The sequence below is a fragment of the Pseudarthrobacter sp. B4EP4b genome (genome assembly GCF_006680095.1).
Taxonomy (GTDB): Bacteria; Actinomycetota; Actinomycetes; order Actinomycetales; family Micrococcaceae; genus Arthrobacter.
In genome coordinates this window covers 89,360-142,250 of sequence record NZ_VHIJ01000023.1, presented here as the reverse complement: position 1 = coordinate 142,250, position 52,891 = coordinate 89,360, and the positions used below count along the sequence as shown (strand labels likewise).

Here is a 52,891-nt window from a genome sequence, read left to right as displayed (position 1 = left end):
AGCCGGTTCGGGGACACCAGCCTCAACTCCGGTCCCCAGCCCCACCCCGACGCCTGCTCCCACCCCTGGCAAGGGCCCGGCCTGCCCGGTGCTGCGGTGCACATCGGTCCTGGTCACCGGCGACATGCTGGTCCACACCCAGCTCTGGCAGCAGGCGCAGCAGGATGCGGCCGCAGCGGGGAAGCCCGGCTACGATTTCGGGCCGCTGCTGGAAGGGCAACGCCGGTACATCAACGGCAGCGACCTTGCCATCTGCCACCAGGAAACACCCGTGGCCGGTCCGGAAGGCCCGTTCTCGGCGTACCCGTCCTTCAACGTCCCGCCGCAGATCATCACAGCATCCAAGAATGTGGGGTACCAGGCATGCACCACAGCCAGCAACCACACCATCGACCGTGGCACGGACGGACTGCTGCGCACCCTTGATGCCCTCGATGCCGCCGGCCTTAAACACACTGGTTCCTACCGGACCGAAAATGAGTCCCAGGGGATCCTCATCATGCAGACGCCGGCTGCGAAGGTCGCGGTCATCGAGGCCGCCTACGGGCTCAACGGGCTGGTCCCGGACTACCCGTGGCAGGTGGACATGCTGGACGCCCCGGCCATGATTGCCAAGGCCGTGAAGGCGCGGGAACTCGGGGCCGACATCGTCCTGGGAGCGATGCATGCCGGGGAGGAGTATGCCAGCGAACCGAACGCCCAGCAGCAGGAGGTCGCCCATGCGCTGGTGGACAGCGGGCAGTTCAACCTGGTCTACGGACACCACACCCACTCGGTGCTGCCCATCGAAAACTACAAGGGCACCTGGATTGTGTACGGCCTCGGCAACGGCATCACCGAACTGTCACCGTGGTACGTGGTCAACAATGAGGGCCTGCTCGTCAGGGTGCAGTTTGGCCAGGACGCCGCCGGGAAGTGGTCAGCCACCGATATGGCGTGGGCTCCATCGGTAATGGTCCGAGACCCCTACCGCTGGTGCCCGGTAGCGGCCGACGCTCCGCAGGGGCCCTGCGCCGGCCCGGAAGCGGACGCCGCCACCAGGCAGCGGACCACCAGCGTGGTGGAATCCCGTGGAGCCGCAGCGGCGGGCGCCCACGAACTCCTGATCACCCGCGAGCCCTAAGCCGGCGCCAACGAAAGTGCCGGCGTCGGCTGTTGAAACAAAAACGGAATCAGCGCGGGCGGCGCGCCGCGTGCTCCCTGGCCAGCTCGGCGAAGCGGTCATCGGGCTGGCCCGGCTCGAACGTCCCGAATTTCCGCTCGGCAGCCGTCCGGATCAGGAAATCGGCAATCGCGGGGTTCTTCGGCAACAGCGATCCGTGCAGGTAACTCGCCACCACATTGCGGTACCGGGCGCCCTCATGGCCGTCGCTGCTGTTGTTCCCGGTGCCCCTGGCAACGGAGCCGAGGGGCCGCACCCCGCTGCCGAGCCTGGTCTGGCCGCTGTGGTTCTCGTAACCCAGGACTTCGCCGAACTCGGGCGTGGACACCTTGACATTCCCGATCAGGCGCTCGTCCGTGCCATGGGTTTCCACGTCCAGGACACCGATGCCGGGGATGACAGCTCCGGTGCGCGTCTTGAAGAAGTGTCCGAAAAGCTGGTACAGCCCGCAGATGACCAGCATCGGGGCGCCGTCCTCAGCGAGGTCCTTCAGTGTTGCCGCGCGGGCCTGCAGGTCGTCCTGGATGACCAGCTGACCGCTGTCCTGGCCGCCGCCGCCCACGATGATATCCACTGCGTCCGGGAAGGGATCGCCCACGTTGTACTCAAGCAGTTCCGGGGTGTAGCCGTGCCAGCGGAGCCGCTGCTGCATGACCAGGGCGTTACCCCAGTCGCCGTAGATGTTCATGTCCCGCGGATACAGCTGCACCACCCGGATGGTGCCCTTGCTACCGTTGACGGGATCCACGCCTGCCTGGCTCATGAGACAACCTCCACGGTGGTGATTTTGGACAGCTCGCGGCGGATCGCCAGCATGGCGGTGTAGGTGCAGAAAACGCGCTTGGGCTTGCCTTGGGCCTCCCTGATGAAGGCCGCGAGGGCGGGGGCGATCTCGGTGTCCACAGCGCCGATCCGGACGTCGTCGTACTGCAGGCGCAGGGCCATGTCGTAGGCGCGGGACCCGGTCACCTGGTCCACTCCGCCCGCGCGCAGGGAATCGAATTCCACATCCCACAGCCAGGACATGTCCCGGCCGTCGGCGTAGTTGTCATTGATGGCGATCATCGTGGCGTAGCCGCCGGCGGGAAAGGACTTCAGCCCCAGCCGGAAGCCGCTCGGGTTCTTCACCAGGACGAGGTCCAGCGGCTGCCCGTCCACGGTAAGGCTCTCACCCCGGCCAAACGCCGGCTCCACCTTGGACAGGGCCTCCAGCAAGGTGGCATGGTTCGCGGTGGCTGCGCCGCCGCCGCAAATACTGCGCGCAAGCGTCAGTGCCGCCGCGGCATTAAAGATGTTGTACACCCCGCGCAGTTTCATGCCCGTGGTGACAGTGCCGCCGTCGTACTCAAACTCAGCACTGTCCGCGCCTACCTTGCGGAGTACGACGTCGGCTGCGGGCTTCTCCGGCAGGACCGCCGGGGCGGGACTTCCGGGAGCGGCCCGCATGTCGTCGTCGTTGGGGAAGGTTCCCAGCAGGGAGTCATCGAGGCCGAAGTACTTGACCTCCTGCCCCGTCAGCGTTGCGGCGATCCGGGCAACGCGGGGATCCTCGCGGTTCAGTACCACTGTGCCCGTGGTTTTCGCGGCGATGTGCTGGAGCAGCTGGGCTGTTTTGTCGATCTCGCCGAACCGGTCCAGCTGGTCGCGCAGGACGTTCAGGAGGAGGCAGTAGCGCGGGGGCACGCTGTTGACGAAATGAACGGCGTGGGCCTCGTCCAGTTCCAGGACCGCGACGTCGGCGTCGAGCCGGCCGCGCCAGTCCACTTCGCCGAGCAGGGCCGCAGCCACGCCGCGGGTGAAGTTGCTGCCGGTGCGGTTGGTGAAAACCTTCAGGTCCTGGCTTTCCAGCAGTTCCACCACCATCTTGGTGGTGGTGGTTTTGCCGTTGGTGCCGCTGACGACGGCGACGCCGTGGGGGAGGGTGGTGAGTGTCCGCCGCATAAAGCCGGGATCGATTTTTTCGACCACCAGCCCCGGAAAGGCAGACCCGCCACCCCGGAGCCGGGAGGCGCGACGGACCAGCTTGCCGAGCGGAACACTGAAGGAGAACATAGTTCGAATATATCCCAGCAACGGCATACAGCTGCCGCTGGGGACGGCCTTGCGGACTGTGTGAAAGCGACTGCGCCGTATGCTGGATGGATGACAAATTCCCTTTCAGCGGCTTCCGCACGCGTTGGATCCGGTCTGAGGATCGGCGTGCTGGCGCTCCAAGGTGACTTCCGCGAACACCTCCGGGCCATCGAAGCGACCGGCGCGGAGGCGGTGGGAATCCGCCGCCCCAAGGAACTGGACGGCCTGGACGGCCTGGTTATTCCAGGGGGCGAATCCACCGCCATCGATAAGCTTGCCCGCGCCTTCGACCTGGCCGGGCCGCTCAAGGAACGCATCGCCGACGGCCTGCCGGTGTACGGGTCCTGCGCCGGGATGATCCTGCTGGCCTCTGACATCGCCGATCCGGCCACCGACCTCTCCGGAGCACCGCAGCAGACGTTCGGCGGACTGGACATCACGGTGCGCCGCAACGCGTTCGGCCGGCAGCGCGAGTCATTCGAGACGGACCTTGATTTCAAAGGGCTGGACTTCAGCGCCACGGAATCCGGGGTTCCGCCCGTCCACGCCGTCTTTATCCGCGGACCGTGGGTGGAGCGTGTGGGACCGGACGTCGAAATCCTGGCGCAGGTGGAGCCAGCTGATCCTGAACACGCGTCCCACGCGGTCCCGCTGCCCGGGACGGCTAGAATTGTTGCAGTGCGTTCAGGCCGGCTGCTGGCCACCTCCTTCCACCCGGAAGTGACGGGGGAGAAACGCGTACACGAACTTTTTATCCGCATGATCAGAGGAGAAGCGTAAAGCATGTCAGGCCACTCCAAATGGGCGACGACCAAGCACAAGAAGGCGATCATTGACAGCCGCCGCGCAAAGTCGTTCGCCAAGCTGATCAAGAACATCGAAGTTGCCGCACGCATGGGCGGCCCGGACCTCGCCGGCAACCCCGGCCTGGAACTGGCCGTGACCAAGGCGAAGAAGACCTCGGTTCCCAACGACAACATCGACCGTGCCATCAAGCGCGGCGCCGGCCTCACCGGTGAAGTGGTGGACTACACCGAAATCATGTACGAAGCCCGCGGCCCGCAGGGCTCCGCACTGCTGGTCGAGTGCCTTACGGACAACAAGAACCGTGCTGCTTCCGAGGTGCGCCTGGCCATTTCTCGTAACGGCGGCACCATCGCTGACCCCGGTTCCGTGAGCTACCTCTTCGCCCGCAAGGGTGTTGTTACGCTGCCGAAGAACGGCCTCAGCGAGGATGACGTCCTGATGGCAGTGCTGGACGCCGGCGCCGAGGAAGTCAAGGACAACGGCGAGACGTTCGAGATCCACTCCGAGCCCGGCGACCTGCAGGCCATCCGCGACGCCCTCAAGGAAGCCGGCATCGAGTACGACACCGACGAAGTGGAGTTCGTCCCCTCCATGCAGGTGGAGCTCGACGTCGACGGTGCCCGCAAGTTCCTCAAGCTTGCCGATGCACTCGAGGACCTCGACGACGTCCAGAACGTTTACAGCAACGCCGACCTCAGCGACGAAGTCCAGGCTGCCCTGGAATCAGAGTGACGTCCCGCGGTGCCTGCTGAACCCCCGCGCCCGTGACGCTGCGCGTACTCGGCGTCGACCCGGGACTGACCCGCTGCGGCATCGGCGTGGTGGACGTTGAGCGGAACAGGCGGGCCACCATGGTGGCCGTGGGCGTGGTGGGCACCTCGCCCGAGGAGACGCTGGACCAGCGCCTCCTGGTGATCGCCCTGGCCATCGACGAATGGCTGGACCGCTACGAGCCCCAGGTGCTCGCCGTCGAACGCGTCTTTTCCCAGCTCAACGTCAGCACGGTGATGGGCGTGGCCCAGGCGTCCGGCGTGGTGATCGCCGCCGCCGCGCGCCGCGGAATCCCGGTGGCGCTGCATACGCCGTCGGAAGTAAAAGCGGCCGTGACCGGCAGCGGCTCCTCCAACAAGGACGCGGTGACCAAGCTCGTCACCAAGATCCTCCGGCTCGATGCCCCGCCCCGGCCGGCTGACGCAGCAGACGCCCTGGCCCTGGCCATCACCCATGCGTGGCGTGCCGGCAGCGGCGCGGCAATTGCCACTACCGGCCCCGGCAGTTCTTCGCTGACTCCGGCCCAACGCGCATGGGCCGAGGCCGAGGCGAAAGTGCGGCGTGCCCGCTGATTGTCCTGGCTCCTTGCTAGGGTATTCGTAGATATGTTCGGATAGCCGGGCCCGCCTTCTTTCCAGATGGCGGCACGGCGGTACACCAGGAGCCCGGCCTTGATCAGTTTCCTTCGCGGAACCGTAGCGCACGTAGGCCTGTCCACGGCCGTGATCGATCTCAACGGTGCGGGCATGAGCGTTAACGCCACGCCGCAGACCCTCAGTAAGCTCCGCACGGGGGAGGAGGGCCAGCTGTTCACCTCCCTCATCGTGCGTGAGGACTCGCTCACGCTTTTTGGCTTCGCGTCCGACGACGAGCGGGAAGTTTTCGACATCCTGCTCAGTGTCAGCGGGGTGGGCCCCCGGCTGGCGCTGGCAGTCCTTGCGGTCCATGATCCGGAGGCCATCCGGGTGGCGGCACACACCGGCGACAGCAAAACCTTCACCAAAGTGCCAGGCATCGGTCCCAAGGTGGCCGGCAGGATCGTTTTGGAGCTCGCCGGAAAGCTGGTGCCGCACGGCACTGCCGCTTCAGCGGGTGCGCCTACCGCTGCGGAGGCCGCCTGGAAACCCCAGGTGGTTGCTGCGCTGACAAGCCTTGGCTGGTCCGAAAAGGATGCCTCCGCCAGCATCGACAAGGCGCTGGCGGACGATCCCGAGGTGTCCTTCCGCGGCAACGTGCCGGAAATCCTGCGGACCACGCTCCGCTGGCTCGGCCAGGACGGGGCGCGTGCCGGCAACCGCGTAGCCAGCCGTGGCTGAACCGTCACTGGTGGCCGCGGGGGAGGAGCCGGAGGAGCGGGCCATCGAGGCCGCCCTCCGGCCCAAGAACCTCGATGACTTTGTGGGCCAGCACCGGGTGCGGAAACAGTTGTCGCTGGTGCTGCAGGCCTCACGCATGCGCGGCCGGAGTGCGGACCACGTGCTTTTTTCGGGCCCGCCCGGGCTCGGAAAAACCACACTGGCCATGATTGTGGCTTCGGAGATGAACGCGCCTCTGCGGATCAGCAGCGGCCCCGCCATCCAGCACGCCGGAGACCTGGCCGCCATCCTGTCCTCCCTTTCCGAGGGTGAGGTCCTGTTCCTGGATGAAATCCACCGGATGTCCCGGCCGGCCGAAGAAATGCTCTACATGGCCATGGAGGACTTCCGGGTGGACATCGTGGTGGGCAAGGGTGCCGGTGCCACTGCCATTCCGCTCGAACTGCCGCCGTTCACCCTCGTCGGTGCCACCACCCGTGCGGGCCTCCTGCCGGGGCCGCTGCGTGACCGGTTCGGCTTCACCGGGCATCTGGAGTTCTATTCCGTTGCCGAGCTTGAGCTTGTCCTGCGGCGTTCCGCCGGGCTGTTGGACCTGAAGGTCAACTCTGCCGGATTCAGCGAGATCGCCGGCCGCTCCCGCGGCACGCCGCGTATCGCCAACAGGCTGCTGCGCCGGGTCCGTGACTGGGCTCTGGTGCACGGCATCGAACAGATTGATGCACGGGCAGCCTCCGCGGCCCTGGATATGTATGAAGTGGATAAGAAGGGGCTCGACCGGCTGGACCGGTCGGTCCTGGAAGCGCTGATTACCAAGTTCGGCGGCGGCCCGGTGGGCCTGTCCACCCTGGCCATCGCCGTCGGCGAAGAAACTGAGACCGTCGAGACGGTGGCCGAGCCCTTCCTGGTGCGCGAGGGGCTGCTGGGCCGTACGCCGCGGGGAAGGATCGCCATGGCCCCCGCCTGGACCCACCTCGGCTATGCCATCCCGTCCGGCGTTTTCGGGCAGGAGCCGCTGGACCTTTTCGATACGGCTGCGCAAGATGAGTCCGACGGCACCGACAACTGGGCCCCGCAAAGCCGGTAGCAGGCTCCCTTCAGCTTTTCCCTTTAGACTGGTATGACGCTCGGCACGTTCGGGTCTTTGTTTCGCGGGCTGCACACGCTGCCTGCGTCGCTGGGGAAGGAACCCGTCAGGCCTCTGCCTGCCTGACTGTTCTGCCCCGGCCGGAGCGAAGCCGATGTTGCTGGAAAATCAGCTAGGCAAATAAAAGGACGGAATTCCCCTTGGATCCAATGTCAATTCTCCTGTTCGTCATGCTCGGCGTGTTCATCTTCATGATGTTCCGCCGCAACAAGAAGACGCAGCAGCAGCAGGCGGAACTCCAGTCGAAGTTCGGCCCGGGCGTCGACGTGATGACCAGCTTCGGCCTCTACGGCCGGATCGTGGACATCGACGAAGCCGAGAACAAGGTCACCCTTGAACTTTCCCCCGGCAATCTCGCCACCGTACACCGCCAGGCCGTCACCAAGATTGTTGAGCCCGCTGCTGTGCCCGAGGCCGCCGCGCCGGCCGTCCCGGATGATGCCTCCTCCATCACAGGGCAGGAAATCCCCGCAGCGGAAACGGGAACCCCGGCCCAGCCGGCCGAGACTCCCGACGAGACCCTGAAGCGCCTCAATGACGAGGGCAAGAAGGACAACTAGTCCCCTGTTAGCGCTTTTCAACACCTCTACGGCTGCGGAATACCGCCAGTGCCGGTAAAACCAGGCACCGGCGGTTCCTGACGTGAATAAGAGAAAGATCAACAATGGCACGAACTGGCCCTAAGAAACCAGGCCTCAGGGTCCTGGTCTGGCTCGGCGTCATCATCGTCGCGCTGACTGCTGTCCTGGCGGGCGGCACCCTGGCCGGGAAGGCAAGCTGGGCGCCCAAGCTGGCCCTGGACCTCGAAGGCGGCACCCAGATGATCCTGGCGCCCAAGGTTGAGGGCGGTTCGGACATCAACGAAGAACAGCTCAACCAGGCTGTGGCGATCATCCGCCAGCGCGTGGACGGCTCCGGTGTTGCCGAAGCCGAGATCAGCACCCAGTCCGGGCGCAATGTTGTGGTCAGCCTTCCGGGCACCCCTTCAAGCCAGACGCGCGACCTCATCCAGGCCTCCGCGGACATGAACTTCCGTCCCGTCCTGCTTAACGGGGCAGGCGCGGCCGTCCCGGAGGAGTCGCGGGCACCGGAAGACCAGCTGCCGAAGCCGACGGCGGAACCCGCCAACAGCAGCGACACGAACTGGATCACGCCGGAAATCTACCGCCAGTTCGAAGCCCTCGACTGCGACAACCCCTCCCAGGACAAGCAGGAACGCTCAGACCCGGCCAAGCCGCTGGTCACCTGTGAGCCTGCATCCGGGAACAACCCCGCGATCAAGTACATCCTGGGTCCGGTAGAGGTCAAGGGCAGCAACATCGTCACCTCCTCCTTCCAGCTCCAGCAGGGTGCGCAGGGTGCCGTTACGAACGAATGGGCAGTCAACATCCAGTTCGACGGCGAAGGCACCAGTAAGTTCAAAGAGGTCACCGAACGCCTGAACCAGTTCTACGTGGCTGCCGGCGGGCAATCGGGCAACGACCCCAAGGCGCAGTTTGCCATCGTGCTCGATGACCAGGTCATTTCCGCTCCCCGTTCGCTTGCCGTCATCACCGACGGCCGCCCCCAGATCACTGGCGGCTTCACCGAACAGACGGCCAAGGCGCTCTCGGACCAGCTCCGGTTCGGTGCCCTCCCCATCAGCTTCGAGATTCAAAGCGAGCAGCAGATTTCCGCCACCCTCGGTGGTGAACAGCTGCGCATGGGCCTCCTCGCGGGCCTGATCGGCCTGCTCCTGGTGGTGGTCTACTCGCTGTTCCAGTACCGGGCCCTTGGTTTCGTGACCATCGCCTCGCTGGTGGTCGCCGGCATCCTGACCTACCTGGCTATCGCCATCCTGGGCTGGACGGAAAACTACCGGCTGTCCCTGGCAGGCGTAGCGGGCATCATCGTTGCCATCGGCCAGACTGCGGACTCGTTCATCGTCTACTTCGAACGCATCCGCGATGAGCTCCGTGAAGGGCGCGGGCTGGTGTCCGCCGTCGAAAACGGCTGGAAGCGTGCCAAGCGGACCGTCCTGGCCTCGAAGGCTGTCAACCTGCTGGCGGCACTGGTCCTGTACTTCGTGGCCGTCGGCAACGTGCGCGGCTTCGCCTTCACCTTGGGCTTGACCGCGATCGCTGACCTCATCGTGGTGTTTATGTTCACCCACCCGACGCTGCAACTGCTGGCCCGCACCCGGTTCTTCGGTGAAGGACACAGGTTCTCCGGCCTCGACCCCAAGCGCCTCGGCGCAGTTCCGCTGTACCGCGGCGCGGGCCGCCTCCGCACACCCGAAGACCGGCCCGCCGTTGCAGTCAGAGCCAAGAATGCAGGCGCCACGGCCGAGGCCGAACGCCGAATGACCATTGCCGAGCGCCGACTGGCGCAGAAGCAGGCGGAGCTGGCCGGCTCCTCGAAGTCTGCTGCGAAGGAGAACAAGTAATGCCAAGCTTCGCGACTTTCGGTAATGAGCTCTACACCGGCAAGCGCTCCTACAACTTCGTAGGGGCCAAGAAGATCTGGTTCATCATCGCGGCCGTGGCCGTTGCCCTGTCCATCCTCATCCCGGTGGCCAAGGGCGGCTTCAACCTCGGTATTGAATTCCGGGGCGGATCCGAGTTCACGGTCTCGAACGTCAAGAGTACGGACGCCACGGTAGGCGAGGAGGCCGTCACCAGTGTGGTGGCCGGCAGCGTGCCACGCGTCGCCAATGTGGCCGGGACCACCATGCGGATCCAGACCGACAAACTCACCGACGATGAAACCCTTCGCATCAAAGAGGGCCTGACCACGGCTTACGGAGTCACGGACAACGAGGTGACCTCGACCTTTGTGGGACCCACCTGGGGTGCTGACGTCACCAAGCAGGCGCTGCTCGGCCTGGTGATTTTTGTGCTCCTTGCCGCGGTGCTGATGGCGTTGTACTTCCGCACCTGGAAGATGTCGCTCTCGGCCATTGCGGGCATGGTGGTGACCATGTTCGTAACAGCCGGAGTGTACGCGCTCAGCGACTTCGAAGTGACCCCGTCAGCGATTATCGGGTTCCTCACCGTCCTGAGCTACTCGCTCTATGACACGGTGGTGGTGTTCGACAAGATCCGTGAGAATACGGCTGAGCTTGACGCATCAACACGGCGCACTTTCGCGGAGGAAGTCAACCTGGCCGTGAACCAGACCCTGGTCCGTTCGATCAACACCATGATGGTGGCCATCCTTCCGGTCGGCGCCATCTTGTTCATCGGTGCCGGACTCCTGGGCGCGGGAACGCTGCGCGACCTCTCGCTTGCCCTGTTCGTTGGCATCCTGATCGGCACTGCGGCCACCATTTTCGTTGCCGCTCCGATGTATGCCTGGCTGCGGCAGAACGAGCCGGACCTCGTCAGGCAGGCCAAGCGAGTCGAGCAGCGCCGTGCTAGTGCTGAGCGTTCCGCGGCTCCGGCGGAGCCCGCCCAGGCCTAGGTTTTTCGCAGGGGCCGGACGGTGTCAGAATCCTGACGCCGTCCGGCCCTGGCTGTTTTAAGAGCCGGTTATAAAACTCCTTCGGGTGAGGAATAGACTGGGGTAATTAAACGGTCATGAGGGGTGCTTCATTGGAAGAACGTTCTGCGTCGCTGCCGACGGCACAAGGAGATCAGGGTCCGGCCGGTGTGCAGACCGGCCAGGCTGCTTCCGCGCGCGCAGGTTCGTTGGTCCCGGTGGACAACTCCGGTTCCCGCCCCACTTTTCCCGGCCGCCGGGAACGCACCAGGTCACGGCTCGCCCGGCTGACAGGCCGGAGTGCCGCAAACTATTCACCCATCCTCGAACCACTGCTGAGGACGGTCCGGGCCAACAATCCCAAAGAGGATTTTGACCTCATCCAGCGCGCGTTCGACGTCGCGGAACGGAGCCATCGCGGGCAGAAACGCAAGAGCGGTGACCCCTACATCACCCACCCGGTGGCTGTGGCCACCATCCTCGCCGAGCTGGGACTCAGTGGAACCACCCTGGCAGCGGCTCTGCTGCATGACACCGTCGAGGACACGCCGTACACACTCGCTGACCTGAAGCGTGACTTCGGTCCGGAAGTGGCGATGCTCGTTGACGGTGTGACCAAGCTGGACAAAGTCAGCTTCGGCGAAGCGGCACAGTCCGAGACAGTCCGCAAGATGGTTGTGGCCATGGCCAAGGACATCCGGGTGCTGATGATCAAACTCGCCGACCGGCTCCACAACGCCCGCACGTGGCGCTTCGTTTCAGCCGAATCTTCGGCACGAAAAGCGCGCGAAACCCTCGAAATCTTTGCCCCGCTGGCGCACCGGCTGGGCATGAACACCATCAAATGGGAACTGGAAGACCTGTCCTTCGCGGCGCTCTACCCCAAGGTGTACGAAGAGATCGTCCGGATGGTGGGGGACCGGACTCCGGAGCGCGAGAAGAGCCTGGGCGTCATCCGGGACCAGATTACTGAAGACCTCCGCACGGCCAAGATCAAGGCAACCATCACCGGCCGGCCCAAGCACTACTACTCGATTTACCAGAAGATGATTGTCCGCGACAAGGACTTCGACGACATCAATGACCTCATGGGTGTCCGTGTCCTGGTGGACTCCGTCCGGGACTGTTACGCAGCCCTCGGCACCATGCACTCGCGCTGGAACCCGCTGCCCGGCAGGTTCAAGGACTACATCGCGATGCCCAAATTCAACATGTACCAGTCCCTGCACACCACGGTGATCGGTCCTGGCGGCAAGCCGGTGGAAATCCAGATCCGGACGCATGAGATGCACCGACGCGCCGAGTACGGTGTCGCCGCGCACTGGAAGTACAAGGACCAGCCCAACCGTACCGCGGTCGGCCCCGGAAGCCCGCGCGACGGCGACATGGGCTGGCTGCGGTCCCTGGTGGACTGGCAGCAGGAAACCTCCGACCCGGGGGAGTTCCTCGATTCCCTGCGGTTCGAGATCAACGCGCGGGAAGTTTTCGTCTTCACCCCCAAGGGCGAAGTCATGGCCCTGCCGGCCGGATCCACCCCTGTGGACTTCGCCTACGCTGTCCATACCGAGGTGGGTCACCGGACCATCGGCGCCCGGGTTAATGGAAAGCTCGTTCCGCTCAACAGCGAGTTGAACCACGGCGACTGGGTGGAGATCTTCACCTCCAAGGCTGAAGGAGCAGGGCCCAGCCAGGACTGGCAGCACTTCGTCAAGAGCGCCCGGGCCCGCAACAAGATCCGGCAGTGGTTCAGCAAGGAACGCCGTGAAGAGGCGATCGACCGCGGCAAGGAACTCCTGACCCGTGCCATGCGGAAACAGAACCTGCCCCTGCAGCGCCTGATGACGCATGAGGCGCTGGCCGCAGTGGCAGAGGACTTCAAGTACGTTGACATCTCCGGGTTGTACGCGGGAGTGGGGGACGGGCATACCTCCGCCCAGGCGGTCATGGAGAAGCTCGTCGAGAGCCTTGGCGGGAACGAAAGTACCGACGACGACATCACCGAAGTCAGCATCCCCACGCAGGTTACGAAGGCAAAGTTCTCCGACTCCGGTGTTGTGGTCCGTGGCGTGGGCGACGTCTGGGTGAAGCTGGCCCGCTGCTGTACGCCTGTTCCTCCGGACCCGATCCTCGGGTTTGTGACGAGAGGCTCGGGCGTGTCCGTGCACCGGACGGACTGCACCAACATCTCCGACCTGAAGGACCAGCCGGACCGGATCGTTGATGTGGATTGGGCGCCCACGCAGTCCAGTGTGTTCCTGGTGGAGATCCAGGTGGAGGCGCTGGACCGCAAATCGCTGCTCTCCGACGTCACACGCGTGCTCTCCGAGAACCACGTCAACATCCTGGCAGCCAGCGTCCATACCTCCAGCGACCGCGTTGCCATTTCAAAGTTCGCCTTCGAGATGGGTGACCCCAAGTACCTGCACCACGTCCTGAGTGCTGTCCGCCGGATTGACGGTGTTTTCGACGTCTACCGCACCACGGGGAACAAGCGCCGGAACTAGCTGCGCCAGCTTTTCCAGTGCCGCCCTTTTGTGGGGGACCCGGGGGCTGGCCTCGATGGCCAGGATCAGCAACCGCAGGCGCACATCGTTCTGCGGGCGCGCCAGCAAACTTTCGAGGGTGGGGATGGCCCGCTCCGCCTCTACATGCAGGGCTACGTCAAGCGCAGTGCGCAGCGGACTGGAGACCATCAAACCGCCCAGGCTGACAACATCGAACGGCCCGAGCTTCACTTCGTGCAGGCTGCAGCCCCGGGTGTTGCGCAGGCTCGAAACACGGCGCTTGGCATCAACCAGCAGTGCCAACCGGTCTGGTTCGGCCGCGCAGCCATAGATCCAGGCCGCCGTCATCCGCCCGGCCACTACCCGTTGGCGCACGGCTGCCGGAACCGCTCCAGCGGCTGCCCGTGCCCGGAGTTGCGGGGTGGCCGTGCTTCCAGGCAGCGCGTAACCGTGCTGATGGAACCGGGTCAGCAGGCCGTCGGCGGCCAGCGCCTGAAGCTCCGGGAAGGCAAACGGCATGCCCGGAGCATAAAGCTCGGGGAAGCGCGGCAGTGGTTCCGGGCTGGAGGAGGAATCCGCGCCGTGGGCGGCGGCGGGAGGTGCCGTGGGTGTCGCCATCCACCCATCCTGCCCCGATGGCGTTAACCGGCACAGGCCCGGTTCCGGTTATGTGGATAACCGGAACCGGGCCTGCATTGACAAACAGCCGGCGCGAAAAGGGCTAGGACAATTCGCTGGCAGACCGCTGGATCTGGTCCAGCCAGGCCTGGCGTGCTTCCAGGGCTTCCTGGGCTGCCTTGATCTTGCGCTGGTCACCGGTCTTTTCGGCCGTCGCGAGGTCTTCCTGGAGCCCCGCGATGGCGGATTCCAGCTGTGACAGGGCGCTGTTGGTGCGTGCCTTCCGCTCCGGGTTGGACCGCTGCCACTGTTCTTCCTCGGCGTGGCGGACTGCGTCCTCCACCTTCCGCAGCCCGGCCTCAACGCGTCCCATGTCCGCGCGCGGGACCTTGCCGGCCTCTTCCCAGCGGTCCCGGATCGACTGCAGGGCCTTCTTGGCAGCAGTCAGGTCCTTCACCGGGAGAATGCCGTTGGCTTCGGTCAGGAGCGCTTCCTTGACCGTGAGGTTGGAGGCATATTCCTGGTCGATCTCATCATTTGCGGCCTGGCGCGCCGTGAAGAAGGCATCCTGGGCGGCGCGGAACCGGGCCCAGAGGGCGTCGTCGTCCTTGCGGCTGGCCCGCGGGGAGGCCTTCCACTGATCCATCAGGCGCCGGTACTCGCCGGCGGCGAATCCCCAGTCGGTGGAGGTGGACAAGGCTTCGGCCTCGGCGATCAGCTTTTCCTTGGCTGACTTGGCAGCAGAGTTGTTACTGTCCAGCTGCGAGAAGTAGGCGCGGCGGTGACGGTCAAAAACAGTGCGGGCGGCACGGAACCGCTTCCACAGGGCGTCCTCGTTGCTTCGGCCCAGGCGGACTCCGCTCTTCTGGGCAGTCTTCCAGCTCTCGAACAGCTCGTTCATCCGGGCGCTGGAGGTCTTCCACTGCGTTTGGGTGGGATCCTGGCCGGAGATTTCCTCGGCTTCGGCAACGATGGCCTCGCGGGCAGCGAGCTCGGAGGCGCGGACGGCGTCATGCTCGGCCTTCTCCGCCTTTTCGAGTTCAGCGATCTGCGTGGACAACGCATCGAGCCGTGCCTCGGCAGACCTAAGGTCTCCCACCATGTTGCGCTCGGCGAGCTGCTCACGCAGGTGCGTGACGGTCTTTTGCATGTCGGTGCTGGGGGCCTTTGAGCTGACGCGCTGTTCGAGCAGCACGATCTGGGCCACCACATCGTCATATTTCCGCGCGAAGTACGCCAGCGCCTCGTCGTCACTGACCCCCGGGTACTGGCCCACGGGGTGTTCCGCGCCGTCGATGGTCAAAAAGACGTGTCCATCGCCCTCTACGCGGCCCCACTTCGACGCTTCTGCCAGCGACGTTGCCGGCGCTGCGGGAACCGCTGCTGCAGCAGGTGCAGCGGCAGGCTTGGGGCGGGACGCGAAGGCGGCCGGAGAAGGTGCCGGGCGGGGTGCCGGTGCCGGGGAAGTGCTTTCCGGGGCATTGCTTTCCTCGGCTGGGCCCTCACTGGCGCCGCTTTCCGGGGCATTCTCCACGGGAGCTTCCGTTACGGGATCGCTGGCTGCAGGTGCAACTTCCTCGGCGGCGGGTGCCGCCGTCCCGGTCAGGTCTGTTGCTGTTTCGTCGGATTTCTGACTGTCTGTCACCGCTAAAAGTCTTTCGCTTGGAGGAAAATACTCAGGTCCTGCACCGCAGCCTCAGGGGCCGGGCTTCCTACTTCAGAGAAAACGAGTCTATCGTGACTGGTTCCACAGGTGCGCCGTCTGTGTCGCTGCTGCCCGGTGTAATCCCGGCTGCAGCTATATTCGACACCACATCAAGCCCGGAAGTCACTCTTCCCACCACGGTGTAGCCCCCTGCGCTGTCCGCCGGGATGACCGTGTCCTTGTACACGATGAAGAACTGTTTCCCGTTTCCGAAGGCGTTGTTTCCGGTGCGTGCCACGGCGATGGTTCCGGCCGGATAGGTATTGTCGGCGGGCGTGTTTTCGAGGGGACCCCAGGTGTAGGTTGGATCCCCCTCCCCGTTGGGTCCGGATGCGCCGCATTGAAGCAGCCCGAAGGTATCGCCGGTGGTGAGGCGGTGGCAGGTTTTGGCATTGAAGTAGCCTTCGTCGCTGAGCGATTTGAAAACAGCGGCAGCCTGCGGTGCTTTCGTCCCGTCCAGCTCCACTGCAAGGGAGCTCCCGTTCAGGACCAGGTCGCCGGTGAAGGTCTTTCCGTCGGCCGTTTCCGCAGCAGGAATGTTGGGACTGTTGGTCGCCGGCGCGGACGGGCTTGTGGAGGCAGACGGGCTGGAGAGCCCTGCCTCGGCGGCGGCGAACTCCTCCTCGGTGGGATTACCGGCGAAAGCGGTCAGCTGAAGGACGACGGCGAGCACCACGGCGGCGGTTCCGGCACCGGCGGCGATCAAGTTGTCGCGCCTGCGCCGCTTCTCCTGTTCCCGGCGCAGCTCGCGCTTGGCTTCCATCTGCTGAATGCGCCGCCTTGCTTCGCGGGCACTGCGTGAACTGGCCGCCAAGGGTCCTCCTTATTGTCGGGCTGCTGCGCCCCGCGGCACGGGCCCCGGGCGCAGGTGTCTGACGGCCAAGCCCTGACGCGTCCGCTGCATTAGAGATGCTGGCGGATGACGCATAAACTGACTGCCGCACATAGTTTATGCATGACTGGCTGGACTGCCGCCGTTCCAGGCCCGTTTCGGGCCGCGCAAGTCCCAGGCACCCTTATCAAGAGGAGAAAATCCACCATGGCACGCACCGCCTCCCTGTCCGGATTCCCCGAGTGGCTTCCCGAGGAGCGGCTGGTGGAGCTGCACGTGCTGGATACGCTGCGCCGGGTTTTCGAGCTGCACGGCTTCGCTTCCATTGAAACGCGGGCGGTTGAAACCGTGGGGCAGTTGCTGCGCAAGGGCGAAATCGATAAGGAAGTGTACGGTCTCAGCCGGCTCCAGGAGGACGAGAGCGAGAACCCCGTTAAAGGCGGCAAAGCCGATCCACAAGCGCTTGCACTCCACTTTGACCTGACCGTTCCGTTCGCCCGCTATGTGGTGGAGAACGCCGGCTACCTCGCCTTCCCGTTCCGCCGTTACCAGATCCAGAAGGTCTGGCGCGGTGAGCGCCCGCAGGAGGGCCGCGCCCGTGAATTCACGCAGGCGGACATCGACGTGGTGGGGGACGGCGACCTGCCGTTCCGCTATGACGTCGAAATCGCGCTGGTCATTGCAGAGGCCCTCAGCGCCCTTCCCATCCCTGACTTCCGGCTCCGGATCAACAACCGCAAACTCGCAGAGGGCTTCTACCGCGGCATCGGCCTGGACGATACGGCCGGCGTGCTGCGCAGCATTGACAAACTCGAGAAGGTCGGTCCCGCAAAGGTCGCCGAACTGCTGAAAGCTGAACTGGGTGCAACCGACGAGCAGGCGCAGAAGGCTCTGGAGCTGGCCGGAATACGTACCGAGGACACGTCCTTCGTGGAACAGGTGCGCGCCTTGGGCGTCAGCAATGAGCTGCTTGAAGAAGGCCTGAATGAGTTGGAGCAGGTCATCGAGGCTGCTGTCCAGCGGGCCCCCGGCAAGGTGCTGGCCGATCTCAGTATCGCCCGTGGCCTGGACTACTACACCGGCACAGTGGTGGAAACGGTGCTGGTGGGCCATGAACAGCTCGGCTCCATCTGCTCGGGCGGCCGCTACGACGCATTGGCCTCCAAGGGCAACCGGAAGTTCCCCGGGGTAGGTCTTTCAATCGGCGTTACACGGTTGGTATCACGCATCCTCAGCCAGGACCTGGCCAAGGCGTCGCGCTCAGTTCCCACCGCCGTGCTCGTCTCCCTGACCAATGACGGGAGCTGGAGTGCCGCGCAGGACGTCGCGGCACAGCTCCGCAGCCGTGGAATTCCCACGGAGGTGGCAGCCAAGGCGGAGAAATTCGGCAAGCAGATCAAGTTCGCCGACCGCCGCGGCATCCCCTTCGTCTGGTTCACCGACGACGACGGCACGCACCAGGTCAAGGACATCCGCACCGGCGAGCAGGTAGTGGCATTCCCCGAGACCTGGACCCCGCCGGCGGAGGATTTGGCTGTCCAGGTTGCGTCGACGGCTGCGGTGGCTTCCGCAGTCTAGGACAGTTCCCAGCCGCTGAAGCTTTCGTCTTAGCAGCCGTTCTCATCACACCGGTGATTCGAGCTGGGCGCGTTTGGGCGCTCTCCCGCGCCCTTGCTCAGCACCGCGTCGTCCTGGCCAAATCCCTGCTGCGGTTGGGAGGCCAACCCCGGCCGTTGAAAGCGGAGGACTTTCGGTGACCCGCGTTCCCGGGAGCGGCGGCGCTGTTGAGGGGTAGGTGTGGCCGGTGGGTGTCCTTGTTTCAACTGAATGCCTTTGACCTGGCCGGGTGATTGTCTTTGCGGCCCAGCCTGGTGTTTCTTTGGTGTGGTTGCAGGTTTCGCAGAGGCCTTGGCCGTTGGTGCTGGTGGTTGGCCCGTCGTGGTGCCAGGGGATGATGTGGTCCAGGTGCCGGATGGGCGCGTCGCAGTAAGGGGCGCGGCAGGTGTCATCCCTGACCTGGATGAACCGGCGTAGTCCCGGCGGGAAGAGCCGGGCTTTGGAGTCCATCCCGACGAGCTCCCCGTGCGTCGGCGCTGTGTAGAGCCGGCGAAGCCAGACATTCAACTCTCTACCTTCCGGAGTGCCGACCGAAGGCGGCCTGCTTGGGCGGCCAAAACCAACGTCTCCGGTGCCCGCGTTAACACCGCCATCTGATCCCTGCCCTGCTGGTGCTGGGCCATCCGGCGCGAGCTCCGCAGATCCTTGGACGGCTGCTCCACCGCCGGTTGATCCCGCGTCTGACATCAGCTCGCCACGGATGGCCTTTCGAGCCCATTCACCCGGGACGATGCCGTAGCCGGTGAGTCGTGCGGGTTCGCTGTCGCCTTGGAAGAGGGTGCGATCGGTCATGACGAGCTGGAGGTCGATGCCTGTGTAGCCGCCCGGGGTGCCGGTGACGCGTTCGACCAATTCGGGGGCCATAATCGCGCCCTTCGGGCGCTCCTCCCCGGAAGACTTAAGCGCGTCGGCGTGGCGGGTCAGCGCCGCGTACATGGCCACGCCCTCGGCCACGGGCAGGAGGGCGGTCAGCCGGGTCATCGTGTCCGGAGCCGGACGCAGCGTGACCGTCCGCTCATTCACAGCCTGGCTGGCCCGCCGGGCAACCGACTGCGGGTCCCGCCGGTACGCAGCAGACCGGACCGCCGCGATGATGGACCGGTCCCCACAGCCGGCCAAGGTCCCGGTGTCGGCGGCGAGTTCCTCGTCTACCGCGGCCCGGTCCTCGACCGCCAGGCAGGCTGTTTCCTTCACCATCAGGGTGGCCCGCCACTCGTTCAACTGGCCCGATTCCAGCGCCGCGAACGTGTGGGGCATCTCAACCAGGGCTTTCCCCAAACCCAGCAACCGGGCGCCACGGGACGGCGACTCCCGACGCGCCAACGCGATTTCCGCGCCCACCCCGGCGCCGAGTTCATGAGCATGGACTCCCGCGGCAGCCTGTTCCTGCCGGGCGGCAAGTTCGTAGGCTACCGCGATCCGTGCCTGCTTCGCGGCAGCAGCGGACTTCACATCCTCCAACTCCCGCAGCTGGTCAATCTTTCCCGGCCCGTCCATAGCGACTGGGACAGCAGCCAGCAATTCAAGGACATCAGCAACAGAAGGAACAGCACGGTTTTGCACTGCGGCCGCCCCTGCCAAACCTCGAATCGCTTCCATAACCAAAGTCTTCCAGCGGCCCCAGCCAACGGCACGAACCCCACCGGCCCTATGTGGATAACCCGGGACATCAGCGTCAGGGCCCTCAGGAAGGCGCGCTTTCCGCTATAAGCGGCCAAGCCGCCGTCGGACACGCCCGCCCGCAGCGCTAACGCCGGAAGCGCAGAACCAGCCAGCGGCCCGCCACACCTAAGGCCAGGACAGCTGTCATGGTCAGCACGGATGCGGCAGGCAGGGTGAAGGCCAGCAGCAGGCAGCCCAGGAAGCCGGCGGCGTTCAACCACTTCGGCGCGTACCCGGGATGGTTCCGCAGGGTGAAGGCGGAGGCGTTGGCCACCGCGTAGTACAGCAGCACGCCGAAACTGGAAAAGCCCACCACCGTCATGACGTCGGCGGTCAGCAGGAGCAGGATTACGACGGCGGCCACTGCCAGTTCTGCAACGTACGGGACGGTGTGTTTGCCGCCGATCCTGGCCAGCGGGCGGGGAAGGTCGCGCTCCCGGGCCATGGCCAGCGTGGTGCGTCCCACTCCGGTGATGAGGGCGAGGAGCGCACCCAGGCAGGCTGCCGCCGCACCCGCCTGCACTGCCGGCGCGCCCGCCGCGAACTGGGACCGCAGGACGGCCTCCAACAGCGGCGTCTTCGTGGCCGCAAGCTGCCCACCGGGCAGGTGGTTGAGGAGCAGCAACGCCAGGGCCAGGTAGATGGCGAAGGCCGAAGCCAGGGCACCAAGGATGGCCCGGGGGATTGAATGGGCCGGGTCCTTCACTTCCTCGCCCAGGGTGGCGATCCTGGCATACCCTGCGAAGGCGAAAAACAGCAGGCCGGCGGCGGGCAGCACGCCAACCAGCCCGCCGGCGGACGCCGTACCCGGGGCCGCCACAGGATGGGGCCCGACCAGCGCGGCTACCGCAACGAACACCAGGGTTGCCAGTACCACGCACAGCAGGATCCGCGTCAGCAGCGCGGTCCGGGTGATTCCCAGCAGGTTCACCACGGTCAGCGCCACCACTGCCGCCACGGCCACCGGCACTGCATAAGCCGGCGCAACATAGCTCCCAAACGTCAGCGCCATGGCAGCACACGAGGCAGTCTTCCCGGTCACAAATCCCCAGCCGGCCAGGAAGCCGGGCCACTCGCCAAGCTGCTTCCGGCCATAGACGTAGGTGCCGCCGCTGGTGGGATATTTTGCTGCCAGTGCTGCGGACGCCACCGCATTGCAGTACGCCACGGCCCCCGCGATGACCACCGACACCGCCAGCAGGTTTCCGGCCAGCGCAGCGGCGGGCGCGAACACCACAAACACGCCCGCGCCCAGCATGGAGCCGAGGCCGATGGTGGTGGCGTCAAAGGTGCCAAGCCTGCGTTGCAGCTGCTGGTGTTCGCTCATGCGGCGGCGGTCCCTGGGTAGCGGGTAAACTCGAACGGGATCGTTCCCGGATCGATCCTATTTAACTTCGCTGTTATCTCCCCGTTGTTACCCCGCAGAAAGGCGTGCTGTGCTGCGCACACATGACCTCGGATCCCTTCGTTCCGAGCACATTGGACAGACCGTAACCCTCGCTGGCTGGGTGGGCCGCCGTCGTGATCACGGTGGCGTGGCCTTCGTTGACCTGCGTGATGCGTCCGGCGTGGCCCAGGTAGTGGTCCGCGAGGAAGAAGTCTTCCACGGCCTGCGCAACGAGTACGTCCTGCAAATCACCGGCACAGTCTCCAAGCGGCCCGAGGGCAACGAGAACCCTGCCCTGGCCACCGGCGAAATTGAGGTCATGGCGGACAAGGTGATCATCCTCAACACCTCCGAGCCGCTCCCGTTCCAGATCGACGAGCACGTTGAGGTGGGCGAGGAAGCACGCCTGAAGCACCGCTACCTGGACCTTCGCCGCCCCGGCCCCGCCCGCAACCTCCGGCTCCGCTCGGAAGCAAACCGCGTGGCCCGCGAGCTGCTGCACCAGGACGGCTTCGTCGAGGTGGAAACCCCCACACTGACGCGTTCGACGCCGGAAGGCGCCCGCGACTTCGTGGTCCCCGCCCGCCTGGCCCCCGGTTCCTGGTACGCCCTGCCGCAGTCCCCGCAGCTGTTCAAGCAGCTCCTGCAGGTGGGCGGCTTCGAGAAGTACTACCAGATCGCCCGCTGCTACCGCGATGAGGACTTCCGCGCCGACCGCCAGCCGGAGTTCACCCAGCTGGACATCGAAGCCAGCTTCGTGGACCAGGACGACATCATTGCCCTGGGCGAGAACATCGTCAAGGCACTATGGAAGCTGATCGACGTCGAGATCCCCACGCCGATCCAGCGCATCACTTACGCGGACGCCATGGCCCGCTACGGCTCGGACAAGCCCGACCTGCGCTTCGGCGTGGAGCTGACCGAGCTGACGGAATTCTTCAAGGACACCAACTTTGGTGTGTTCAAGGCGCCGTATGTGGGCGCCGTGGTGATGCCCGGCGGTGCCTCCCAGCCGCGCCGTACCCTGGACGGCTGGCAGGAATTCGCCAAGCAGCGCGGCCACAAGGGCCTCGCCTATGTCCTGTTCAAGGAGGACGGCGAACTCGCCGGCCCCGTGGCAAAGAACCTGACAGACGCGGAACGCGCCGGCCTGGCTGACGCCGTTGGCGCGAAGCCCGGCGACTGCATCTTCTTCGCTGCCGGCGAGAAGACTGCCGCGCGCGCCCTGCTCGGTGCTGCCCGCGTTGAAATCGGCCACCGCACCGGCCTCATCGACCCCAACGCCTGGGCCTTCTGCTGGGTGGTGGACGCCCCGATGTTCGAGCCCGCAGCAGCGGCCGTTGCCTCAGGCGATGTGGCCGTAGGTGCCGGCAAATGGACCGCTGTCCACCACGCTTTCACCTCGCCCAAGCCCGAGTTCCTCGACACCTTCGATAAGGATCCGGAATCAGCGTTGTCATACGCCTACGACATCGTCTGCAACGGCAACGAAATCGGCGGCGGGTCCATCCGTATCCACGAACGCGACGTCCAGGAACGCGTCTTTGAACTGATGGGCCTCGACCGGGAAGACGCCCAGACCAAGTTCGGCTTCCTGCTGGAAGGCTTCAAGTACGGTGCCCCTCCGCACGGCGGCATCGCCTTCGGCTGGGACCGGGTGGTGGCACTGCTCGCTGGCGTCGAGTCCATCCGCGACGTTATTGCCTTCCCCAAGACCGGCAACGGTTACGACCCCCTGACTGCGGCCCCGGCCCCCATCACACCGCAGCAGCGCAAGGAAGCCGGCGTTGACTTCAAGCCGGAAGCCAAGCCCACCGACGGTAAGTAGAGCATCAACCCGTTTGACCTGAAGGCCCTCCCGCAAAGGAGGGCCTTCAGGCTTATCGCACACAGGAGTCCACATGGGCTACGGCCTCCCGGGTCTGCATGATTTTGAAACGCTGATGGATGCTGCCTGGCCTTCCATAGAGCGGCACGACACGGGGGAGTGGGTCCTCCGCGCCGCGGAAGGTGTCACCCAACGGGCCAATTCTGTGTGGCCGCGGACCAGTGCCCAAGCGCCCGGCGATGCGCTCCGCGAAGCGGCGCAGTGGTACCGGGAACGGCGGCTTCCCCTGATCTTCCAGGTCACGGACGCACCCGCCAACGGCGCGTTGAACGACGTCCTGGACGGACACGGCTTCACACGCCAGTCGGAGACACTCATCATGGTTCGGAGCGCGGCGGCCGCACGCGTGCCCGCACGGGGTGCCGTTCCGGTGGAGATAACTGACCGGCCCGACGACGAATGGCTGGCTCTGTGGTGGAGCGTGGACGGCCGCGGCGGCGGGGCAGAGCTGGAGACAGCGCGTGCCATCCTCACCGGCTGCCCCTCGCTGTATGCCTTGGTGAGGGACGACGACGGCCGGCCCGTCGCCGTCGGGCGCCTCGCCCTGGTGGATGAAACCGGCGGGATTTACTGCATGGCCACCTCCCCGTCGCACCGCCGGCGTGGATACGCTTCCGAAGTGCTGCAGGCACTCCTGTCCGAGGGAAACACGCGTGGGATCAAGAGTTTCTGGTTGCTCGTCACCGCCGCCAACGAGGCTGCACAGCAGTTGTACGCCCGGGCGGGATTTACGGAATCCGGCCGCTACCTCTACCGTCAGCAGCGGCCGCGCCGGGCGCTGACGGGCTGCTGAGCCGGGCCTCAGCCGACCGGGGCGTCGGAAACCTGGACGCGAACTGAGCATACGTCAGCGGCGGCTTTCCGCAGCACTGCTGCTTTGGGATCCGGGACATCCAGGTAGGCCAGCCGGGGGAGCGCGGCATAGTCCTTCAGAGCCGGGTGCTGGAGCACAAGCCCCGCCAACGCCCGGTCACCACCGGGAACCACGTATTCAAACTGCCCGCTGGTGAATATCCGCAACGCCTGTTCTGCAACAGTCTGAACCAGCGCGTCCGCCTGGTTGGACCGGCGCCGTGCGAACCGCTGCTGCGACTGGCCGCCTGCCGCAGTCCGGGACTGCACATACGTCGAACCCACCTTCGAGGCCAACAGTGTTCCTTCACTCACTAGTGCCACACCGTATCCACCCCGGCGCACCAGCAACAGCCCAAGACGGCGCGGCTGCGATGCCAGGGAGGCGAGCCTTTCGAGTTCGTCCGCGCCGCGTCCCGGGCGGCCGTCCGCGGGCCAGGGAGCCTGCAGGAGCGCTTCGGCGCCGTCGGACGCCAGCAGGTGCAGCCCGTCGTCGTCATCCTTTACCTGGAACCCGCCGTGCGCCGCCCCGAACCTCTCCGCCCAGCCAGCCAGCCGGCTGCCGGCGATGAAGGCAGTGCGGACGGAGTGTCCGCGCTGTCCTCCTGCGGCGGTACGTGCGGGCATCAGGGCATCCTTGGCTGGGCGGCGGCTTCGGCGGGAAAGCCGACGGACTGGAAGTAGCCTATCTATGTGGATGATCTCTTCGGGCACGGGCCAGGCAATGATGACGACGACGACGCTCCCGTTGCCGCCGTCGGCCGGACTGCCGGGGGAGGAGGCAATGCCTCCCCGCGCGGTCCGCTCGCCGTCCGGATGCGCCCCCGCACCCTGGATGAGGTGGTGGGGCAGCAACATCTCCTGGGCCAAGGGTCACCATTGCGCCAGTTGGCTGCCGGGGCCGGAGCGGACACCTCCGGACCCGCGGGGCCTACGTCGCTGATCCTGTGGGGTCCCCCGGGGACCGGCAAAACAACCCTCGCGCACGTGATCGCCCGCGGACCGGGCCGGAAGTTCGTGGAACTTTCCGCCATCACCGCCGGCGTCAAGGACGTACGGCGCGTCATGGACGACGCCCTCACCGCGCGCGACCTGTACAAAACAACCACCGTCCTGTTCCTGGACGAGATCCACCGCTTCAACAAGGCCCAGCAGGATGCCCTGTTGCCGGGCGTGGAAAACCGGTGGGTGGTACTGGTTGCGGCCACCACGGAGAACCCCTCGTTTTCGGTGGTTTCACCGCTGCTGTCCCGTTCACTCCTGCTGACGCTCCGTCCGCTGACAGATGCGGATATTGAAGGACTATTGCAGCGCGCCGTGACCGATCCCCGCGGCCTGGGCGGGAAAGTGAACCTCACTGCCGAAGCACTCGACCACCTGGTCAGGCTTTCGGGCGGTGACGCCCGCCGTGCCCTGACCGCCCTGGAGGCGGCCGCCGGCGTCGCGTTCGGGGACGCAGATGATGCCGAAGACGGGCCGGTCGCCGTCGATCTGAAGCACACGGAACGCGCGCTGGACGTAGCGGCAGTGCGGTACGACCGTGCCGGAGACCAGCACTACGACGTCATCAGTGCCTTCATCAAGTCCATCCGCGGCTCCGACGTGGACGCCGCCCTCCACTACCTGGCCCGGATGCTCGAAGCGGGGGAGGACCCGCGTTTCGTGGCCCGGAGGATCATGATCTCGGCCGCCGAGGATGTGGGGATGGCTGACCCCACCGCACTTCAGACTGCTGTGGCGGCGGCGCAGGCGGTGCAGCTGATCGGGATGCCGGAGGGGCGCATCATTCTCGCCGAGGCCGTGGTGCACCTGGCCACGGCGCCGAAATCCAACGCCGCGTACATGGGCATTAACAAGGCCACCGCCGACGTCCGGGCGGGCTTGGGGATCGGCATTCCCGCGCATCTGAGGGACGCACACTACCCGGGTTCCAAGCAGCTGGGCCACGGCGTTGGGTACAAATACGCCCACGATGCCCCGCACGGGGTGGCCGCCCAGCAGTACCCGCCGGATGACCTGGTGGGGAAGGACTACTACCAGCCCACCGCCAACGGCGCGGAACGGGACATCGCGGTGCGGCTGGAGCGGCTGCGGAAGATTGTCCGGGGCAAGTAACCCCGTGGTAGGATGGATGTTTGTCTGGCAAGGCGCGGACGCACAATCTCCCCAATTTCACGTTGAGAAGGTTATGCCTGCGCCCAGTAGCAAAAGGCAGCGGTTGGCCGATGCTCTCCATCGTGGAGGCCAGTAACACTGACACACCGCAGATATTGGAAGGACACAAGTGGCTAACAACACTCGTGCTCGCCGTCAGGCCCGCCTCTCGCGGTCCCTCGGCATCGCTCTGACCCCCAAGGCCGCCAAGTACATGGAGCGCCGCCCGTACGGCCCCGGTGAGCATGGCCGTGCCCGCAAGAAGCAGGACTCCGACTACGCCGTACGTCTGCGCGAAAAGCAGCGCCTGCGCGCCCAGTACGGCATCCGCGAAGCACAGATGACCCGTGCCTTCGAAGAGGCCCGCCGCACCAAGGGCCTGACCGGTGAAAACCTCATCGAACTGCTCGAAATGCGCCTTGACGCCCTGGTCCTGCGTGCCGGCTTCGCCCGCACCATCGCCCAGGCCCGCCAGCTGGTTGTGCACCGCCACATCCTGGTTGACGGCATCCGCGTTGACCGCCCGTCGTTCCGCGTCGGCGAAGGCCAGCTGGTCCACGTCCACAGCCGCAGCGAAACCATGGTTCCGCTCCAGGTCGCAGCAGCAGGCGCCCACCGCGACGTCCTGCCCGCCGTTCCGGCTTACCTGGACGTCAAGCTGGAAGCCCTCCAGGCACGCCTGGTCCGCCGCCCCAAGCGGTCCGAGATCCCGGTGACCTGCGAAGAGCAGCTCGTCGTCGAATTCTACGCACGCTAAATCCCAGCAGCGTATCCAAAGAAGCCCGTGGCAAGCGCCGCGGGCTTCTTTGTATGTAAGGTACTTGGGGGACATCTGCGGAAGCGCGCTTTGCGAAGCACCCGCCGATGGCATGAACCACAGAATTTCGAGGAGATGAAACGTCTATGTCTGGTGGCGATATTGCCGGCCTGATCGCTGCCGGAGTGTTCGCGCTCCTGGTGCTGCTGCTGGCAGTGCCCATCCTGAAGCTGGGCAAAGTCCTGGACGAGGTGCGCACATCCATCCGGTCACTGAGCGACGGCGCGACGCCTTTGATGGACGAGGTCACCGCTACCGTGTCCACCACCAACCAGCAGCTGAAGAAGGTGGATGGCATTTCGTCCAACGTCTCGGATGCCTCGGCCAACCTTTCCGCGTTGTCCTCCCTGGTTGCCGCCACCGTCGGCTCGCCGCTGATCAAGGTGGCGGCGTTCAGCTACGGCGTCCGCACCGCGCTGGCCAACCGCAAGAAACCCGCTGCCGGCCGCCGCAGCCGCTGACCTTTCGGAGAACCTGAAATGAAACGACTTGTCTGGATGGGAATCGGCGTGGCCATCGGTGTCATCGCATTCCGCAAAGTGACTGAGGCGCAGGCCAGCATGCAGTCCACCCTCGGTCCGCAGGGCCTGAACCGGGCAGTGGGCCGGCTCACTGATGGAATTTACGACTTTGCCGATGCCCTCCGGGACGGCATGCGCGAACGGGAAACTGACCTCCGCGCCGCCCTCGGAGTGGCCTCGGACGAACTGGTCCGCCGCTGACCCCGGCATCCACCCCAGGCAGCGGCCCGGCCGCAGCACTTTAGAACCAACCGGCAGCAACCGTGCCAACGGAACTGCCACGTGAACGAATTTCCGCGCAGCCGCGCGGACCAAGAAGGGTAAGTAAACAGCTCATGAAGTCGCAGGAGATCACAAAGCGCTGGGTGGACTTTTTTGTCAGCAAGGGCCACACGGCGGTTCCCTCCGCATCGCTGGTCTCCAGCGACCCCTCGCTGCTGTTCACGGTTGCCGGCATGGTTCCGTTCATTCCCTACCTCACGGCCCGCGAGGTGCCGCCCTACTCCCGCGCCACCAGCGTGCAGAAATGCATCCGCACCGGCGACATCGAGGAAGTGGGCAAGACCGCGCGGCACGGCACCTTCTTCCAGATGTGCGGCAACTTCTCCTTCGGCGACTACTTCAAGGAAGACGCCATCAAGTTCGCCTGGGAACTGCTCACCACGAGCGTTGCCGACGGCGGCTACGGCCTTGCGCCCGAACTGCTGTGGGTGACCGTCTACGAAGAGGACGACGAAGCCAAGGACCTCTGGCTGAAGAACACCGGCGTCCCGGCCGAGCGCATCCAGAAGATGGGCAAGTCTGACAACTACTGGCACACCGGCCAGCCCGGTCCCGCCGGTCCCTGCTCCGAGATCTACTATGACCGCGGCCCGGCGTACGGTGTGGAGGGCGGTCCGCTGGCGGACGAGACCCGCTACATCGAGATCTGGAACCTCGTGTTTATGCAGTACCAGATCGAAAACGTCCGTACCAAGGAAGACTTCGATGTGGTGGGCGAGCTGCCCAAGCGCAACATCGACACCGGCCTGGGCATGGAGCGCCTGGCCATGATCCTGCAGGGCGTCGAGAACATGTACGAGACCGACCAGGTCCGTCCCGTCATTGACAAAGCCGCTGAACTTTCCGGCAGGGAATACACCTCCGCCGAGACCCCGGACGATCCCCACCACACGGACGACGTCCGCATGCGTGTGGTGGCCGACCACATCCGCTCGGCCCTGATGCTCATTTCCGACGGCGTCACCCCCTCCAACGAAGGCCGCGGCTACGTTTTGCGCCGCCTCATCCGCCGTGCCGTGCGCTCCATGCGGCTCCTCGGCGTCGAACAGGCCTGCCTGCCCGATCTGCTGCCCGCCTCCCGGGACGCCATGAAGGGCGTCTACCCGGTGGTGGACACAGACTTCGCCCGGATCAGCCGCATTGCCTACGCCGAAGAGAAGGCCTTCCTGCGCACCATCGCCTCCGGCACTGCCCGCCTTGAGGACGCCGTCAGGGAATCCAAAGCTGCCGATAAGCCGCTCTCGGGCGCCGACGCTTTCGCCCTGCACGACACCTACGGGTTCCCGATCGACCTCACGCTGGAAATGGCCGAGGAAGCGGGGCTCAAGGTGGACGAGGCAGCCTTCCGCAGCCTCATGCAGGAGCAGCGCCAGCGTGCCCAGGCCGACGCCAAGGGCAAAAAGGGCGGCCACGCCGACCTCACCGTGTTCCAGGAACTCCTCGGCCAGGGCGAGACCGTTTTCACCGGATACACGGAGCTCGACGGCGAATCACGCGTCCGCGGCATCCTCACCGGAGGGCGGCCGGTACAGCAGGCCTCCACCGGCGACGAAATCGAGCTGGTCCTCGCCGAAACCCCGTTCTATGCCGAAGCCGGCGGCCAGGCCGCCGATACCGGCCTCATCACCGGCGACGGCTTCGTGGTCGAAGTCCTCGATGTCCAGCGCCCGCTGAAGGGCCTGAGTGTGCACAAGGCGATTGTCCGCGAAGGCGAGATCGGCGCCGACTCACTGGTCCGGGCCGCCGTCGACCGGGAACGCCGGCACGCCGCGGAACAGGCGCACACGGGTACGCACATCGTGCACGCCGCCCTGCACCAGATCCTCGGGCCGGAAGCCACCCAGCGCGGGTCCTTCAACAAGGCGGGCTACCTGCGCTTCGACTTTGCCTGGGGCGAAGGGCTGAGCACCGCCACCCGCTCCGAAATCGAAGAAGTTTCCAACCTTGCCATCCGCAACAACTACTCGGTGGAAACCAAGGTGATGGGACTGGCCGAAGCCAAGGCCCTGGGCGCCATGGCCCTCTTCGGCGAGAACTACGGCAGCGAAGTGCGTGTTGTTGAAATCGACGGCGCGTGGTCCCGCGAGCTTTGTGGCGGAACGCATGTGTCCAACACCTCACTGATCGGCAGCCTTTCGCTGCTCGGCGAACAGTCCGTGGGGTCAGGAAACCGCCGCGTGGAGGCCTTCGTTGGCATGGACGCTTTCCGCCACCTTGCCGCCGAACGTGCCCTCGTGACGGAACTGACGGACATGCTCAAGGTCCCGTCCGGCCAGCTGGCCGACAGGATCGCCGCCACCCTCGCTAAGCTCAAGGCCACCGAGAAGGAGCTGGACCGCCTCCGCAAGGAACAGCTGGCTGCTTCGGCCGCCCAGCTGGTGAACAGCGCCAAGGACGCCTCGGGCGTCAGTGTCATTGCGCACGACGCCGGCCAGGTCAGCGGGGCGGACGACCTCCGCGGACTCGCACTCGACCTTCGAAACCGCCTGGGCTCGGCTGCGGCAACCGTGGCCGTGGCCGGTGTTGCCAATGACCGGCCCATGATCCTGGTGGCCACCAACGAGGCAGCGCGGGACGCCGGGGTCAAGGCAGGCGCTCTGGTCCGCGTTGCCGCAGGCATCCTCGGCGGTGGCGGCGGCGGCAAGGACGATGTTGCCCAGGGCGGCGGAACGGACGCAGCCAAGGTAGCTCCAGCCCTGGCAGCCGTTGTGGACGCCATCGCACGGCGATAAAGCACCCATGACCAATCCAACAGCTGCCGGCGGCAGCCCCCAGGGCGTCAAACTGGGGATCGACGTCGGCACCGTCCGGGTCGGTGTGGCCATCTGCGACCGGGACTCGATCCTGGCCACGCCGTACAAGACCCTGGACCGGAATCCGAAGAAAAACTCCGATATCCGGGTCATCGCCAACCTGGTGCAGGAACTCGGCGCGGTACAGGTCATTGTGGGCCTGCCCCGCACCATGAAGGGTGAAGAGCACGCCTCTGCGAAAATGGCCACGGAGTACGCCGGGCTGCTGGCAGCAGAGCTGGCAGCGCGGGATCTGGCCGTCCCGGTAAACCTGGTGGATGAGCGGCTGAGCAGCGTGACTGCGCACCGGAACCTGCATGAAGCTGGCATGAGCAGCAGGGACCACCGTAAAGTAGTTGATCAGGTCGCGGCGGCAGGCATCCTTCAGCACGCCCTCGACATGCAGAAAGCCAGGGGAGCGGATGTGGGCCGACGCGTCGCAGCGCCCTCCCTTTTCGTGGATCCGGGGACAAACGGCGCGGATGAGTCTGTCCGCGCCGCCCCGGAGGCCACAGACCGATCTTCAGATAATGGAAGGCAACAGTGAGCCCTGCCAACATTGACGACGCAACCGGTCCCTGGGACGCCGGGGCAGCGAGGCCGCTGACCCGCAAGGAGCTCCGGGCGCGCGAGAAGACCACCACAGCGCTCCAGGGCACAGTGCCGGAGCAGGCCTACGAAACAGGACATGAGGTGCCGCCAGTGCCTGCCGATCCACCTGCCGTGGCGGCGTCTTCCGCTGCTTCGGTTCCCAACCATCCGGTTCCTGAAGAGCAGCCCGTTCCGGCCGCTCCGGCCGCACCCCCGTCCATCCAGGATCTGCAACAGGAAGAGCCGCAGCCCGAGGCCGCCCCCGAGGCGCACCCCGCTGCGCAGCCCGGCGTCCATCACGCGGCCACCCACGAGCCGGACGCGCCGGCGACCGAGATCCACAACGTCGTTCACCAGGACGATGTCCACGCTTCCTACGAGCCGGCCCTTGCCGGCCACCAGCATGCAGCCGACGGGCATTACGACGGCGACGTGCACTATGCGGAGGGCCACGGCTACCAGGACGCCCTGCACCATGACGGGCCCCTTCATGATGATGGGCACTACGAGCAGGGACACTACGACGATGCGCAGTACGATGACGGGCACCATGATGACGGGCGCCACGACTTCCTGCCCGGCCCTGCCGCAGCAGCCGTAGTGGCCAAGCCATCCAAAAAAGTCCGCCGCCGCCGCAGGTTGCTGGCACTGTTCCTCACCCTTGCTGTTTTTGTCACCGCGGTCGCCGTCGGCGCACAGTTCCTCAAGCCGCTGCTGGGCAACGACAAGCCCAGCGATTTCCCCGGCCCGGGATCGGGCGAGGTTGTGGTGACTGTCCAGAACGGCGAAGGCACGCGTTCCGTGGCCAGCGCCCTGGAGAGCCAGCGGGTGGTGGCGAACGCTGACACCTTCCTGGCCGCATTCACAGCCTCAGGAGGGACCCTGGCGCCGGGCGATTACACGTTCAAGACGGAGATGAAGAACAGCGACGCCGTGAATGTGCTGCTCGGCCAGGACAAAACCAAGGTTATCTACTTTGCGCTCAGTGCCGGGCTTCGCATCGGCGAGTCCCTGCAGGCCATTTCGGAAGGGTCCGGAGTGTCCATCCAGGACCTGAAGGCCCTCAGCGACCAGCCGGCCCAGTTCGGACTGCCCGCCAGTGCGAAGAACCTGGAGGGCTTCCTGGCACCGGGGGAGCACCGCTACCCGCTCGGCACCTCCGCGAAGGACATCCTCCAGTCCCTGGTGAAGACCACCGTGGACGAGCTTGTCTCGCAGGGCATTACCGATCCGGCGAAACAGTACGAAGCTGTGATCGTCGCCAGCATCGTCCAGGCCGAGGGTGGCCAGGCGGACTACGGTGACGTGGCCGGCGCCATCTATAACCGGCTCAAGCCCAATGACCAGACCGGCGGGTTCCTGCAGGTGGATTCAGCCGTGACCTACGGGCTGGGCACCAGGAGCTTCAACTTCACCGACGAGCAGCGGCAGGACAAGTCGAACCCGTACAACACCTACGCCAATCCGGGCCTGCCTCCCGGGCCGATCGGTTCTCCGGGCAAGACGGCCATCGACGCTGCCGCCAAACCGAAGACCAACGATTTCCTGTACTGGGTGACGATCAACCTTGACACCAAGGAGACCAAGTTCTCCCGCACCCTGGCGGAGCACAACGGCTACGTTGAGCAGTACAACGCGTGGTGCACGGCAAACGCCGGCCGCTGCACATGAGCCTCCGGGCAGCCGTCCTGGGCCACCCGATCAGCCACTCCAAATCACCGGCGCTGCACCATGCGGCGTACGGCAGGCTGGGCATCGGCATCAGCTATACGGCCATTGACGTCACAGAGGAGCTGTTGCCCTCGTTGATGCGCCAGGTCCGTGACCAGCCGGGCTGGCGCGGGCTGTCCGTCACCATGCCCTTGAAGGCGGCCATGGTGGGCGAAGTGGATGAGGTCCGCGGCGTGGCCCGGACCCTGGGCGTGGTGAACACTGTGTCCTTCGAGCAGTACGGCGGCGGCTTGCGCACCATCGGTTCGAACACGGATGTGGCAGGAATCGTCAACGCGGTCCGCCACGCTGGCGCCCGCACGCCGTCCGCGCCGGTTGTCCTGGGCGGGGGAGGAACAGCGGCAGCTGCCGTGGCGGCATTGAAAGAACTCGGCGCCGGTTCTGCCCGGATCTTCGTTCGGGACCCTGCGCGCACAGCCGACGTCCGAAGCGCGGCGGACAGCCTTGGCCTGGCTTTGGACGTCCAGCCACTGGCCGAGGCTGCGGCACCCACGGCCGCTGCCGACGTCGTAATATCCACCCTGCCGCCGCGGGCGGCGGACGGACTGGCGGCCGAAATCGCCGCCCTGAAAAGCCCCACACCCGGTGTTTTGCTCGATGTTGCCTACGATCCCTGGCCCAGCCTGATCGCGTCCGTATGGAAGACGGGCGGTGGCGCTGTGGTGCCCGGCCTTGAAATGTTGCTCTACCAGGCCGTGGAGCAGGTACGCCTGTTCAGCCGGCTTGAAGACGAAGTTAATGCATCCGTCATAGATGTGATGTGTGACGCAGTCGGCCTTCCCCGACGGGCGTTGTGACCGCCATACGTGGCAGGATGGAAAATATGTTGCGTTGGTTGACTGCCGGTGAATCCCATGGTCCGGCTCTGATGGGAATTATTGAAGGCGTCCCCGCCGGTGTTGAAATCACCAGCGGGCACATCGCCGATTCACTGGCCCGCCGCCGCCTGGGTTACGGGCGCGGCGCACGTATGAAGTTTGAACAGGACGTGGTGACCATCCTCGGCGGTGTCCGGCACGGCGTCACCCAGGGCGGTCCCGTGGCTATCCAGGTGGGCAACACGGAGTGGCCCAAATGGGAACAGATCATGGCTTCGGACCCGGTTGACCCGGAACTTCTTGCCGACCAGGCCCGCAACGCCCCCCTGACGCGTCCCCGCCCCGGCCACGCTGACTTCACCGGAATGCAGAAGTACGGCTTCGATGAGGCCCGCCCCGTCCTGGAACGCGCCAGTGCCCGTGAAACCGCCACCCGCGTAGCACTTGGTACGGTCGCAGCACAGTTCCTGAAGCACCTGGGGATTGAACTCGTCAGCCACACCGTGTCCATCGCCAGTGTCACGGTCCCGGAGGGGCGGCCGTTGCCCCTGCCTGCCGACGTGCTGGCCCTGGACGCAGACCCGCTGCGCTGCTTCGACCGCGAAACGTCGGACGCGATGGTGGCCGAGGTGGACGCCGCCCACAAGGAGGGCGAAACCTTGGGCGGCGTTGTTGAAGTCCTTGCCTACGGTCTCCCGCCGGGACTGGGAAGCTATGTCCACTGGGACCGCAGGCTCGATGGCAGGCTTGCTGCTGCCCTGATGGGCATCCAGGCAATCAAGGGCGTGGAAGTAGGCGATGGATTCCTCACCGCTGCCCGCCGCGGCTCCGCCGCCCACGACGAAATCGTCAAGGACACTGACGGCCGGATCACCCGGACCAGCAACCGTGCCGGCGGCATTGAGGGCGGCATGAGCATCGGCGACGTGCTCCGCGTCCGCGCGGCCATGAAGCCCATCGCCACCGTCCCCCGCGCCCTGAAGACCATCGACGTCAGCACCGGCGAACCGGCCAAGGCCCACCACCAGCGCTCCGACGTCTGTGCCGTGCCGGCCGCCGGCGTTGTTGCCGAAGCCATGGTGGCGCTGGTCCTGGCCGAAGCTGTCAGCGAAAAGTTCGGCGGCGACTCCGTGGCGGAAACCGCACGCAACATCAAGGGTTACCTGGACAACATTCCGGCGTCCCTGGACTCGATCGGCCGGTAAGTGCCCCACCGCAACAAACCCCTGGCCGTCGGCCGTCCCGTGGTCCTCATCGGGCCCATGGCAGTCGGCAAATCCGCCATCGGCCACCAGCTCGCCCAGCAGCTTGGTGTCCCGTTCGTGGATACCGACGCCGTCATCGTGGCCGCCCACGGGTCCATCGCGGATATCTTCGCAGGGCGTGGCGAGCACGCCTTCCGCGAAATTGAGGCACGGACGGTGGCCGACGTCGTCGAAGCGGCAGAAGGCACCACCACCGTCGTCTCCCTTGGCGGCGGCGCGGTACTTGACTCGGGAACGCAGCAGCTCATTGGCCGCTGCACCGTGGTGTACCTCGAGTGCGATGCCGATACCGTTGCCGGCCGCATCGCCCGGAACTCCGGACGGCCCCTGCTCGCAGGGGATGCGATGGGCCGCTGGACAGCCATGTTCGCCACCCGCAAGCCGGTTTACGAGCGGCTGGCAGATATCACCCTGGACGTGCGCCACGGCTCGGTTTCCGAGCTGGGACGCCGACTGGAAGCAGCACTGCGGGACTACGCAGCTGCCAAACAGGAAGTTGAAAAGTGAGCGCCGAATCAACAATCATCAAGGTCACCGGCGAGTCCGCCGCCAACAACTACGACGTAGTGGTGGGGCGGGGGCTGCTCGGAGACCTTCCCGGCCTGCTCGGTGAGCGGGTCCGGCGGGTCCTGGTCATCCATCCGCGCGCCCTCCGGCTCACCGGCGATACAGTCCGGGACGAGCTGGCCGCGGCTGGTTTCACCTCGCTGACGGCTGAAATTCCCGACGCCGAAGAAGGCAAGCACATCCAGGTGGCCGCCTTCTGCTGGCAGGTCCTCGGGCAAAACGACTTCACACGCTCCGACGCGATTGTCGCCGTCGGGGGAGGGGCCGTCACGGACCTTGCCGGCTTCGTGGCTGCCACCTGGCTGCGCGGCGTCAAGGTCATCCACATGCCCACCAGCCTGCTGGGCATGGTGGACGCCTCCGTGGGCGGAAAAACCGGCATCAACACCGCCGAAGGCAAGAACCTGGTGGGTGCCTTCCACCCGCCGGCCGCCGTCCTGGCCGATCTTGACACGCTGAACACGCTGCCCAAAAACGAGATCATCTCCGGCATGGCGGAAGTCATCAAGTGCGGGTTTATCGCAGATCCCGCCATCCTTGACCTCGTTGAAAAGGACCCGGACGCTGTGGTTGATCCGCAATCAGCCGCCCTCCGCGAGCTCATTGAGCGGGCCATCGCCGTAAAAGCGAAGGTGGTTTCCGAGGACCTCAAGGAGTCCGGCCTGCGCGAGATCCTGAACTACGGCCACACCCTGGGCCACGCGATCGAACTGGTGGAGCGGTACTCCTGGCGCCACGGGGCCGCCGTCTCCGTAGGCATGATGTTCGCCGCCGAGCTCGCCCGCAGCGTGGGCCGGCTCAGCGATACCGACGCCGACAGGCACCGCAGCATCCTGGACGGACTGGGGCTTCCGGTCACCTACCGGAAGGACCGCTGGCAGAGCCTGCTCGACGGAATGCGGCGGGACAAGAAGTCCCGCGGCGACCTGCTGCGGTTCGTGGTCCTCGACGGCGTGGCCAAGCCCGGGATCCTCGATGTGCCGGACACGTCGCTGCTCTTCGCCGCCTACCAGGAAATTGCTTCCTGATGCACGGCGACAGGGAAGGCACAACGGACTGGCCGGAGGCCGGATTCCCGGGTATCCGCATCAACCCGGAATCACTGCTCCCGGAAATTGTCAATGAAGACGCCTGCCGGGAAGCCCTCGCGGTCTCCACCGACCCGGCCGACCACATTTTTGTCCTGCTGGTGGAAGGGCATGCTGCCGAGGCTGCCGAACTGCTGGCAGAAGCCCGCTTCAAGGATCCCGAATCTTTCCGGCTCCGGGCCTTCGAGGCCGAAGTGCTCCGGGTGTCCAACCGCCTGGACAGGGCGGTGGAACTGTTCCGCCAACTGCTTGCGGAAGTACAGGGGACGCCCCGTGAGGCGCTGGTCCTGCAGTTCCTGGGCAAAACACAGTACACGGCAGGCCAGACCTCCGCTGCCGTTGAATCCTTTGCCCGCGCGCTGGATCTGCGGGTGGCCGAGTCGGCGGATGCAGCCTTGATCTACTCCTCCACGGTGGCTCTCCAGCGCGCCCGGGACGTGCTGGACCTGGCCTGCTGACGCCGGACAGCGCACCGTCACGGGAGGCCGTACCGGGGGCACCCCCGATTTACCGGTAGAATGGTATTTGAATTTTTTCGAACTCCGATTTTTGACAAATACGAGCTGGCACGCCGCCTGGCCTGCCTGCCCGGCATACAGCGCCTGACAACGCGACCAGACAGAGAAACCAGAGGATACCAGTGGCAACCACTAACGACATCAAGAACGGAACGGTCCTGAAGCTTGAGGGCCAGCTCTGGAACATTATCGAATTCCAGCACGTCAAGCCGGGCAAGGGCGGCGCCTTTGTGCGGACCAAGATGCGCAACGTGATGTCCGGCAAGGTTGTGGACAAGACGTTCAACGCCGGACTCAAGATCGAAACCGCCACCGTGGACCGCCGCGACTACCAGTACCTGTACCAGGATGGCGCTGACTTCGTGTTCATGGACACCTCCGACTACGACCAGATCACGGTCTCCGGAGCCACCGTTGGCGACGCCACCAACTTCATGCTCGAGAACCAGATGGTCAACATCGCCATCCACGAGGGCACCCCGCTTTACATCGAACTGCCGCCGAGCGTCGTCCTCGAGATCACCTACACGGAGCCGGGCCTGCAGGGCGACCGCTCCTCCGCCGGCACCAAGCCCGCCACCCTGGAAACCGGCTACGAGATCCAGGTCCCGCTGTTCATCGAGAACAACACCAAGGTGAAGGTGGACACCCGCGACGGCAGCTACCTTGGCCGGGTCACCGAGTAGTGAGCGCCCGCGGTAAAGCCCGTAACAGGGCCCTGGATGTACTTTTCGAAGCCGAGCAACGCTCGGTTTCGGCTTTCGACGTGCTCCGGGCACGCCGGGAGAAGACTGACCAGATCATCAACCCCTACACCCTTGAAATCGTTGAAGGCGTGCTCTCGCAGCAAGTCGCCATCGACGAATTCCTCGAAACCTACTCGCAGGGCTGGAGCCTTGAGCGCATGCCGTCGGTTGACCGCATCATCCTCCGCATCGGCACCTGGGAGCTCCTGTACAACGACGACGTCCCTGACGGCGTGGCGGTGAGTGAAGCCGTGGCGCTGGCCAAGACTCTCTCCACCGACGAGTCGCCGCAGTTCATCAACGGCCTCCTCGGCCGCCTGCAGCAGCTGAAGCCTTCTCTGCTGGCATAAGCGCAGCATTTAAAGAGCCCCGACCAGGTCAGCCTGGCCGGGGCTCTTTTGCATCCCCTTAGGTCACGTCACCAGTGCGGGCCGAGGCAGCCCTATAGGATTTACACATGCAGAATGCCCTGGACAGCACCGATGCAGTGCCGCCCGCCCGCCGTTCCGGACGCGCAGTCAGCCGCCAGGTGCTTGCCGACCACGTCTACACCGAACTCCTGACGTCCCTCATGGACGGCCGGCTGGCTCCGGGATCTGTGGTGAGCATTGACGGAACCGCCCGGGATCTTGACGTTTCCCCCACTCCCGTCCGGGAAGCGCTGGCGCGGCTGGAGCACACCGGAATGGTACGCCGCGTGGCACTGAAGGGCTATAGGGTGGCGCCCGTCTTCACCCAAGAGGATTTTGCCGAGTTGATGGAAGCCCGGCTGGCGATCGAACCGGTCAACGCGCGGCTCGCGTGTGAACGCATGGACCAGGGGGGCCTGACCGAGTTGAAGCAGGCGGTGGAGGACCTGAAGTCTGCTCCCCGCGGACCGGCCTTCGCCGAGTTCAAGGAGTACCTTGAGGCGGACGAGCGGTTTCACCAGTTGATCGCGCGGCAGACCGGAAACCAGTTCATGGAGGCCGCCTACTCGGCCCTCGGCGGTCAGATCCAGCGTTTCCGCCTTTTTGGGGGAGTGGGCATTACCGACGCGGAATCCGCCATAGCCGAGCACCAGGCTGTCCTGGACGCTTTTTCGACCGGCGATCCTGGTAAAGCCGAAGCGGCCATGGCTGCCCACATCCAGCAGGTCCGGTCAAGGGCCATCGCTGCAGCACCCGAAAGCTAGTCCCGGCTCGACGGGATCGCATAACCCCTGGCGCCTCTAGCCCGCCGGTTTTCCTGAAAGTGATCTTGACAACATTCCTTGCGATAGTAAATCCTATAGGAAACACGATCTAGGAAAGTGAGACCCGCGTGGTTTACACGGCAGAGAACTGGCCCATCACAGCAGCGTTGCTGCAGTTTCCCGCGACCGATGCCGCAGGAGTGCACATCAACGATGCGGAAGCTTCGGTGTGGGCCGACGTTCTGACGGAAGTGAAAGAGGCCGGCTTCGCGAACGCGGACCTTACCGACAGCTGGGTACGCCCCGGCGACCTGGGCACGAAGCGGCTTGCTGAGTTCAAGCAGACAGCAGAAGAGGTGGGCATCGGCATCCCGGTTATCTCCGCCATCCGCCGCAGCGTCATCGAGGAAGGCAGCTGGGAAGCGAACCTCGCCTACAGCCACCGCACCATAGACGCCGCTGCCGAACTCGGCTGTGAGGTTGTCTCATTCGGGCTGCACCAGGCCATTACCCCCGAGCAGCAGAAGCAGCTGTGGTTCTGGACGGTGGAGGGCTACAAAGACCCCGCGGGTGACGCGGAAGCGTGGAACAACGCGGTGACCCGGCTTCGTGAACTTGGCCGGCACGCAGCCGAAGTTGGTGTGCTGCTCTCGCTCGAGATGTACGAGGACACCTACCTTGGCACTGCCGATTCCTCCGTCCGGCTGGTCCAGGACATCGGCCTGGCCAATGTTGGCCTCAACCCCGATCTCGGGAACCTGATCCGGCTCCACCGGCCCATCGAGGACTGGCGGGACATGGTGGCTAAAACCCTGCCCTACTCCAACTACTGGCACATGAAGAACTACATCCGCGACGAGGACCGTGCCCGCGACATGTACGTCACCATGCCGGCGCCAATGGAAAGCGGCCTGATCAACTACCGCGAGGCTTTCAAAGTGGCACTCTCCGTGGGTTTCCAGGGCATCCTCTGTACCGAGCACTACGGCGGCGACGGGCTGAGCGTGACGGCCAGCAACCAGGACTACCTCCGCCGCCACGTCCTCCCCAAGACCGACGGGTACACACTCGGCAGCAGCCAGGTGGCCCAGGGGCGGCAACAGCCCAGCGCGGCTGAACTCACCAGCGTGTGATCGCTGCCGGCCTTCGAACCGGATAAGAAATTGTCACCAAGGATTCAATGAGGAACCATGACGCAGATTTTTGACAACCCCGCCAACTTTGCAGATGAGGCATTGGACGGCTTTGTGGCAGCCAACCGGGGGTACGTTGCCCGGGTCGACGGCGGCGTTGTCCGCTCCACGGAGGTGCCCGCCGGCCAGGTGGCCCTGGTGGTGGGCGGCGGCTCCGGCCACTACCCGGCCTTCGCCGGCCTGGTGGGACCGGGCCTGGCAGCCGGCTCCGCCTGCGGCAACATGTTTGCATCCCCTTCGGCCGGCCAGGTGTACCGGGTGGCCAAAGCGGCCAACGCCGGCGGGGGTGTGCTGTTGAGCTACGGCAACTACGCCGGCGACGTTCTCCACTTCGGCCAGGCTGAGCTGCGGCTCAAGGCGGAAGGCATCGACACAAGGACCGTCCTGGTCACTGATGACATCGCCAGCGCCCCCATCGACCAGATCGGGAAACGCCGCGGCATCGCGGGCGATCTGACTGTTTTCAAGATTGCCGGTGCCGCCGCCGAAGCGGGCCTGGACCTGGACGCGGTCGAGCAGCTGGCCCGCCGTACGAACTACCGCACCCGTTCCCTGGGCGTGGCCTTTGACGGGTGCACGCTGCCGGGAGCCGGGGAGCCGCTGTTCCACGTGCCGGCCGGCCAGATGTCGCTGGGACTGGGAATCCACGGCGAGCCGGGCATCTCCGAGCATCCGTTGCCCACGGCCTCTGAACTTGCGGAGCTCCTGGTTGCCAGGCTCCTTGAGGACAAGCCAGATGATGCCGGGCACCGTGTGGTGGCCATCGTCAATGGCCTGGGGACCGTCAAGTACGACGAACTGTTCCTGCTTTTCGGCAAAGTCGAGAAGCTCCTCACCGCCGCCGGCCTCACTGTTGTGGAACCCGAGTGCGGCGAACTGGTCACCAGCCTGGACATGTCCGGACTCTCCCTGACCCTGCTGTGGCTGGACGAGGAACTCGAGCGCTACTGGGCAGCTCCGGCGGACACCCCCGCTTTCCGCAAGGGAAACCTGGCACCACGTGCCCGCCGGGAACTGGCCGGGCAGGAGGATGCCGTGGCCGGCGACGAGGAGCTCACGACGGCGGCAGCAGCGTCCTTGGGACGGCTGGCAGCCGTCGTGCTCGCCCAGGTGCGGGACGTCGTCGTCGAACACGAAACGGAACTGGGGAGGCTGGATGCGGTTGCGGGCGACGGCGACCACGGCATCGGCATGCGCCGGGGCGTGGATGCCGCAGCGGCAGCCGCCCTGGACGCAGCGGCGGCGGGAGCTTCCGTACAGCGGGTGCTGATGGCGGCAGGGGAGGCATGGAGTGAACGCGCCGGAGGAACGTCCGGGGCGCTCTGGGGCTCCGCTGTGCTGGCTGCCGGAATGAGTCTCGGCAACAAGGAGTCCTACCGCGACGGGGATGCACCCTCCGCGGTGACCGCGTTCGTAGACGCCATCACCAGCCTTGGCAAGGCAGAACCGGGCGATAAGACCATGGTGGACGCCCTGCTTCCCTTCCGGGACGCCTTCCTGGCCTCCTCCAGCAGCGGTGCTACGGCAGCTGCGGCCTTGGCCGCCGCGGCAGGCGCCGCCCGGAAGGCCGCGGAGGACACAGCATCCCTGCGGCCGCTCAAGGGGCGGGCGCGTCCACTGGCCGAGAAAAGCCTCGGACATCCGGACCCGGGCGCAGTTTCCTTCGGACTGATCGCGGCCCGCGTCTCCGATTACTTCAATTCTGAACTGTCTGACTATTCACTGCTGGCCGGCTCAACGGCCGGAAAAGGGGCACAAGCATGAGCGCACACGAACGTGTCGCAACAGGCTGGCGCATCGTCATCGGAAATGATGAAGCCGGCGTCGAATACAAGGAGGCGCTGAAGGCGCTGCTCGAAGCGGACAGCCGCGTGGCATCTGTACAGGATGTAGGTGTCGGTGCGAACGACGCCACGGCGTACCCGCACGTCGCCGTCGACGCCGCCCGCAAAGTGGCCGGCGGCGAAGCGGACCGTGCCCTGTTGATCTGCGGCACCGGCCTCGGCGTCGCCATCGCAGCCAACAAGGTACCGGGCATCCGCGCCGTCACCGCCCATGACGGCTATTCCGTGGAGCGTTCCGTCCTGAGCAACAACGCCCAGGTCCTCACCATGGGCCAACGGGTCATCGGCCTGGAACTGGCCAAGAAACTGGTGGGCGAATGGCTCGACTACCGCTTCGACGAGACCTCGGCCTCCGCCACCAAAGTGGACGCAATCTGCTCCTACGAACCCGATTACACGAAGGCATTCTGATCATGACCGAAACAGCAAGCACCTCAACCGCGACGGACGCGAACAGCCCCCGGAAGATCGCCGTCGTCGGCTCCGGCTACATGGGTGGAGGGATCGCCCAGGTCCTGGCGCTTGGCGGTGCCCGGGTGGCACTCGCGGACGTGTCCGCGGAGGTGGCACAAAACAACTACGAACGCCTCCTCACCGAGTCGGACCAGTTCGTGGCCGACGGCCTGTTCCCGGAGGGTTCCACCGAAATCCTGAAGCAGAACCTGTGGGCAGCCAAGGACATCGAAGAAGCCGTGGCGGATGCGGACTTTATTGAGGAAGCAGTCCCCGAAGTGATCGCCATCAAGCACCAGACGCTGGCCCGCATCAGCGCCGCCGCCAGGCCGGATGCCATCATCGGCTCCAACACCTCCACCATCTCCATCGCCGAACTGTCAGAGCCGGTTACCAACCCGGACCGGTTCCTGGGCGTGCACTTCTCCAACCCGTCGCCCTTCATCCCCGGCGTGGAAATCATCCCGCACGCCGGCACCGCTGCGGCTGCCGTGGGGGCTGTCCGCGAGCTGGTGCACGCGGCGGGCAAGCAGACCGCAGTGGTTAAGGACGTCACCGGCTTCGTGCTCAACCGCCTGCAGTACGCGCTGTTCCACGAAGCCGCGCAGCTGGTGGAGCAGGGCATAGCGACGGCGGACGATGTGGACACCCTTGTCCGCACCACCTTCGGCTTCCGGCTGCCGTTCTTCGGACCTTTCGCCATAGCGGACATGGCCGGTTTGGACGTCTACAACTTCTGCTACAAGTCCCTGCAAACCGACTTCCCGGAGCGCTTCGCCACCCCGAAAATCCTGAGCGACCTGGTGGACGCCGGAAAGCTGGGCACCAAGACCGGTGCCGGGTTCCTCAATGTCCCGGCCGAGCGTACGCCCGAGCTGATCGCTTACCGCAACAAAGCGTATGTGGCCATGCAGAAGCTCCTCGAAGACCTCGGCCCCGCACCCATCAGCTGATCCAGTCCGCCTTACCCAGGAGCAACCATGAGCAGTTTTCCCGCTGAACGCACCGCCATAATCACCGGAGCCGTCTCGGAACGCGGCATTGGCCGGGCCACCGCCAACTACCTTGCCGCCCAGGGCTGGAACGTCGGCATCATCGACCTCGACGATGCCCTGTGCAAAGCCGCGGCCAAGGAACTCGCTTCCCAGTACGGCATCCGCGCGCACGGCGCGGGCGCCAACGTGGCAGACGAAGCATCAGTCCGGGCCGCCATCGACTCCATCGAGGCGGAACTGCCCCAAATCGTGGCCCTTGCCAACGTGGCGGGCGTCAGTTCCCCCGTTCCATACCTCGAGTTGGACGCGGGGGAATGGGACCGCGTCCTCAATATCAACCTCAATGGCGTCCACTACGCCACCCGCCGGGTGGCCGAGTCCATGGTGAAAAACCGGATCGGACGGATCGTCAACATTTCCTCCGTTTCAGCCCAGCGCGGGGGCGGCACCTACTCCAAGACGCCGTACTCCGTGGCGAAGGCCGGCGTCATCGGACTGACGCGCTCCACCGCCAGGGAATTGGGGGAGTACGACATTACGGTCAACGCCATTTCCCCGGGCCCGATCGATACGGACATCATGGGCGGCACCCTCAGCCAGGAACGCAAGGACGAACTGACCAAGGACCTGGTAGTCAACCGGGTCGGGTCCACGCGGGACATCGCAGCAGCCATCGCCTTCCTCATCAGCGAAGATGCCGGATACATCTCCGGCCAGACGCTGAATGTGGACGGCGGACTCTACATGCATTAAGGAAGGCCGGCAATGGCGCAGAAGAACAAGGCCGCGGTACGGCCAACACCCGCAGCAAGACCACAAGCCGCCGGGCTGGGCTCCTGGACCCGGGCGCGCACCATCTACCTGGCCGCGGGCATCCTCGCCTGCGTCGCAGGGGTCGTGATGATCGTGGCCTCCCGCTAGAACCCCAGCCTGTCTTCAAAGTACTCAAAGAGGAGTTTTGATGTCTTTAGCAGCAACATCCACCAGGGAGCTCCTGGACTCGCCGGTCCTGAAATCGGCGATCTCCAAGGCCTCCCGCCGGCTGATGCCGATGCTCGTCATCCTGTACATCGTGGCGTTCCTTGACCGTACCAATGTGGGCTTTTCCGAAGCCGCGCTGGGCGTGGACAAGGGCATCAGCGCAGGAGCCTTCGCCCTCGGCGCCGGTATCTTCTTTATCGGCTACGCCCTGTTCGAGATCCCCAGCAACCTGCTTCTGACCAGGTTCGGGGCAAAGGTCTGGCTGGCCCGCATTGCCGTCACCTGGGGCATCGTGTCCGCCTGCTTCGCGTTTGTGCAGGGCGAGGCGTCCTTCATCATCCTGCGTTTCCTGCTCGGCGTCACCGAAGCCGGCCTGTTCCCGGGCGTCATCATGTTCCTGGCAGCCTGGTTCCCCAACAAGGTCCGGGTAAAGATGTTCGCCATCTTCTACCTGGCCCAGCCGTTCTCGCAAATGATGGGCGCACCGCTGTCCGGCTGGTTGATCAACATCGGCGACCAGGTGCCCGGCGTCCAGGGCTGGCAGGTGATGTTTTTCGTCGAAGGGATGCTGGCAGTCGTCGCCGGCGTCGCGGCCTACTTCTTCCTGATCAACAGCCCGCAGGACGCCAAGTTCCTGAACGCCGGTGAAAAGAAGGCGCTCCTGGACGTTATGTCACTGGAGGATTCGGTCAAGGAAGAAACAGGCCCGCGCGGCGTCCTTGCGGCCATGAAGAACGGCAAGGTCTGGTACTTCACCGTGATCTACTTCTGCCTGCAGATCGCCGTTTACGGGGTCACCTTCTACCTGCCGCAGCAGGTAGCCCAGCTGACCGGCCAAAAGGTGGGGCTCGCCGTCGGCCTGATGGCAGCCATCCCGTGGTTCTTCGGCATTTTCGCCTGCTACCTCATCGGTAAGGCCGCCAATACGCTGGTCCGCCGCCGGGTGTGGGGGACCGGGCTGTTTGTCTCCACTGGCCTGTGCATCTTCGGCTCGGCTTGGGCCGGCACGAACCACCTCCCGGCGCTTGGCATCGTCTTCATCACCCTGGCCGTGTGCAGCTTCCTCGCCATCGGACCCATCGCCTGGTCCTACCCGACGGCGTTCCTCACCGGAACGGCCGCAGCCGCCGGCATCGGCCTGATCAACTCGCTGGGAAACCTCGGCGGCTTTGTTGCGCCCATCCTGCGCACCACGGTTAACGGGATCGCGGCCGACTCCACCGGCTCCGCAGGCGTCTTGGCCCTGGGCGTGCTCCCTTTCCTGGCAGCCATCATGATGTACGCCACCAAGCGGTTCCGCAACAAGGCAGATGACCTGCTCAAGACCAAGTGATCGGTTGCCATGCCTGAAACCAGCACCGGAAGGGATTCGGACGTGACCGGCACCGTGTACGTCGGGGTCAGCACCAAGATGTACCTGGGTTACCGCGATTCGCTGGCTTGGCTGAAGCAGGTACGCAATGAAGTGGACTCCCGTCCGGCCCTGGCGGCCGGGCGGGTAGTCCCGTTTGTGGTTCCCACCTTCCCGATACTTCCGGCAGCCGCCTCAATCCTGGCCGGATCACCGGTACGCCTCGGTGCCCAAAACTGTGGATGGGCCGATGGGCCCTGGACAGGCGAGATTTCACCCTCGCTCCTCGCGGAGCTCGAGGTCAGCCTCGTGGAGATTGGGCACGCCGAACGCCGCCGGTATTTCGGCGAAGACAGTGTGCAGATCGCACGAAAGGTCCAGGCAGCGGATGCTGCCGGAGTTACACCGCTGCTGTGCGTGGGTGAGGAAACCTGCACTTCAGGAACTGAAGACGGGGTAACAGCTGCTGCTGCGTTCGTTTTCAGGCAAGTCGCCGACGCGGTGGACGGCGACTGGGCACTGGCATCGCGGCTCATCCTTGCCTACGAGCCTGTCTGGGCAATCGGGGCAGCAGAACCGGCCGGTGCAGCCTACGTTTCCGCTGTAGTCCATGTACTGCGGGCCTTGCTCGACGTCCGCAGCGCGGAGGCAGGCGCAGCGCTGGGGAACCTGCCGATCATCTACGGCGGCTCGGCAAAGCCAGGGCTCCTGCCCACGCTCGACGGCGTGTCCGGGCTCTTCCTAGGCAGGTTTGCCCATGACGCCGCGAACTTCGGCAAAGTGCTGGATGAGGCACTCGAGCTGGCAGATGCCGGTCTTTCTGCAACTCCCTTACGGGGGCAACGCGCTTAACGCGCGACGGCGGCGCGCAGTGCCAGGATGCGCTGCAGCTGCTCCCGCTCCTCGGCCTGGTGGAGCTGGACATCGCGGCCGGTGAGGATCCGCTGGCGGGTGTTGGCCAGTTGGGTGGCGGCTTTCATGAATTCCTTCATGTGCCGCTTCCGGCCGTAGCTGCCGGCCCAGTTCAACGCGGTCCGGCGGCCTCCGAAAGTGGCGAGCAGCTCCACTTCGGCCGGAGTGAACCAGCCTGCGGCGGAGTATTCGAGCAGGCGCTGGCGGGTCAGCCGTTTCTCCGCCACCCGCAGGAGGATGATGCCGCCCACGGCAAGGAAGAAGATGGGAACCTGCACCAGGATGTAGTCGAGCAGGAATCCCTGCCCCATGCTGTTCCACCGGTTGTGCAGGAACATGGCCGGCAGGAGCCCCAGGACAAAGGCTGCCACCGCGACGCCGGTGCCTCCGCGGCGGGCGGCGAACCCCATGACCAGCCCGGTGGTGCCGGTGAAGATCGCATGGGCGAAGGGGGACATCACGCCGCGCAGGAAAAACACCTGGGCGAAATCGCTGGCAGGGTTGGCCGATTCCGCGATGGCCCTGCCGAAGTACAGGATGTTCTCGGTAAAGGCGAAGCCGCCTGCGATCGTGAATGCGAACACCACTCCGTCAACCGGCCCGTCAAAATGCCTTCTGGCCAGTATCAGCAGGAGCAGCAGTCCCAGGGATTTGGCGAACTCCTCCACGATGGGTGCCTGGACCGTGGCCATAAAGGTCTGCAGGTCCGCTTCATCGGAAAACTGGAATCCCAGCACAAAAAACGGTTGGATCAGCAAGGTGACCGCGATGGATACTGCCGCGCCCCACGTAAAGGCAAAGTACAGGAGCCGCTTTGGCTCGGGTTCCCATTTGTCGATGACATAGACCGCCAGGAGGACTGCGGACAGGGGGATCAGGGAGGCCAGGAAACCAATCAGGAACCCCGGCGCACCCGTATTCGACAACAGGAACGGCACCACCAGGAACAGGCTGAGGAAGGCGAGGGCGCTGCCGCCGATGGACAGGGCAACGAGGCTCCCGCCCCGGGCCCGGCCCGCCCGCATCACCGACTCCTGCGGCGGGACCAGGCCCTGCACCGGACGGCCCTGATGGCCCGGTGCCGATTGATAGTTTCCGGGCTGGACCTGGCCCATCCAGGTGGGATTTGCTTCGCGGGGGAGCGGTGTGCCGCCGCTGACGGGATCTTCGGGCGGTCCGGACGCCGGGAAGCGGGGATGCATCGACATATCCGAAAGCCTAGGTGCCTCCCGCCGCACCTCCAAGGATGCAGCCCGGGAGCGGCGGGGAGTGTGACCAGCACCGCCTCCTTCCGGCACGGGTGCCGCCATGCCCGTGTGGTAATTTTGAGACGCACATGATCCTTTTTTAATTCCGTCCTGTGAGGCGGGGAAAGGGGAGACGAGCGTTGACTTCTGTCACCAGCGCACCGGTTCCAGCCAGGGTTGTCCTCAGCCAGGCGGACATTGACCGGGCCCTCACTCGTATCGCCCATGAGATCCTCGAGGCCAACAAGGGCTCCCAGGACCTGGTCCTGCTCGGCATTCCACGCCGTGGTTACCCGCTGGCCGCCCGGCTCGCCCAAAAGATCGCCGCTGCGGATCCCTCCGTGGACGCCGCAGCCATCACCGGCCAGCTCGATGTCACCATGTTCCGTGACGACCTCTCGCACCAGGGCACCCGCCCGCCGTACCCCACCAAGCTGCCGCGCACGGGCATCGACAACAAAGTAGTAGTCCTCATTGACGACGTCCTGTACTCCGGCCGCACCATCCGTGCCGCCCTGGACGCCCTGGTGGACCTGGGCCGGCCCCGCATCGTGCGGCTCGCCGTGCTTATTGACCGCGGCCACCGCGAGCTCCCCATCCGGGCAGACCACGTAGGCAAAAACCTGCCCACCTCCTCCGCGGAGAAAGTCCGCGTCCGGCTCGAGGAAACGGACACGGCCCCCGGCGGCACCCCCGTCAATGAAGTAGTGATCGAGGGCCGCTCGTGAAGCATCTTCTCTCCACCGAAGACCTGAGCCTGGCCAACGCCATCCGCATCCTCGACACCGCCGAGGAAATGGCTGCCGTGGGCGACCGCGAAGTGAAGAAACTGCCTGCACTGCGCGGCCGCACCGTGGTGAACCTCTTCTTCGAGGACTCCACCCGCACGCGCATCTCCTTCGAAGCCGCCGCCAAGCGGCTCTCGGCGGACGTCATCAACTTCGCCGCGAAGGGCTCCTCAGTCTCCAAGGGGGAGTCCCTCAAGGACACAGCCCAGACGCTGTCCGCGATGGGCGCGGACGCCGTCGTCATCCGGCACTGGGCCTCCGGGGCGCCGCACCGGCTGGCCTCAACGGACTGGATCGATGCCGCCGTCATCAACGCCGGCGACGGCACCCACGAACACCCCACCCAGGCGCTGCTCGATGCGTTCACCATGCGCCGGCACTGGGCCCGCCTGGCCGGCACCGGCTCGGAAGGTGCAGACCTCAAGGGAATGCGCGTTGCGATCGCCGGCGACGTCCTGCACTCCCGCGTGGCCCGTTCCAACGTCTGGCTCCTGCGCACCCTCGGCGCCGAGGTCACCCTCGTGGCCCCGCCCACCCTGCTGCCTATCGGCGTCGAAAAATGGCCCTGCAGGGTCAGCTACAACATGGACGAAACCCTCGAGCAGGGCGTCGACGCCGTGATGATGCTCCGCGTGCAGGGCGAACGCATGAACGCCTCCTTCTTCCCCAGCACCCGGGAGTACTCGCGCCGGTGGGGCTTCGACGACAACCGGCTTCACGCGCTGGACGCCCTGGGCATGAAGGACACCATCATCATGCACCCCGGTCCCATGAACCGGGGCCTGGAAATCTCCGCGGCCGCCGCCGATTCCCCCCGCTCCACCGTCCTGGCCCAGGTCCGCAACGGCGTGTCCGTGCGGATGGCCGCCCTGTACCTGCTGCTCTCCGGGGACACCCGCGAACCAGCCGCCCCCGCCCTGGCGTATGCCGGCACCCATTCCACCAAGGAGAGCAACTGATGGCTGGCAACACCGGAACCTATCTGATCCGCGGCGCCTCGCTCCTGGGCGGCGAGGCGGCAGACCTGCTGATCCGCGACGGCGTCATCGCCGAAACGGGCAGCGGCCTGTCTGCCGAAGGCAGGGACACAGGTGCCACCGTCATCGACGCCGCCGGCCTGGTGGCGCTGCCCGGCATGGTGGACGTCCACACCCACCTCCGCGAGCCCGGCCGCGAGGACGCCGAGACCGTGGAAACCGGAACCCGGGCCGCTGCCCTCGGCGGATACACCGCCGTCCACGCCATGGCCAACAGCACTCCGGTAGCAGACACCGCCGGCGTGGTGGAACAGGTCTACAGCCTGGGACAGGCAGCCGGCTGGGTGGACGTCCGCCCCGTGGGCGCCGTCACCGTGGGCCTGGCCGGCGAGCAGCTCGCCGAACTGGGAGCCATGGCCGATTCCCGCGCCCGGGTCCGGATGTTCTCCGACGACGGCATCTGCGTCCACGATCCCGTGCTGATGCGCCGTGCCCTGGAGTACGTCAAGGCGTTCGACGGCGTGGTGGCCCAGCACGCCCAGGAACCGCGCCTCACCGCTGGGGCCCAGATGAACGAAGGCGAAGTCTCCGCCGTTCTGGGACTCACCGGCTGGCCCGCTGTGGCCGAGGAAAGCATCATCGCCCGCGACGTATTGCTGGCCCAGCACGTTGGCTCCCGGCTCCACGTCTGCCACGTCTCCACCGCGGGTTCAGTGGAAATCATCCGGTGGGCCAAGCAGCGCGGGATCAACGTCACGGCAGAGGTCACCCCGCACCACCTGCTGCTGACCGATGACCTGGTCCGCAGCTACGACCCCGTGTACAAGGTCAACCCGCCGCTGCGCACCGACGCCGACGTCCAGGCCCTGCGCGCCGGCCTCGCAGACGGAACCATCGACGTCGTCGGCACCGACCACGCGCCGCATCCCAGCGAGCACAAGGAATGCGAGTGGGCCCAAGCCGCCATGGGCATGACCGGGCTGGAAACAGCGCTGTCCGTAGTGCAGCACACCATGATCGAAACGGGCCTGATGAGCTGGGCGGACTTCGCCCGGGTCACCTCTGCAGCTGCCGCGAAGATCGGCCGGCTCGAGGACCAGGGCCGGCCGCTGGAAGCGGGGGAGCCCGCCAACATCATCCTGGTGGATCCCGCCGCGCGGTGGACGGTGGAGCCCGCAAAGATGGCCACCATGGGGCGGAACTCCCCGTTCAAGGGCATGGAGCTGCCCGGCAAGGTGGTGGCCACCTTCTTCAAGGGCCACCCCACCGTGCTGGACGGCAAGCTCAACACCCCGTACCCGCACGCCGCGTCCGTGGGCGCCGCCTGATGGACACCCAGCTGCTTTCGCTGGTTATCACGCTGGCCCTCATTGCTATCGCCTTCGTCCTCATCGGCCTGGGCTGGCGGAACCGCCTAAGGCGCCAGGCCGACGTCGAACAGTTGCCGTTGGTGCCCGAAGCGCCGGGGGAGCCGATCGTCAGTGCCGAGGGGCAGTACGTCGCATCCACCACCGGCGGTGACTGGCTGGACCGGATCGCCGTGCACGGGCTCGGCATCCGGACCAACGCCACGCTGGAGGTCTACCCGCACGGCGTCCTCTTTGACCGGGCAGGGGCGCCGGCGCTGTACATTCCCGCGGCAACCCTCACCGGGGTGCGGCTGGACAGCGGCATGGCCGGCAAGTTCGTGGAGAAGGACGGCCTCCTGGTCCTGGCGTGGAGGCATGGCAGCCACGAGCTGGACACCGGCTTCCGGACCCGCCGCGCAGAGGACAGGAACGTGCTTTTCGCAGCACTTCAGGAATTGATTTCTTCGGCCCCCGCGGCTGATGCCAATAGTGGAAAGTAAGCAAGTGACAACAAACACCGCAGTATCCGCCCCAGTTTCCGCTCCTGCTGCGCTCGTCCTCGAAGACGGCCGCATCTTCCGCGGAAGCAGCTACGGCGCCACCGGCACCGCCCTGGGCGAGGCAGTCTTCGCCACCGGCATGACCGGCTACCAGGAAACCATCACTGACCCCTCCTACGCCCGCCAGCTGGTAGTGCAGACCGCACCGCACATCGGCAACACCGGCGTGAACAATGACGACGCCGAGTCCCGCCGCATTTGGGTGGCCGGCTACATCGTCCGCGACGCCGCCCGCCGCCCGTCCAACTGGCGCTCCGAGCGCTCCCTGGACGAAGAACTCGTGGCCCAGGGCATCGTGGGCATCCAGGGTGTGGACACGCGCGCCATCACCCGCCACCTGCGCGAGCACAAGACCATGCGCGCCGGAATCTTCTCCGGCGAAGCCGCGCAGGCCACGGACAAGGAGCTGCTCGACGCCGTGCTGGCCAGCGCCCCGATGGAAGGCTCCCGCCTGGCCGAGGAAGTCAGCGTGGATGAGGCGTACGTCGTGGAACCGAAGGACCACGGCTGGGACGGCGAACCCCGGTTCAGCATCGCCGCCATTGACCTCGGCATCAAGGCCATGACCCCGGCCCGGTTCGCAGAGCGCGGCGTCCGCGTCCATGTGCTCCCCGCCACCGCCACCCTCGAGGACGTCAAGGCCGTCAACCCGGACGGTTTCTTTATGTCCAACGGCCCCGGCGACCCCGCCACCGCCGACACCCAGGTCAAGCTCCTCCGCTCCGTCCTGGACGAAAAGCTGCCGTACTTCGGCATCTGCTTCGGCAACCAGATCCTGGGCCGCGCCCTGGGCTTTGGCACCTACAAGCTGCGCTACGGCCACCGCGGCATCAACCAGCCCGTCATGGACCGCCGCACCGGCAAGGTGGAGATCACCTCGCAGAACCACGGCTTCGCCGTGGATGCACCGCTCGACGGCGCCACCCAGGCTCCCGAGGCACGCTACGGGCGCGTCGAGGTCAGCCACGTCAGCCTGAACGACGACGTCGTGGAAGGCCTCGCCTGCCTGGACATCCCCGCCTTCTCCGTGCAGTACCACCCGGAGGCAGCGGCCGGACCGCACGACGCCGCCTACCTGTTCGACCGCTTCATCGACCTGATGGAGGGCACCCGGGACGGCAGGACCGCGAACCTGTCCAAGGACCCCGTGGACTCCGCACATTCAGCCGGCGCTGAACACAAAAACGACAACAAGACTGAGGACAAGAAGTAATGCCGAAACGTACAGATCTCAAGAGCGTCCTCGTCATTGGTTCCGGCCCGATCGTCATCGGCCAGGCCGCCGAATTCGACTACTCCGGCACGCAGGCGCTGCGCGTCCTCAAGGAGGAAGGCCTGCGGGTCATCCTGGTCAACTCCAACCCGGCCACCATCATGACC

General features: G+C 65.6%; 51 protein-coding genes (1 of these 51 only partly in view). 42 read left to right on the top strand and 9 right to left on the bottom strand.

All coding sequences use genetic code 11. The features are described 5' to 3' along the window. A partial coding sequence (locus FNL14_RS09045) for a CapA family protein (RefSeq protein WP_255470752.1) occupies positions 1-1,123 on the top strand: 1,123 nt, incomplete at its 5' end. Between the two features lie 49 nt (positions 1,124-1,172). Here the strand turns inward: FNL14_RS09045 and FNL14_RS09040 are convergent. Both FNL14_RS09040 and FNL14_RS09035 read right to left on the bottom strand, forming a co-directional pair. Next, on the bottom strand, positions 1,173-1,925 hold the full coding sequence (locus FNL14_RS09040; RefSeq protein ID WP_142059360.1) for a type 1 glutamine amidotransferase: 753 nt from the start codon (positions 1,923-1,925) through the stop codon (positions 1,173-1,175). Continuing rightward, entirely contained in the window at positions 1,922-3,214 is a 1,293-nt protein-coding gene (locus tag FNL14_RS09035; RefSeq protein ID WP_181762577.1) for a Mur ligase family protein, read from the bottom strand. Before FNL14_RS09035 ends, FNL14_RS09040 begins: the two co-directional genes overlap by 4 nt. 90 nt (positions 3,215-3,304) lie before the next feature. On the opposite strand from FNL14_RS09035, the gene pdxT reads away from it, so the two are divergent. The 9 genes from pdxT (at position 3,305) to FNL14_RS08990 (ending at position 13,236) form a co-directional block, all read left to right on the top strand. Further along, positions 3,305-4,015, top strand: a complete 711-nt coding sequence (gene pdxT / locus FNL14_RS09030) for a pyridoxal 5'-phosphate synthase glutaminase subunit PdxT (RefSeq protein WP_142059356.1) — start codon at positions 3,305-3,307, stop codon at positions 4,013-4,015. A gap of 3 nt (positions 4,016-4,018) precedes the next feature. Beyond that, entirely contained in the window at positions 4,019-4,774 is a 756-nt protein-coding gene (locus FNL14_RS09025; RefSeq protein ID WP_091419830.1) for a YebC/PmpR family DNA-binding transcriptional regulator, read from the top strand. A 32-nt stretch (positions 4,775-4,806) separates the two neighbouring features. Then, positions 4,807-5,385 carry a crossover junction endodeoxyribonuclease RuvC gene (ruvC, locus tag FNL14_RS09020; RefSeq protein ID WP_091419831.1) on the top strand — a complete coding sequence of 193 codons (579 nt, stop codon included), beginning with the start codon at positions 4,807-4,809 and terminating at the stop codon, positions 5,383-5,385. A 99-nt stretch (positions 5,386-5,484) separates the two neighbouring features. Then, the gene (gene ruvA, locus FNL14_RS09015) at positions 5,485-6,129 is read left to right on the top strand and encodes a Holliday junction branch migration protein RuvA (protein ID WP_142059354.1); all 645 of its coding nucleotides are present in this window, start codon (positions 5,485-5,487) and stop codon (positions 6,127-6,129) included. Further along, complete coding sequence (gene ruvB / locus FNL14_RS09010) at positions 6,122-7,213, top strand: Holliday junction branch migration DNA helicase RuvB (protein WP_142059352.1); 1,092 nt, start codon at positions 6,122-6,124, stop codon at positions 7,211-7,213. The genes ruvA and ruvB overlap by 8 nt, the downstream gene beginning before the upstream one ends. Positions 7,214-7,422: 209 nt before the next feature. Next, positions 7,423-7,833 carry a preprotein translocase subunit YajC gene (gene yajC / locus FNL14_RS09005; RefSeq protein ID WP_091419836.1) on the top strand — a complete coding sequence of 137 codons (411 nt, stop codon included), beginning with the start codon at positions 7,423-7,425 and terminating at the stop codon, positions 7,831-7,833. A gap of 104 nt (positions 7,834-7,937) precedes the next feature. After that, complete coding sequence (gene secD / locus FNL14_RS09000) at positions 7,938-9,698, top strand: protein translocase subunit SecD (RefSeq protein ID WP_091419838.1); 1,761 nt, start codon at positions 7,938-7,940, stop codon at positions 9,696-9,698. Beyond that, complete coding sequence (secF, locus tag FNL14_RS08995) at positions 9,698-10,714, top strand: protein translocase subunit SecF (protein ID WP_091419839.1); 1,017 nt, start codon at positions 9,698-9,700, stop codon at positions 10,712-10,714. Before secD ends, secF begins: the two co-directional genes overlap by 1 nt. A gap of 131 nt (positions 10,715-10,845) precedes the next feature. Further along, positions 10,846-13,236: a bifunctional (p)ppGpp synthetase/guanosine-3',5'-bis(diphosphate) 3'-pyrophosphohydrolase gene (locus FNL14_RS08990; protein WP_142059349.1), complete on the top strand. Its 2,391-nt coding sequence runs from the start codon at positions 10,846-10,848 to the stop codon at positions 13,234-13,236. On the opposite strand, the gene FNL14_RS08985 is transcribed toward FNL14_RS08990, so the two are convergent. The 3 genes from FNL14_RS08985 to FNL14_RS08975 form a co-directional block, all read right to left on the bottom strand. Then, the gene (locus FNL14_RS08985; RefSeq protein WP_181762576.1) at positions 13,117-13,854 is read right to left on the bottom strand and encodes a type IV toxin-antitoxin system AbiEi family antitoxin; all 738 of its coding nucleotides are present in this window, start codon (positions 13,852-13,854) and stop codon (positions 13,117-13,119) included. The two genes, FNL14_RS08990 and FNL14_RS08985, sit on opposite strands and share 120 nt — an antisense overlap. 103 nt (positions 13,855-13,957) lie before the next feature. Beyond that, positions 13,958-15,499: a DUF349 domain-containing protein gene (locus FNL14_RS08980; protein ID WP_142059347.1), complete on the bottom strand. Its 1,542-nt coding sequence runs from the start codon at positions 15,497-15,499 to the stop codon at positions 13,958-13,960. A gap of 67 nt (positions 15,500-15,566) precedes the next feature. After that, a complete protein-coding gene (locus FNL14_RS08975) occupies positions 15,567-16,373 on the bottom strand; it encodes a peptidylprolyl isomerase (protein WP_142059345.1) in 807 nt (268 codons plus the stop codon). Between the two features lie 225 nt (positions 16,374-16,598). Here FNL14_RS08975 and hisS point away from each other — a divergent pair, with 225 nt between their 5' ends. Beyond that, positions 16,599-17,969, top strand: coding sequence for a histidine--tRNA ligase (gene hisS, locus FNL14_RS08970; RefSeq protein WP_142059343.1), 1,371 nt, complete (start codon positions 16,599-16,601; stop codon positions 17,967-17,969). 45 nt (positions 17,970-18,014) lie between these two features. Here hisS and FNL14_RS08965 read toward each other — a convergent pair whose 3' ends face one another. Together FNL14_RS08965 and FNL14_RS08960 are read right to left on the bottom strand one after the other, a co-directional pair. Then, positions 18,015-19,607: an HNH endonuclease signature motif containing protein gene (locus FNL14_RS08965; protein ID WP_142059341.1), complete on the bottom strand. Its 1,593-nt coding sequence runs from the start codon at positions 19,605-19,607 to the stop codon at positions 18,015-18,017. Between the two features lie 148 nt (positions 19,608-19,755). Further along, complete coding sequence (locus FNL14_RS08960) at positions 19,756-20,997, bottom strand: APC family permease (protein WP_142059339.1); 1,242 nt, start codon at positions 20,995-20,997, stop codon at positions 19,756-19,758. A 109-nt stretch (positions 20,998-21,106) separates the two neighbouring features. On the opposite strand from FNL14_RS08960, the gene aspS reads away from it, so the two are divergent. Both aspS and FNL14_RS08950 read left to right on the top strand, forming a co-directional pair. Beyond that, a complete protein-coding gene (aspS, locus tag FNL14_RS08955) occupies positions 21,107-22,885 on the top strand; it encodes an aspartate--tRNA ligase (RefSeq protein ID WP_142059337.1) in 1,779 nt (592 codons plus the stop codon). A gap of 73 nt (positions 22,886-22,958) precedes the next feature. Then, positions 22,959-23,738 (top strand): GNAT family N-acetyltransferase, encoded by a 780-nt coding sequence (locus tag FNL14_RS08950; protein WP_142059335.1) that lies wholly within the window; start codon positions 22,959-22,961, stop codon positions 23,736-23,738. A gap of 8 nt (positions 23,739-23,746) precedes the next feature. On the opposite strand, the gene FNL14_RS08945 is transcribed toward FNL14_RS08950, so the two are convergent. After that, complete coding sequence (locus tag FNL14_RS08945; RefSeq protein WP_142059333.1) at positions 23,747-24,424, bottom strand: acVLRF1 family peptidyl-tRNA hydrolase; 678 nt, start codon at positions 24,422-24,424, stop codon at positions 23,747-23,749. A gap of 66 nt (positions 24,425-24,490) precedes the next feature. On the opposite strand from FNL14_RS08945, the gene FNL14_RS08940 reads away from it, so the two are divergent. The 23 genes from FNL14_RS08940 (at position 24,491) to FNL14_RS08835 (ending at position 46,530) form a co-directional block, all read left to right on the top strand. After that, positions 24,491-25,912: a replication-associated recombination protein A gene (locus FNL14_RS08940; protein ID WP_142059331.1), complete on the top strand. Its 1,422-nt coding sequence runs from the start codon at positions 24,491-24,493 to the stop codon at positions 25,910-25,912. A 169-nt stretch (positions 25,913-26,081) separates the two neighbouring features. Beyond that, a complete protein-coding gene (gene rpsD, locus FNL14_RS08935) occupies positions 26,082-26,708 on the top strand; it encodes a 30S ribosomal protein S4 (protein ID WP_015937210.1) in 627 nt (208 codons plus the stop codon). Positions 26,709-26,854: 146 nt separating this feature from the next. Further along, positions 26,855-27,229: a DUF948 domain-containing protein gene (locus FNL14_RS08930; protein ID WP_050054932.1), complete on the top strand. Its 375-nt coding sequence runs from the start codon at positions 26,855-26,857 to the stop codon at positions 27,227-27,229. An 18-nt stretch (positions 27,230-27,247) separates the two neighbouring features. Then, a complete protein-coding gene (locus tag FNL14_RS08925) occupies positions 27,248-27,490 on the top strand; it encodes a hypothetical protein (RefSeq protein WP_181762575.1) in 243 nt (80 codons plus the stop codon). Between the two features lie 134 nt (positions 27,491-27,624). Continuing rightward, a complete protein-coding gene (gene alaS, locus FNL14_RS08920) occupies positions 27,625-30,303 on the top strand; it encodes an alanine--tRNA ligase (RefSeq protein WP_142059329.1) in 2,679 nt (892 codons plus the stop codon). 7 nt (positions 30,304-30,310) lie between these two features. Further along, complete coding sequence (gene ruvX, locus FNL14_RS08915; RefSeq protein WP_091419860.1) at positions 30,311-30,910, top strand: Holliday junction resolvase RuvX; 600 nt, start codon at positions 30,311-30,313, stop codon at positions 30,908-30,910. Next, positions 30,907-32,625: an endolytic transglycosylase MltG gene (gene mltG / locus FNL14_RS08910; RefSeq protein WP_091419862.1), complete on the top strand. Its 1,719-nt coding sequence runs from the start codon at positions 30,907-30,909 to the stop codon at positions 32,623-32,625. Before ruvX ends, mltG begins: the two co-directional genes overlap by 4 nt. Next, positions 32,622-33,482, top strand: coding sequence for a shikimate dehydrogenase (locus tag FNL14_RS08905; protein WP_091420021.1), 861 nt, complete (start codon positions 32,622-32,624; stop codon positions 33,480-33,482). Before mltG ends, FNL14_RS08905 begins: the two co-directional genes overlap by 4 nt. A 26-nt stretch (positions 33,483-33,508) precedes the next feature. Beyond that, positions 33,509-34,708 carry a chorismate synthase gene (gene aroC, locus FNL14_RS08900; protein ID WP_142059327.1) on the top strand — a complete coding sequence of 400 codons (1,200 nt, stop codon included), beginning with the start codon at positions 33,509-33,511 and terminating at the stop codon, positions 34,706-34,708. A 57-nt stretch (positions 34,709-34,765) separates the two neighbouring features. After that, positions 34,766-35,275 carry a shikimate kinase gene (locus tag FNL14_RS08895; RefSeq protein ID WP_370455834.1) on the top strand — a complete coding sequence of 170 codons (510 nt, stop codon included), beginning with the start codon at positions 34,766-34,768 and terminating at the stop codon, positions 35,273-35,275. After that, complete coding sequence (gene aroB / locus FNL14_RS08890) at positions 35,272-36,363, top strand: 3-dehydroquinate synthase (protein WP_142059325.1); 1,092 nt, start codon at positions 35,272-35,274, stop codon at positions 36,361-36,363. Before FNL14_RS08895 ends, aroB begins: the two co-directional genes overlap by 4 nt. Continuing rightward, positions 36,363-36,881, top strand: coding sequence for a tetratricopeptide repeat protein (locus tag FNL14_RS08885; protein WP_142059323.1), 519 nt, complete (start codon positions 36,363-36,365; stop codon positions 36,879-36,881). The genes aroB and FNL14_RS08885 overlap by 1 nt, the downstream gene beginning before the upstream one ends. 182 nt (positions 36,882-37,063) lie before the next feature. Continuing rightward, positions 37,064-37,627 (top strand): elongation factor P, encoded by a 564-nt coding sequence (gene efp, locus FNL14_RS08880; RefSeq protein WP_050054941.1) that lies wholly within the window; start codon positions 37,064-37,066, stop codon positions 37,625-37,627. After that, positions 37,627-38,037 (top strand): transcription antitermination factor NusB, encoded by a 411-nt coding sequence (gene nusB / locus FNL14_RS08875; RefSeq protein WP_142059321.1) that lies wholly within the window; start codon positions 37,627-37,629, stop codon positions 38,035-38,037. Before efp ends, nusB begins: the two co-directional genes overlap by 1 nt. Positions 38,038-38,144: 107 nt before the next feature. Continuing rightward, on the top strand, positions 38,145-38,861 hold the full coding sequence (locus tag FNL14_RS08870; RefSeq protein ID WP_142059319.1) for a GntR family transcriptional regulator: 717 nt from the start codon (positions 38,145-38,147) through the stop codon (positions 38,859-38,861). Between the two features lie 128 nt (positions 38,862-38,989). Continuing rightward, complete coding sequence (locus FNL14_RS08865) at positions 38,990-39,994, top strand: sugar phosphate isomerase/epimerase (protein WP_142059317.1); 1,005 nt, start codon at positions 38,990-38,992, stop codon at positions 39,992-39,994. A 57-nt stretch (positions 39,995-40,051) separates the two neighbouring features. Further along, on the top strand, positions 40,052-41,818 hold the full coding sequence (locus FNL14_RS08860; protein ID WP_142059315.1) for a dihydroxyacetone kinase family protein: 1,767 nt from the start codon (positions 40,052-40,054) through the stop codon (positions 41,816-41,818). After that, the gene (locus FNL14_RS08855; RefSeq protein ID WP_142059313.1) at positions 41,815-42,309 is read left to right on the top strand and encodes a ribose-5-phosphate isomerase; all 495 of its coding nucleotides are present in this window, start codon (positions 41,815-41,817) and stop codon (positions 42,307-42,309) included. Before FNL14_RS08860 ends, FNL14_RS08855 begins: the two co-directional genes overlap by 4 nt. 2 nt (positions 42,310-42,311) lie before the next feature. Then, positions 42,312-43,304, top strand: a complete 993-nt coding sequence (locus tag FNL14_RS08850; RefSeq protein WP_142059311.1) for a 3-hydroxyacyl-CoA dehydrogenase family protein — start codon at positions 42,312-42,314, stop codon at positions 43,302-43,304. Positions 43,305-43,331: 27 nt separating this feature from the next. After that, positions 43,332-44,099 (top strand): SDR family NAD(P)-dependent oxidoreductase, encoded by a 768-nt coding sequence (locus tag FNL14_RS08845; RefSeq protein ID WP_142059309.1) that lies wholly within the window; start codon positions 43,332-43,334, stop codon positions 44,097-44,099. 12 nt (positions 44,100-44,111) lie between these two features. After that, positions 44,112-44,267 (top strand): hypothetical protein, encoded by a 156-nt coding sequence (locus FNL14_RS23280; RefSeq protein ID WP_181762578.1) that lies wholly within the window; start codon positions 44,112-44,114, stop codon positions 44,265-44,267. 40 nt (positions 44,268-44,307) lie between these two features. After that, positions 44,308-45,660, top strand: a complete 1,353-nt coding sequence (locus tag FNL14_RS08840; protein WP_142059307.1) for an MFS transporter — start codon at positions 44,308-44,310, stop codon at positions 45,658-45,660. A gap of 9 nt (positions 45,661-45,669) precedes the next feature. Beyond that, positions 45,670-46,530, top strand: coding sequence for a triose-phosphate isomerase family protein (locus FNL14_RS08835; protein WP_142059304.1), 861 nt, complete (start codon positions 45,670-45,672; stop codon positions 46,528-46,530). Here FNL14_RS08835 and FNL14_RS08830 read toward each other — a convergent pair. After that, complete coding sequence (locus tag FNL14_RS08830; protein WP_142059302.1) at positions 46,527-47,798, bottom strand: PrsW family intramembrane metalloprotease; 1,272 nt, start codon at positions 47,796-47,798, stop codon at positions 46,527-46,529. The two genes, FNL14_RS08835 and FNL14_RS08830, sit on opposite strands and share 4 nt — an antisense overlap. 179 nt (positions 47,799-47,977) lie before the next feature. On the opposite strand from FNL14_RS08830, the gene pyrR reads away from it, so the two are divergent. The 6 genes in view from pyrR to carB are tightly spaced (each overlapping or abutting the next) and all read left to right on the top strand, a layout consistent with a single transcriptional unit that may run on beyond the window. Beyond that, the gene (gene pyrR, locus FNL14_RS08825; RefSeq protein ID WP_091419886.1) at positions 47,978-48,565 is read left to right on the top strand and encodes a bifunctional pyr operon transcriptional regulator/uracil phosphoribosyltransferase PyrR; all 588 of its coding nucleotides are present in this window, start codon (positions 47,978-47,980) and stop codon (positions 48,563-48,565) included. Further along, complete coding sequence (locus tag FNL14_RS08820) at positions 48,562-49,584, top strand: aspartate carbamoyltransferase catalytic subunit (RefSeq protein ID WP_142059300.1); 1,023 nt, start codon at positions 48,562-48,564, stop codon at positions 49,582-49,584. The genes pyrR and FNL14_RS08820 overlap by 4 nt, the downstream gene beginning before the upstream one ends. Further along, complete coding sequence (locus tag FNL14_RS08815; RefSeq protein ID WP_142059298.1) at positions 49,584-50,930, top strand: dihydroorotase; 1,347 nt, start codon at positions 49,584-49,586, stop codon at positions 50,928-50,930. Before FNL14_RS08820 ends, FNL14_RS08815 begins: the two co-directional genes overlap by 1 nt. Continuing rightward, entirely contained in the window at positions 50,930-51,451 is a 522-nt protein-coding gene (locus FNL14_RS08810) for a hypothetical protein (RefSeq protein ID WP_142059296.1), read from the top strand. Before FNL14_RS08815 ends, FNL14_RS08810 begins: the two co-directional genes overlap by 1 nt. Next, on the top strand, positions 51,432-52,724 hold the full coding sequence (carA, locus tag FNL14_RS08805; protein ID WP_142059295.1) for a glutamine-hydrolyzing carbamoyl-phosphate synthase small subunit: 1,293 nt from the start codon (positions 51,432-51,434) through the stop codon (positions 52,722-52,724). The genes FNL14_RS08810 and carA overlap by 20 nt, the downstream gene beginning before the upstream one ends. Then, positions 52,724-52,891 carry the beginning of a carbamoyl-phosphate synthase large subunit gene (gene carB / locus FNL14_RS08800; protein ID WP_091419894.1) on the top strand. The gene runs 3,147 nt beyond the window's last position, so only the first 168 of its 3,315 coding nucleotides appear in the window; its start codon is at positions 52,724-52,726; its stop codon lies beyond the right edge, outside the window. Before carA ends, carB begins: the two co-directional genes overlap by 1 nt.

Coding starts and splice junctions, on each gene's coding strand:
- FNL14_RS08960 (WP_142059339.1), bottom strand. CDS start 20,997: ATGAGCGAACACCAGCAGCTGCAACGCAGGCTTGGCACCTTTGACGCC.
- FNL14_RS09035 (WP_181762577.1), bottom strand. CDS start 3,214: ATGTTCTCCTTCAGTGTTCCGCTCGGCAAGCTGGTCCGTCGCGCCTCC.
- FNL14_RS08985 (WP_181762576.1), bottom strand. CDS start 13,854: ATGGCGACACCCACGGCACCTCCCGCCGCCGCCCACGGCGCGGATTCC.
- hisS (WP_142059343.1), top strand. CDS start 16,599: ATGGCACGCACCGCCTCCCTGTCCGGATTCCCCGAGTGGCTTCCCGAG.
- FNL14_RS08885 (WP_142059323.1), top strand. CDS start 36,363: ATGCACGGCGACAGGGAAGGCACAACGGACTGGCCGGAGGCCGGATTC.
- FNL14_RS08895 (WP_370455834.1), top strand. CDS start 34,766: ATGGCAGTCGGCAAATCCGCCATCGGCCACCAGCTCGCCCAGCAGCTT.
- FNL14_RS08845 (WP_142059309.1), top strand. CDS start 43,332: ATGAGCAGTTTTCCCGCTGAACGCACCGCCATAATCACCGGAGCCGTC.
- FNL14_RS08830 (WP_142059302.1), bottom strand. CDS start 47,798: ATGTCGATGCATCCCCGCTTCCCGGCGTCCGGACCGCCCGAAGATCCC.
- FNL14_RS09025 (WP_091419830.1), top strand. CDS start 4,019: ATGTCAGGCCACTCCAAATGGGCGACGACCAAGCACAAGAAGGCGATC.
- FNL14_RS08945 (WP_142059333.1), bottom strand. CDS start 24,424: ATGCCCGCACGTACCGCCGCAGGAGGACAGCGCGGACACTCCGTCCGC.
- yajC (WP_091419836.1), top strand. CDS start 7,423: ATGTCAATTCTCCTGTTCGTCATGCTCGGCGTGTTCATCTTCATGATG.
- FNL14_RS08905 (WP_091420021.1), top strand. CDS start 32,622: ATGAGCCTCCGGGCAGCCGTCCTGGGCCACCCGATCAGCCACTCCAAA.
- FNL14_RS08925 (WP_181762575.1), top strand. CDS start 27,248: ATGAAACGACTTGTCTGGATGGGAATCGGCGTGGCCATCGGTGTCATC.
- FNL14_RS08815 (WP_142059298.1), top strand. CDS start 49,584: ATGGCTGGCAACACCGGAACCTATCTGATCCGCGGCGCCTCGCTCCTG.
- FNL14_RS23280 (WP_181762578.1), top strand. CDS start 44,112: ATGGCGCAGAAGAACAAGGCCGCGGTACGGCCAACACCCGCAGCAAGA.
- FNL14_RS08840 (WP_142059307.1), top strand. CDS start 44,308: ATGTCTTTAGCAGCAACATCCACCAGGGAGCTCCTGGACTCGCCGGTC.
- secF (WP_091419839.1), top strand. CDS start 9,698: ATGCCAAGCTTCGCGACTTTCGGTAATGAGCTCTACACCGGCAAGCGC.
- FNL14_RS09040 (WP_142059360.1), bottom strand. CDS start 1,925: ATGAGCCAGGCAGGCGTGGATCCCGTCAACGGTAGCAAGGGCACCATC.
- ruvX (WP_091419860.1), top strand. CDS start 30,311: ATGACCAATCCAACAGCTGCCGGCGGCAGCCCCCAGGGCGTCAAACTG.
- pdxT (WP_142059356.1), top strand. CDS start 3,305: ATGACAAATTCCCTTTCAGCGGCTTCCGCACGCGTTGGATCCGGTCTG.
- FNL14_RS08950 (WP_142059335.1), top strand. CDS start 22,959: ATGGGCTACGGCCTCCCGGGTCTGCATGATTTTGAAACGCTGATGGAT.
- alaS (WP_142059329.1), top strand. CDS start 27,625: ATGAAGTCGCAGGAGATCACAAAGCGCTGGGTGGACTTTTTTGTCAGC.
- aroC (WP_142059327.1), top strand. CDS start 33,509: ATGTTGCGTTGGTTGACTGCCGGTGAATCCCATGGTCCGGCTCTGATG.
- FNL14_RS08965 (WP_142059341.1), bottom strand. CDS start 19,607: ATGGAAGCGATTCGAGGTTTGGCAGGGGCGGCCGCAGTGCAAAACCGT.
- FNL14_RS08860 (WP_142059315.1), top strand. CDS start 40,052: ATGACGCAGATTTTTGACAACCCCGCCAACTTTGCAGATGAGGCATTG.
- FNL14_RS08870 (WP_142059319.1), top strand. CDS start 38,145: ATGCAGAATGCCCTGGACAGCACCGATGCAGTGCCGCCCGCCCGCCGT.
- FNL14_RS08810 (WP_142059296.1), top strand. CDS start 50,930: ATGGACACCCAGCTGCTTTCGCTGGTTATCACGCTGGCCCTCATTGCT.
- FNL14_RS08930 (WP_050054932.1), top strand. CDS start 26,855: ATGTCTGGTGGCGATATTGCCGGCCTGATCGCTGCCGGAGTGTTCGCG.
- FNL14_RS08835 (WP_142059304.1), top strand. CDS start 45,670: ATGCCTGAAACCAGCACCGGAAGGGATTCGGACGTGACCGGCACCGTG.
- FNL14_RS08850 (WP_142059311.1), top strand. CDS start 42,312: ATGACCGAAACAGCAAGCACCTCAACCGCGACGGACGCGAACAGCCCC.
- secD (WP_091419838.1), top strand. CDS start 7,938: ATGGCACGAACTGGCCCTAAGAAACCAGGCCTCAGGGTCCTGGTCTGG.
- FNL14_RS08855 (WP_142059313.1), top strand. CDS start 41,815: ATGAGCGCACACGAACGTGTCGCAACAGGCTGGCGCATCGTCATCGGA.
- carA (WP_142059295.1), top strand. CDS start 51,432: ATGCCAATAGTGGAAAGTAAGCAAGTGACAACAAACACCGCAGTATCC.